The sequence below is a fragment of the Clostridium polynesiense genome (assembly GCF_000820705.1).
Lineage (GTDB): Bacteria > Bacillota > Clostridia > Clostridiales > Clostridiaceae > Clostridium_AA > Clostridium_AA polynesiense.
The window spans coordinates 1-47998 of the sequence record NZ_CCXI01000042.1; the positions used below are offsets into that span (position 1 = coordinate 1).

General features: G+C 33.2%; 41 protein-coding genes and 2 pseudogenes. 38 read left to right on the forward strand and 5 right to left on the reverse strand.

What is annotated here, in order from left to right:
* Positions 1 to 68: 68 nt before the first annotated feature.
* From TA89_RS04170 to TA89_RS04230, 14 genes are all read left to right on the forward strand, one after another.
* Positions 69 to 1136 carry an extracellular solute-binding protein gene (locus tag TA89_RS04170; RefSeq protein WP_040211117.1) on the forward strand — a complete coding sequence of 356 codons (1068 nt, stop codon included), beginning with the start codon at positions 69 to 71 and terminating at the stop codon, positions 1134 to 1136.
* 116 nt (positions 1137 to 1252) lie between these two features.
* On the forward strand, positions 1253 to 2362 hold the full coding sequence (locus TA89_RS04175) for an ABC transporter ATP-binding protein (protein ID WP_040211120.1): 1110 nt from the start codon (positions 1253 to 1255) through the stop codon (positions 2360 to 2362).
* A complete protein-coding gene (locus TA89_RS19340; protein ID WP_479723470.1) occupies positions 2352 to 2837 on the forward strand; it encodes an ABC transporter permease in 486 nt (161 codons plus the stop codon). The genes TA89_RS04175 and TA89_RS19340 overlap by 11 nt, the downstream gene beginning before the upstream one ends.
* A gap of 23 nt (positions 2838 to 2860) precedes the next feature.
* On the forward strand, positions 2861 to 4015 hold the full coding sequence (locus tag TA89_RS04180) for an ABC transporter permease (protein ID WP_479723471.1): 1155 nt from the start codon (positions 2861 to 2863) through the stop codon (positions 4013 to 4015).
* A gap of 64 nt (positions 4016 to 4079) precedes the next feature.
* Positions 4080 to 5786, forward strand: coding sequence for a sensor histidine kinase (locus TA89_RS04185; protein ID WP_040211122.1), 1707 nt, complete (start codon positions 4080 to 4082; stop codon positions 5784 to 5786).
* Entirely contained in the window at positions 5779 to 6570 is a 792-nt protein-coding gene (locus tag TA89_RS04190) for a response regulator transcription factor (protein ID WP_040211123.1), read from the forward strand. The genes TA89_RS04185 and TA89_RS04190 overlap by 8 nt, the downstream gene beginning before the upstream one ends.
* 87 nt (positions 6571 to 6657) lie before the next feature.
* The gene (locus TA89_RS04195) at positions 6658 to 7095 is read left to right on the forward strand and encodes a winged helix-turn-helix transcriptional regulator (RefSeq protein ID WP_242850073.1); all 438 of its coding nucleotides are present in this window, start codon (positions 6658 to 6660) and stop codon (positions 7093 to 7095) included.
* A 15-nt stretch (positions 7096 to 7110) separates the two neighbouring features.
* The gene (locus TA89_RS04200) at positions 7111 to 7677 is read left to right on the forward strand and encodes a class I SAM-dependent methyltransferase (RefSeq protein ID WP_040211126.1); all 567 of its coding nucleotides are present in this window, start codon (positions 7111 to 7113) and stop codon (positions 7675 to 7677) included.
* Positions 7678 to 7688: 11 nt separating this feature from the next.
* Positions 7689 to 7931, forward strand: a complete 243-nt coding sequence (locus tag TA89_RS04205) for a hypothetical protein (RefSeq protein ID WP_052447316.1) — start codon at positions 7689 to 7691, stop codon at positions 7929 to 7931.
* Between the two features lie 193 nt (positions 7932 to 8124).
* On the forward strand, positions 8125 to 8373 hold the full coding sequence (locus TA89_RS04210) for an HTH domain-containing protein (protein WP_040211127.1): 249 nt from the start codon (positions 8125 to 8127) through the stop codon (positions 8371 to 8373).
* Positions 8374 to 8399: 26 nt separating this feature from the next.
* Positions 8400 to 9065, forward strand: coding sequence for a PTS transporter subunit IIC (locus TA89_RS04215; protein ID WP_242850075.1), 666 nt, complete (start codon positions 8400 to 8402; stop codon positions 9063 to 9065).
* Positions 9066 to 9122: 57 nt separating this feature from the next.
* Positions 9123 to 9866: a sugar isomerase domain-containing protein gene (locus TA89_RS04220; protein WP_040211128.1), complete on the forward strand. Its 744-nt coding sequence runs from the start codon at positions 9123 to 9125 to the stop codon at positions 9864 to 9866.
* A 340-nt stretch (positions 9867 to 10206) separates the two neighbouring features.
* Entirely contained in the window at positions 10207 to 11013 is an 807-nt protein-coding gene (locus TA89_RS04225; RefSeq protein WP_040211130.1) for a cation diffusion facilitator family transporter, read from the forward strand.
* A gap of 106 nt (positions 11014 to 11119) precedes the next feature.
* Positions 11120 to 11662 (forward strand): flavodoxin domain-containing protein, encoded by a 543-nt coding sequence (locus TA89_RS04230; RefSeq protein ID WP_040211131.1) that lies wholly within the window; start codon positions 11120 to 11122, stop codon positions 11660 to 11662.
* Positions 11663 to 11718: 56 nt separating this feature from the next.
* Here the strand turns inward: TA89_RS04230 and TA89_RS04235 are convergent, their stop codons facing one another.
* Both TA89_RS04235 and TA89_RS04240 read right to left on the reverse strand, forming a co-directional pair.
* Positions 11719 to 12723, reverse strand: coding sequence for an anti-sigma factor domain-containing protein (locus TA89_RS04235; protein ID WP_040211132.1), 1005 nt, complete (start codon positions 12721 to 12723; stop codon positions 11719 to 11721).
* Positions 12724 to 12733: 10 nt separating this feature from the next.
* Complete coding sequence (locus TA89_RS04240; RefSeq protein WP_040211133.1) at positions 12734 to 13396, reverse strand: sigma factor; 663 nt, start codon at positions 13394 to 13396, stop codon at positions 12734 to 12736.
* A 471-nt stretch (positions 13397 to 13867) separates the two neighbouring features.
* Between TA89_RS04240 and TA89_RS17615 the strand changes: the two genes are divergently transcribed.
* From TA89_RS17615 to TA89_RS04260, 4 genes are all read left to right on the forward strand, one after another.
* Positions 13868 to 14605 (forward strand): CAP domain-containing protein, encoded by a 738-nt coding sequence (locus TA89_RS17615; protein ID WP_052447317.1) that lies wholly within the window; start codon positions 13868 to 13870, stop codon positions 14603 to 14605.
* Positions 14606 to 14716: 111 nt separating this feature from the next.
* Entirely contained in the window at positions 14717 to 15736 is a 1020-nt protein-coding gene (locus TA89_RS04250; RefSeq protein ID WP_040211134.1) for a 3'-5' exonuclease, read from the forward strand.
* A gap of 29 nt (positions 15737 to 15765) precedes the next feature.
* Positions 15766 to 17061 (forward strand): SPFH domain-containing protein, encoded by a 1296-nt coding sequence (locus TA89_RS04255; protein ID WP_040211135.1) that lies wholly within the window; start codon positions 15766 to 15768, stop codon positions 17059 to 17061.
* A 70-nt stretch (positions 17062 to 17131) separates the two neighbouring features.
* Positions 17132 to 17791, forward strand: coding sequence for a DUF2975 domain-containing protein (locus TA89_RS04260; protein ID WP_040211136.1), 660 nt, complete (start codon positions 17132 to 17134; stop codon positions 17789 to 17791).
* Positions 17792 to 17886: 95 nt separating this feature from the next.
* On the opposite strand, the gene TA89_RS04265 is transcribed toward TA89_RS04260, so the two are convergent.
* Complete coding sequence (locus TA89_RS04265) at positions 17887 to 19233, reverse strand: alanine/glycine:cation symporter family protein (protein WP_040211138.1); 1347 nt, start codon at positions 19231 to 19233, stop codon at positions 17887 to 17889.
* A gap of 234 nt (positions 19234 to 19467) precedes the next feature.
* Between TA89_RS04265 and TA89_RS04270 the strand changes: the two genes are divergently transcribed.
* Entirely contained in the window at positions 19468 to 21054 is a 1587-nt protein-coding gene (locus tag TA89_RS04270; RefSeq protein ID WP_242850074.1) for a multicopper oxidase family protein, read from the forward strand.
* A 175-nt stretch (positions 21055 to 21229) separates the two neighbouring features.
* Here the strand turns inward: TA89_RS04270 and TA89_RS04275 are convergent, their stop codons facing one another.
* The gene (locus TA89_RS04275; protein WP_040211139.1) at positions 21230 to 22522 is read right to left on the reverse strand and encodes an MFS transporter; all 1293 of its coding nucleotides are present in this window, start codon (positions 22520 to 22522) and stop codon (positions 21230 to 21232) included.
* Between the two features lie 156 nt (positions 22523 to 22678).
* On the opposite strand from TA89_RS04275, the gene TA89_RS04280 reads away from it, so the two are divergent.
* From TA89_RS04280 to recJ, 7 genes and pseudogenes are all read left to right on the forward strand, one after another.
* On the forward strand, positions 22679 to 23203 hold the full coding sequence (locus TA89_RS04280) for a 2'-5' RNA ligase family protein (protein WP_040211140.1): 525 nt from the start codon (positions 22679 to 22681) through the stop codon (positions 23201 to 23203).
* Between the two features lie 269 nt (positions 23204 to 23472).
* Complete coding sequence (gene mnmH / locus TA89_RS04285) at positions 23473 to 24513, forward strand: tRNA 2-selenouridine(34) synthase MnmH (protein WP_040211141.1); 1041 nt, start codon at positions 23473 to 23475, stop codon at positions 24511 to 24513.
* Positions 24514 to 24560: 47 nt separating this feature from the next.
* A complete protein-coding gene (locus tag TA89_RS04290; RefSeq protein WP_040211142.1) occupies positions 24561 to 26513 on the forward strand; it encodes a DNA gyrase/topoisomerase IV subunit B in 1953 nt (650 codons plus the stop codon).
* 15 nt (positions 26514 to 26528) lie between these two features.
* A pseudogene (locus tag TA89_RS04295) lies at positions 26529 to 29456 on the forward strand (DNA topoisomerase IV subunit A).
* A 25-nt stretch (positions 29457 to 29481) separates the two neighbouring features.
* Complete coding sequence (locus TA89_RS04300; protein WP_040211143.1) at positions 29482 to 30039, forward strand: DJ-1 family glyoxalase III; 558 nt, start codon at positions 29482 to 29484, stop codon at positions 30037 to 30039.
* Positions 30040 to 30128: 89 nt separating this feature from the next.
* Positions 30129 to 31421, forward strand: a complete 1293-nt coding sequence (locus tag TA89_RS04305) for a M16 family metallopeptidase (protein ID WP_052447318.1) — start codon at positions 30129 to 30131, stop codon at positions 31419 to 31421.
* A gap of 1 nt (position 31422) precedes the next feature.
* Positions 31423 to 33196: pseudogene (gene recJ, locus TA89_RS04310) on the forward strand (single-stranded-DNA-specific exonuclease RecJ).
* Between the two features lie 75 nt (positions 33197 to 33271).
* Here recJ and TA89_RS04315 read toward each other — a convergent pair.
* Complete coding sequence (locus TA89_RS04315) at positions 33272 to 33454, reverse strand: alpha/beta-type small acid-soluble spore protein (RefSeq protein WP_040211145.1); 183 nt, start codon at positions 33452 to 33454, stop codon at positions 33272 to 33274.
* A 181-nt stretch (positions 33455 to 33635) separates the two neighbouring features.
* On the opposite strand from TA89_RS04315, the gene TA89_RS04320 reads away from it, so the two are divergent.
* The 12 genes from TA89_RS04320 to TA89_RS04375 all read left to right on the forward strand — a co-directional run.
* Complete coding sequence (locus TA89_RS04320) at positions 33636 to 34712, forward strand: undecaprenyldiphospho-muramoylpentapeptide beta-N-acetylglucosaminyltransferase (RefSeq protein WP_040211146.1); 1077 nt, start codon at positions 33636 to 33638, stop codon at positions 34710 to 34712.
* A gap of 380 nt (positions 34713 to 35092) precedes the next feature.
* On the forward strand, positions 35093 to 35521 hold the full coding sequence (locus TA89_RS04325; RefSeq protein WP_040211147.1) for a flavodoxin: 429 nt from the start codon (positions 35093 to 35095) through the stop codon (positions 35519 to 35521).
* Positions 35522 to 35585: 64 nt separating this feature from the next.
* Positions 35586 to 39101, forward strand: a complete 3516-nt coding sequence (gene nifJ, locus TA89_RS04330; RefSeq protein ID WP_040211148.1) for a pyruvate:ferredoxin (flavodoxin) oxidoreductase — start codon at positions 35586 to 35588, stop codon at positions 39099 to 39101.
* Between the two features lie 216 nt (positions 39102 to 39317).
* Positions 39318 to 39671: a DUF1292 domain-containing protein gene (locus TA89_RS04335; protein ID WP_040211149.1), complete on the forward strand. Its 354-nt coding sequence runs from the start codon at positions 39318 to 39320 to the stop codon at positions 39669 to 39671.
* A 110-nt stretch (positions 39672 to 39781) separates the two neighbouring features.
* Positions 39782 to 40423, forward strand: a complete 642-nt coding sequence (locus tag TA89_RS04340) for an HAD-IB family hydrolase (protein ID WP_040211150.1) — start codon at positions 39782 to 39784, stop codon at positions 40421 to 40423.
* Between the two features lie 12 nt (positions 40424 to 40435).
* Positions 40436 to 41254, forward strand: coding sequence for an aminotransferase class IV (locus tag TA89_RS04345; RefSeq protein WP_040211151.1), 819 nt, complete (start codon positions 40436 to 40438; stop codon positions 41252 to 41254).
* A gap of 53 nt (positions 41255 to 41307) precedes the next feature.
* Positions 41308 to 43230, forward strand: a complete 1923-nt coding sequence (locus tag TA89_RS04350) for a flagellar assembly protein A (RefSeq protein ID WP_040211154.1) — start codon at positions 41308 to 41310, stop codon at positions 43228 to 43230.
* A 12-nt stretch (positions 43231 to 43242) separates the two neighbouring features.
* A complete protein-coding gene (locus TA89_RS04355) occupies positions 43243 to 43689 on the forward strand; it encodes a chemotaxis protein CheW (RefSeq protein WP_040211161.1) in 447 nt (148 codons plus the stop codon).
* A 16-nt stretch (positions 43690 to 43705) separates the two neighbouring features.
* Entirely contained in the window at positions 43706 to 44185 is a 480-nt protein-coding gene (locus TA89_RS04360) for a chemotaxis protein CheD (protein WP_040211164.1), read from the forward strand.
* A 13-nt stretch (positions 44186 to 44198) separates the two neighbouring features.
* A complete protein-coding gene (locus TA89_RS04365) occupies positions 44199 to 45239 on the forward strand; it encodes a protein-glutamate methylesterase/protein-glutamine glutaminase (protein WP_040211173.1) in 1041 nt (346 codons plus the stop codon).
* An 11-nt stretch (positions 45240 to 45250) separates the two neighbouring features.
* Positions 45251 to 46018 (forward strand): CheR family methyltransferase, encoded by a 768-nt coding sequence (locus tag TA89_RS04370; protein WP_040211166.1) that lies wholly within the window; start codon positions 45251 to 45253, stop codon positions 46016 to 46018.
* Positions 46019 to 46031: 13 nt separating this feature from the next.
* Positions 46032 to 47998, forward strand: a 1967-nt coding sequence (locus TA89_RS04375; protein ID WP_040211175.1) for a chemotaxis protein CheA, incomplete at its 3' end; no start/stop codon positions are given.

Here is a 47998-nt window from a genome sequence, read left to right on the forward strand (position 1 = left end):
TTTTATCGGATAGACAACAATATTATATGAAGTAAAATAAAATTAATATAAACTTTAGGAGGGAAATAATGATGACTTTAAAGAAAACGGCATTAAGCTTGGCGATTATCCTTGCGGCATCAACAGCTTTAACGGCATGTGGGACAAGCAATTCTGGAGAAAAGGAAAAGAAAGGCTCCGATGCTTCAAAGGAAAACGTTTTAGTAGTTTATACAGCTAGAAGCGAAAGCTTAATTAATTTGGTCATTCCTAACTTTGAAAAAGATACCGGAATTAAAGTGGAAACAGTGGTAGCAGGCACCGGAGAGCTTCAAAAAAGAGTAGAATCGGAAAAGAATAATCCTCTTGGAGATATTTTATGGGCAGGAGATGAAACCATGCTTTCTTCTTCAAAGCATTTATTTGAAAAGTATGTTTCTCCTGAGGATGTGAATATGCAGGATTCCTTTAAAAATAAATCAGGCTATTTTTCACCTTGCTTTGCAGATCCAACTGTATTTATAGTTAATAAGAATCTAAAGGGAGACATGAAAATTGAAGGCTTTGAAGATTTATTAAAGCCTGAATTAAAAGGAAAGATAATCTTTGGGGATCCAACAAGCTCCAGTTCAGCATTTCAATCATTGGTGGCAATGACCTATGCTATGGGTAAAAATGAAGATCCAATGTCAGAAGAAGCTTGGAATTACGTAGATAAGTTTCTAAAAAATCTAGATGGTAAAATGGCTAAGAGCTCAGGACAAGTGCATAAAAGTGTAGCTGATGGGGAATATGTAGTGGGATTAACTTGGGAGGATCCTGTAGCCAATTATGTTAAAAATGGTGCTCCAGTGGAGGTAGTGTTCCCAAAAGAAGGCGCAATTTTTCCTGGTGAATCCGTACAAATCATAAAAGGAGCCAAAAAATTGGAAAATGCTAAGAAATTCGTAGACTATCTTCTTTCAGAAAAGGTTCAGAATGACGTAGGAACACAATTAACCGTAAGACCTCTTAGAAAAAATGCTAAATTAGCCTCTTATATGATTCCCTTTGATAAGATAAAACTATTTGAAAAATATGATGAAGCATGGGTGGCTGAAAATAAAAATGCAATTACTGCTAAGTTTTCCAAGCATATTGAAAAATCACAAGATTAATTATCTATAATACTTTAATTAATAGGGGCTTTGACACTAAGCTGAAAGTTTAGGTGATAAAAGCTCCTTTATTATACTATTATCAAATTTTAAGTAGAAAGGTATAGGTAGCTGATATGAGTGTATCCATTAATATAAATGATGTAACTAAAAAGTATGGTAATGATATAGTGATTAACGGGTTATCCTTAAAGATACGTCCGGGAGAATTTTTTACTCTCCTTGGACCTTCAGGATGTGGAAAAACTACTCTTTTAAGGATGATTATAGGTTTCAACACTATTGAAGCAGGAACCATTGAGATAGATGACAAGGTAGTTAACGATATACCTACTAACAAAAGAAATATGGGGATGGTGTTTCAAAATTATGCTATATTTCCTCATATGTCTGTTAAAGATAATGTAGCATTTGGATTGAAAAACAGAAAAGTATCTAAAGCAGATATTGATAGACAAGTTGATGAGATACTAAAGATAGTGAAGATTGATCATTTAAAGGATAGAATGCCTGTAAAGCTTTCAGGAGGCCAGCAGCAGCGTGTAGCACTGGCAAGGGCATTAGTAATACATCCAGAGGTTTTGCTTATGGATGAACCTTTATCAAATCTAGATGCCAAATTAAGAGTGGAAATGCGCAATGTTATAAAAAAAATACACAATCAAATCGGTGTGACTACTGTGTATGTTACTCATGACCAGGAGGAAGCTCTAGCAATATCGGACAGGATAGCTATTATGAATAATGGGCATATACAGCAGATAGGAAATCCTAAAGATATTTATCAAAGACCTGCAAATATATTTGTATCAACTTTTATAGGAGTTTCAAATATACTAGAAGGTAAAATTCTTCTTGGAAACAATGGAGAAAAAAGAGTTCTTCTGGAGGACTCTTATTTTGAAGAAATGGATAACATTATAGGTACAGTGGAAGATGGACAAGAGGTTTTATTATCAGTGCGACCGGAAGAATTTATTATCAGTAATAACAAAGAAGGGCTAAAGGCAACTGTTAAAAGTAGTGTATTTTTGGGAGTAACAATTCATTATTTTGTCGAATTATCAAATGGGCAGGAAGCTGAGGTTATACAGATTTCAGAATTACAGGACATTATACCTGATAACAGCGAAATATATCTAAAAGCAGATAGAAGCAGGATTAATGTATATGATAAAGAGAGTAATAATTCACTTATAAAGGAGGTAGGCTTCCTTGGAGTATAGTGGAAAGAAGGAAATTAATATATGGAAGGTGTTCACCATCGCCATTTTAATAATATTTTCTTTATTTATAATATACCCTTTAATTTTAGTATTATATAAAAGTGTCGTGGAGCCGGAATCCGGACGACTAACCTTAGATTATTTCAAAAAATTCTTCATGAGAAAATACTATTGGAGCACCCTTGTAAACAGCTTCAAAGTGACTGTTGTAGCTACTTCCCTATCCGTAGCTATAGGCCTCCCTATGGCTTATATACTTAGAAGCGTTAAGATTAAAGGGAGTGGAATTTTAGATATACTTATAGTAATTTCATATTTATCACCACCCTTTATAGGAGCTTATGCGTGGATTCAGCTATTAGGGAGAAATGGTGTTATTACTAAAGTGATAAATTCCATATTTAATATTCACTTAAACGGAATATACGGCTTTGCCGGAATAGTTTTGGTATTTACCCTGCATCATTTCCTCTAGTATATATCTATATTTCCGGGGCATTGAAAAATTTGGATAATTCATTAAATGAAGCTGCTGAAAGCCTTGGATGCACAGGAATAAAAAGACTGGTTAAGATTATTATGCCACTGGTAATGCCTACGGTATTAGCAAGCTCCTTACTAGTTTTTATGAGGGTTTTAGCAGATTTTGGTACCCCTATGCTTATTGGAGAAGGCTATAGGACTATGCCTGTGCTTATATATGGACAGTTCATGGGAGAAGTTGGAGGAGATGATGGCTTTGCGGCTGCCTTGTGCATAATTATTATAATCGTTACTATAGCTTTATTTATAATACAAAGGATGCTGGCAAACTATAATTCATATTCCATGACCGCTTTGAAGCCTATGACCGCTGTAAAGGCTAAAGGCTTTAAAAATATAATAAGTCATTTATTTGTTTATAGTATTGTATTGCTTGCAATTCTTCCTCAGCTGGTGGTTATATATACCTCCTTCTTAAAGAGCAATGGTGGTCAGGTATTTACTGGAGGTTTTTCTCTTCAAAGCTACAACGCAACATTATTTTCCAAGGACAACTCAGCTATATGGAATACTTATAAATTTGGTATTGCCGCTATTGCAATAATTATTATTCTTGGAATTTTGATTTCATATTTAACTGTAAGAAAGAAAAATGTTCTAACCTTCATATTAGATATAATAGTTATGTTTCCATATATTGTACCAGGCTCTGTGCTAGGGATAGCTTTTTTATTTGCTTTTGGTGAGAAACCTCTGCTGTTAAGCGGAACGGTAATAATAATGGTAATCTCATATGCCATTAGAAGGCTGCCTTATACTGTTCGTTCAAGCACAGCGATTATAAGTCAGATAAGTCCAAGCATAGAAGAGGCTGCAATCAGTTTAGGTGCATCTGAGGTAAAATCCTTTGCCAAAATTACAGTGCCTATGATGATGCCTGGAGTTATAGCAGGAGCTATAATGAGCTGGGTGACAGTAATAAGCGAATTAAGCTCATCAATTATATTATATACAAATAAAACTCAAACCCTTACAGTAGCTATTTACACAGAAGTTATAAGGGGAAATTACGGAAATGCAGCAGCATATTCTACAATTTTAACCTTAACTTCAGTGATATCTTTACTTCTATTCTTCAAGCTTACTGGGAAAAGGGAAATAAGCATATAATGGTTTTTGCTTTCTGTAAACTTCCATTCATGTTATAATTATCTTGTGCTGGGTGGTGAAAAAATTGAGCAACGAAAAGAAGTTTAGAGATTTTTTGAAGAAATCCTTTATATGGTATGCAATAATTGTAATTTTTATAATAATATTATTATTTATAGGTTATATGATTCTAAATATAAAGATGTTTACAATAGACAAAAACAGAAATTATAACGCTGAGATTGAGAAAGCCGTTAACGAGGAGCTACATAGATATACTGATAGCATAGATGCATTAGCAGAGAACAGTATTGTAAAAGGAGTTCTAACAGAGGATTACGAAGCTACTGAGGTAAACAAGCTTTTGTATGGGTTCTGTAATAACCAGCAGATAAAATCCAACTTTATTCTTCTGGATAAAAGTAAAAATATAATTTCCACCAATTTATATAAAAATAATGAAGCGTTATTCCTTTTAAGCAATGACATGAAGGACATAATTTCTAAAACAGAAAATTCTTCTCAATATGCACACCGCTCAATAAGCAGCATAAATTATGATAATGGACAAAACTCAAACTATGTTTTCTCTAAGGCCATAAAAAATAATAATGAAATAATGGGATATATATTCCTGGATTGGAGAGAGGATAGCTTAAATTTACTTATTAATAATAATGATGTAGATATTACTGTAATATTAGATAAATTCGATAATGTAATATTTTCTACCCACAGAATGCTCATTGACTCTATCGGTAAGTTTAAGACAAATAATATCAGTGAAAACATAATTGAAGTAAACAATAAATTATATTATATTACTTCAAAAGATTTATATGATAAAGATATAAAGATAATGACCATGAGTTCTGTGATGTTTCAGAAACAGCTTTTTATATTTGGATGCTTATTTCTGTTCTTTATTAGCTTATTTATGATAATTTTGGTTTTGATACTGGCAGATAAAGTAACAACTAGAAACATGCGCTCAATGGATGAACTCTTAGGTGCTGTTAGCGAATTGAAGAGTGGAAACCTGGATTATAGAATTGAGTATCAGACTTTTCACGAATTTCAAACCTTATATAGTGAATTCAATGTAATGGTTTCCAAAGTCCAGGAGCTTGTTAAATATAACAACGAATTAGCTGATCGAAAGAGATTCATGGAGGTTAAACATCTGGAATCTCAGTTTAATCCTCATTTTTTGTATAATGTTATGGAAACTTTAAGATATGAAATAATACTAGATCCTCAGAGAGCGTCACAAATGGTGGTTGCCTTTGCCAATCTAATGAGATACAGGTTAAATTACGGAAGTACTCAGGTAGCTCTGAAAACAGATATAGAATATATGAAGGATTATTTAATGATACAAAAAATGAGATTCAGCAATAGGTTTGAATATTATTTACATATTGATGAAGAGATTCTTCAGAGCAAAGTTCCAAAGCTTCTCATACAGCCAATCATAGAGAACAGTATAATTCATGGAATGGAGGATACTGAATTCTTAACTCTAGTTATTACAGGTAGAGCTTTAAAAGATAATATTGAGATTATTATTGAAGACGATGGAAAAGGAATTAAAGATGATGAGCTAAACATTCTTAAAAATATCATAGAAGAAGAAAATCAATCCTCCAGTCATATAGGATTATACAATGTACATAGAACTATTAAATTAATTTATGGAAATAATTATGGATTAGATATTCAGAGTACTTATTTAAAAGGGACAAAAATAACCATTAAAATTCCATTAATAGAAGGTGAAGCAGTTGTATAAAGTAATTATTGTTGAAGATGAAGAGATCCTCCGAAAGGGTTTGCTTTTCATGGTGGATTGGACCAAGGTTAATTGTATAGTGGCCGGTGAAGCCAGCAATGGTATTGAAGGGCTAGAACTAATAAAAGAGGTTAAACCTGACATAGTTATAACAGATGTTAAGATGCCTTTTAAGGATGGATTGAGGATGCTGGAGGAAAGTATGGAGGAATTCTGCTACGAAACTATAGTTTTATCAGGTTACGGAGAATTTGAATATGCCAAAAAGGCTATAACCTTAAATGTAACAGAATATCTTTTAAAGCCAATAAATTTTGATCTTCTCTATAATGCCATTGTAAAGATTGAAGATAAGATAGATAAGAAACAGAGAATTCAGGGATATGTCCAGCTCTTAAATGATAACCTTTTGTACAATAAGTTACTTGATATGAGCTACTATAAAACTGAAAATATAAAAAATAAGTATGTTTCTAAAATGATAAATTATATAAAAGAAAACTACAGTAATAAAATTTCTCTTACAGATCTAAGTTTAGAATATAATTTATCCTATGTTTATCTAAACACAAAATTTAAAGAAGGAACAGGATACACTTTTAATGATTTTTTAAATAGGTATAGAATATTGCAATCTATTAGGCTGCTCAAAGAAAATAATATGAGAGTTTATGAAATTGCTGAAGTTGTAGGTTTTCAGGATTATAAGTATTTTATTCAGGTGTTTAAGAAATATATAGGGTGTTCCCCTATAAAATTTATGAATTCACATGTTTCTAATTAATTGAATTGACTTAATAGTATAATAACTTTATAATAAGTAGTAACTTTAAAAAGTAAAGTTACTACTTTTTATTTTTTAAATTTGTGTATGAGTGCGGGAGATGATATCTTGAAATCCTCTTATGATTTCCAATGTAATTTAGCTCAGACCCTAAATATTATAGGAGATAAATGGACATTATTAGTGCTTCATAGGATATATAACAATAAAAGTACATTTAAAGAGCTGCAGCAGGACCTTAAGCCTATTCCCACTAATATTTTATCCGACAGAATAAAGGCTTTAGAAAAGCATGAACTAATAATTTCTGTTCTTTATAATGAGCATCCTCCAAGATACAAATATAGAGTTACAGAAAAGGGCAGGGATTTCAGGCATGTTTTTAATGCTATGATTTTATGGGCAAATAAGTATTTAGATATGTGTAGTAAAACTGTAAGACATCATCAATGTGAAGGTGAGGTTGACATAAGATATTACTGTGCCGATTGTGATGAATATGTTGAAGATTTAATAGTAAAATGATGAGGAGGTAAGCAATTGCATAAATTTCATATAAAAAATTTAAAAAAATTAGACAATCCAGAGAGAAGAAAATCAATGCCGCCGGAAGAAATATTAAATAGATTTAATATTGGAGACAAAGGTACCTTTCTTGATGTAGGCTGTGGAATCGGATATTTTACATTACCTGCAGCAAAAATTTTAAAAAAAGGTTTGGCTATAGGTATAGATATAAGTGACGATATGCTTAAAGTTGCTAAAGAAAGAAATGAGTCTTTAGATAATTTAATATTCAAATTAAGTGGAGAAAACTTTTTTCCTGTGGAGGATAAATCAATAGATTATGTTTTTATATCCAATGTTTTTCACGAGGTTGAGGACAGGGCTGCTTTCATTAATGAGATAAAAAGAGTAGTAAAAACCCATGGAAAAGTACTTATAATAGACTGGGAGAAAAGAGATATGGAAATGGGGCCTCCAGCTAAAATAAGAATCAGCTTAGAAGAAATGAAAAAAATCTTTGAAGAAAGTGACTTTAAGTTTGTAGAAGAAATCCCAATTAACAATGAACACTATGGTCTGAAATTTCGGGAACAGCATTAATGGAGGTATATATGAAAAACTACTTTGATAAAATAAGTAATTATTTACTATATATAGGGATGCTTATAGGAGCATATGGTTTTTATGTAATATATATAAGCAGAGCAGGACTCCCGGAGGGAGCATGCCCCATTGAAGACAACCGCCCTATAATGTTTGTTTCCATTGGATTTCTTATAGCGTCTTTAATATTTTCCTTTGCCTCTGATTATTATAAGAAAAAATATGGTAACACAAATAAATCGAAAGAATAACACTTAAAAGCTTTAGCATGCAAGCGTAAAAAGATTATCTGTAAATAGCTTAACTATTTTAGATAGTCTTTTTTACTTTTTCTTAATTATTAAATTGCCACATTTATTGAAAGCTTTTTGGATTTTTTAACCTTTACCCTTTATATATAATGAGGTTAAAGATCTCCAAGAAGTTTAGAAAAGAGGGATGCATATGATTACATTGACAAAAAGACAAAAAAATATAATCAGATACCTTCTTGAATTGGAGGATTTTATAAGAATTAAAAATATAGCATTGACTTTCGATGTTAGCGAAAGGACTTTAAGATATGACCTAGATATCATAGAAGCCTATCTAAAGGAAATAAAAGGTGTATTAATTAGAAAACCAAGGATGGGCATCATGATTGAAGACAGAGATGAGTTGAAAAATAAATTAAAGATGATTCATTTACTTTAGGTCATCCCACAGTAGGATTATCCTTAATTGCTGGATATGTAGGCAAGTTCTTTGGAAATAAGAATAAATCCACGGAAGATATAAAATTTCCAAAGCAGCTTGAATTTTTAAAAGAAATAACCATAACCTCATCCTTGGTAATGTTTCTCGTGTATGTTGTTGTAGGATTTATATTAGGCGGAGAGCAGGCTTCAAAGGTTTTCAGTGCAGATAAGAATCTGATTATATTTTCCTTAATGCAGGGAGTATTATTCGGAGCAGGATTAACCATATTATTAACTGGTGTGAGAATGATGCTTGCGGAAATTATTCCAGCCTTTAAAGGAATTTCTTATAAAGTGATACCTAATGCTGTTCCTGCATTAGATGCCCCAATTATTTTTCCCTATGCACCTAATGCAGTGATAATTGGTTTCCTTGTGTCTATGGTTACTTCCATAATAACTTTAGTGATTCTTGGTAATACCGGGATATTTCAATATGCTGTTCTTTCACTTACTATAACTTGTTTCTTCGAAATAGGCACAGCTGCGGTAATAGGTAATGGAACCGGGGGATTGAGAGGAGCTGTCTTAGGATCAGCAGTAACTGGTGTTGTTATGATTCTTTTAGTTGGTTTTTCAGTACCTCTTCTTAAAAATACCATCTCCGATTGGATATTAATATTTGGAGGAAATGACTTTTCTTTATAGACAATAATAGTTAGAGCTTTTGGAAAGCTATTTGGCATGTAGAATAGGAGGAATATTATGAGTAAGTATGTAGAAGGGTATTTTAATCACGTAAAAGAAATAACGGATAAAGTGTATAAAAGTCAAAAAGAAAATATAGATAAGGCTGCTGAACTCTTTGCTGAGACCATTGAAGGAGGAGGAACAATTTATGCCTTCGGAGCCTCACATGCAGGTATCTTAACAGAAGAGCTATTTTATAGAACAGGTGGACTAGCTTTAATTAATCCAATATTTAATCCTACCCTGATGTTAAATACGAGACCTGTCACACTTACATCACAAATGGAGCGTTTAGAAGGTTTCGGCACAGAAATATTAAAGTCCACCAATATAAAAAAGGGTGATGTACTTCTTATACACTCTGTGTCCGGAAGAAATCCGGTCTCTATTGACATGGCTTTAGAGGCGAAAAAGTTAGGTGCAAAAGTCATAGTTATATCAAATATCGATTACTCAAAAAAGGTCACTTCAAGACATTCATCAAAGAAGCTTTTATACGAAACAGAAGATTTAGTAATAGATAACTGCGGAGACTTTGAAGACTCCAGTACTCTGATTGAAGGTATGGAGCAAAAGGTGGGTCCAACCTCCACAGCTGTTGGGGCGGTTATTGTAAATTCGATAGTTATAAGTGTTGTAGAAAAACTTCTTGAGAAGGGGATAACTCCACCGGTATTTCATAGTGCAAATGTAGATGGAGGAGACGAATTTAACACAAAGCTATTTGAAGAGTATAGGAGTGGAATATTCTATCAATAAACAGCTTCTTTTATATAAAGTGATATAAAATGTAAATTAAAAGCATAATAAGTACTTATATAATATATATATAAGTATTTTTATGCTTTTAATTTTTTATTCTTCTACAGATAGTCAGCCTTAAGGTTAATATTATTAGATATTTTGATGAGTCTTATAATATGCATAATTCCCTTATAATATAATTATGTAAATTTTAAGGAATAAATAATATTATTACATTTGAAAGAATGGAGAGGTATATATGTATAAAGAAAAAAAATTACTGAAATTATCTACTTTTGCGGCGTTATTATTCGCCTTTTTAGGAATTACCTGGGGATGAACAATACAGTCCGAAATGATACTTTTTGACGGGCTTTATTCAGGAATAAGCGTTATGCTTTCAGCATTATCACTGTATGCAAGCAAATTTATAAGCAAGAGTGATTATAATAGGTTTCCCTTTGGCAAAGTCATGATTGAGCCTTTAGTTATACTAGTAAAATCCTTAGCGTTATTTATACTTTGTGTATATGCATTATTAGGATCCGTAATGGAGCTGCTTTCAGGAGGAAATTCCGTTAATTATAATTCTGCATTAATATATGCTTTCATATCTACTATAGGCTGTACAGTAGTGTATCTATATATCAGTGTTAAAGGAAAAAAGATTTCCTCTGACATTATAAAGCTGGAAGGATCACAGTGGCTAATGGACGCGCTTCTTAGTGCGGCTGTATTAGTAGGGTTCCTGCTGGTTTTTATAATTGAAAAAACCTCCTTTAGCTATATCAATAAATATATAGATCCTCTAATGGTTTTGATGGCTTCAGGTATATTTTTAACTCAGCCTTTAAAAACCATAATAAGCAGCTTTAAAGAGGTATTAAATGTTAAAGCAGATAATGAAATCAGTGAGGAACTAAATAAGGTAGTTAAGAAAATTGAAGATGAATATAATTTTGAAAATTCCATAGCTAGAGTGGTTAAGATAGGGAGATCCTTAAGAGTAGAGGTGGATTTCATTTTAAATTCACGTTCAAAACTGAAAAGCTTTGAAGAAATAGATATTTTGAGAGAAGAAATCAATAATGCTGTGAAGAGCAGTGAATATGAAGTATGGCTCAATGTATCTATTACAGGAGATGAAAAATGGGCTGTATAAATTAAACTTTAAATTGATATGAATCAAAGTAAATATGCTATAATAAAAGTAGAAAATATGAGAGCAGAAGATTTATAATGGTAGAAATTAATGGTAGGGGGAAGCTATGAGTAATATAGCGGTAGTTTATAAATCCAGGTACGGAAGCACTGAGACTTATGCCAGATGGATAGCAGAGGAGACCCAGGGAGATTTACTCACTTATGATGAAGCATCCTTAGATAAACTTTTGGAATATGACATTATTATCTACGGAGGAGGACTTTATGCAGGAGGAATGCTCGGATTTAAAAGAATTAAAAGGCACTATAATCAATTGAAAAGTAAAAAAATAGTGGTTTTCTCTGTAGGAGCATCCCGAAGTACAAAAGAGGTAGTGGAAGATGTGAAAAATCACAACTTTACAGAAGAAATGAAATCTAATATAGAATTGTTTCATTTAAGGGGAGCTTTGAATTACCAAAAAATGAATTTCTTTGATAGATTTCTTATGTTTATGCTGAAAAAATCTATTGAAAGAAAGACAGTGGAAGATAGAGATGAAGATGCTAAAGCATTGCTGGCTACTTATGGAAAGTCAGTGGATTTTAAGAACTCCAAAAATATACACCCTATAACAGAATTTATAAAAAGATTATCTATAAGTTAGGAAATAAAAAGCAGAGATATATGTTTCTCTGCTTTTTTATTTCTAGGTTATCAGTTTCAGTTTTCATCCTCAGTATCGCTATTTAAATCAGATTCTGAATCATCGGTCTCAGAGTCCTGTGTTTCAGAAGATGCATCATCATCCTGTTCTGAGGAGTTATCATCTTCCACTGAAGAATCCTCCTCATGTGCTGAAGAACCCTCATCATCATCTTCTTCTATCTTATTTGAGACTTCCTTTTCGTCATCTTCAATATCCTGATTTTCCTCCTCTTTATCTTCTATTTTGTCATTTAGCTCATCCATAATTTCATCTACCATTTCAGAATTCCAATAGGTGACGGAGCTGTATTTCTTAAGCATCATAATAAGCTCATCTATATCTTTGTTTTCTATTTCATCCTCAAGATCATCTTTAGACAATGTTTTTTCAGCCTGATATAAACCTAGGCTTAGACCTTTGAGTTCAGATTCGGATATATCCTTATCGTTTCCTTTTATATAAACAATTTCTGAATCTTTAAAATTATTTACGAGGATTTTTTTGATATATTTTTCATATTCAGTATCATTAACGTCATTATGAAATGCAAATCCGATTATCATAGACTTATTACCTTGTGACTTTAAAAGGTTTTTTAGGACTTCAGAAGCCTCATCAAAATTCTTGCCCTTTAGCTGGTTTAGTTCTATAATTTCTCCTTGAGGATTTTTACCATTGATGCTTATAATTTTTTTCTCCCTATCCAGATTCATTTTTACTGAGGAATTATTATCTAAGGATAAAGTAGCATAAGCCTGTGCAGCTATCCTACTTGGAAGTATAGGTATTATAAATACTATTAACAGTAGTGCTGCTATTGCTGTATTTTTCAAAAGCTTTCTGTAATTAAACAATGAAACTGTTTTTTTGTATTCTTTATATATATCCTCCTCTAAAAAAAGTATTGTTTCTCCTATTTTAAGACCCTCTTTGTATTTAATTCTAATAATAGAGCCGTCGTTCTTCATTACTAAAGCATAAGGTTTTCTTATCTCCATGACAATTGCTTTATAATACATTCTATCACCTCTAATTTTTTATCCACAGGATAAGGTTTCTATATTTCCTGAAGAAAATTATAATAACGGATAGTATGAAGAATTTGCTTCTTTTAAGTATTTTTTCTGTAACTAAATATTTAAGAGATATTTTTTTTATAGGAAGACGTTTTTTTTCGAAAATAAAAGAAGTTAGATCTGCATCCTCGCTCACTTTTTCGGATACTTCTACTGCTCTTTTTCTTGTATCTTTATGCTTAGGAGCGGAATCTACCAACAATTCCATAGTGATTCCAAAATCTTTTAAATCCTCCTTGAACCTATAGATTTCTGTTCTTAATATACTTTTATCTTCTATTGGATTCTCTATAATATCTGGTACATCAAAACCCTGTTCAACTAATTTATCTAAGGAAATGGTATCCTGATACTTGTTTTCTTTTGCTAAGTAATTTTTTATTCTGCTTTCAATAACAAGTTTTGCGAAAGATAAAAAGCTGCCTCGCTCCTCATCATACTTATCCATAGCTTCTGCAAAGGCCATAAGCCCTATGCTTAGTTCTTCATCATTTTCTAAGGATATATATCTTCCGGTTACAGAGCTTATAGTAGAAATGATAAAAGGCAGATGCTCTTTAATCATATTATCCATATTCTTGTTATCAACTTTGCTTTTATCTAAGGATGATACCATAGTAACCTCTACCTTCTTTTTTCATTGACATTATTATGTATATATTATCTCTGAAGAATCTGTATGGATTCTTATCCCGGTTATTCTCTATCTTTTCATTATAAAATACCAAGTATATATTTTTTTTCGGTACTTTTTATATAAAATTAACAATAATTTTTTTCATTGAATTCCCTAAAACATTACGTTAATTTTAACCTCTGATATGTTTACTAATAAAAATGAATGTCGTACATATATTTTATAGAGAAAAAATAATAAAATTAAAGATGAATTTAAATTTATTATACTAAAACCTGAAAATTATGTCGACCTTGGTTGATTTAGATTAATATTGAAATGGTAACTTTGCAGTGCTATTATAAAAACGATATATATAAATTTACTGATTAATTAAATAATATAAAATATGGTTAAAAATAGTCATTAATTTATTCATATACTCTATAGGTTGTTATAAGGAGAATAATGATGGGCCCAAAAAAGATTTTTGTTATGTTAGCTTCTATAGTTTTATTTTTTACAGTAGTGATTATTACTTTCACAGCTGGCAGTATTAAAGAAACTGAAGGTACCACAGATAAAATGGAAGATAAAGAAGCTAACTATAAGAACTATAAAGACGAGGGATATGTTAACATAAATAATATTTCTCATGAAGAAGAGAATGAAAATACTTGTAAGGAAATTAAAAAAATTGAACTAAAAAAAACACGAAATGCTGAAAAGTCTAACAAAGGAACAACAGAAATAAAACCCTTACCTGAAAATTTAAATGTGGTTTATGATTCTGAAGTGGAAAATGAAATAATAAGACTTGTTAATTATCTCAGGAAGGAAAATGGATTATCTATTCTTAAATATGATAGTTTATTGCAAAAATCAGCAAGATATAAATCTAATTCTATGATACAGCTTCGATATTTTGGACATCCTAATCCAAATTATGATAATAAAGGGGCTGCGCATCTTTTATTTCATATATTTAAATTGGATGCTGCATTTGCAGGAGAGAATATCGCTATGAAATCTGATTTTCACCCAGAAGACCTCACTGCTGAAGTAATGTTTAACCTTTGGATGAACTCCCCTCCGCATAAGACAGCTATGCTTAATCCAAAATATAGTAGGATCGGGGTTGGAGTTGCTGTAACCAACACATCAAATGGCCTTACTAAAATGTATGGTACACAGCACTTTGCAAATTAATAATTGCTTTGTGTTTTTTGCCAGGTGCCTGGCACCTGACAAAAATATAATAGATGAAATTATAAAAGTTTGGTATACTCACTTTAGTACAATTGATTAAAGGTGAAATCGATGAAGATTAATAAGGATATTGAATGCAAAGCAGCAGCATATATAAATATTACAAAGCAGAAGGGTAATCATCTGGGTGAGCTTCTTATAATAAGCAATATCACAAAAGAACCACTATTTTATAAAGGTTTAACCATGAAGAATAAGAGTTTTATTGAAGCATTCTCAGCAGTATATTATAAACTATTAAAAAAGATTAAAAACCTTAAGGAGTCTGGAATTATAAAACCAAATGAGTTTATAACTATTTCAGTACAAAATAAAAGCATCATAAAGGAAGTTGATAATTTTATAAAGGAAGAAGGAGCTTTTTTATATGATGATATAATATCATTTCAAAGGGATATTGAAGGTATATCTCTGGTGTATAATCCTAAAATAAAAACATTGATAAATAAGTTTAAAAAAGTTAAAGATAACTCTTTTAAATATCATTATAGCAATAAAAATATTCAGGAAAATTACCGCGGATTAATATTTTTGGATTTAGAAATAAACTATTCTAAAAAATCACCTAACGGTGAAGTGGTGAGTATTGGAGCTATTAAAACAGATAAAAACTATGAGATCATAGATTCTTTTTATAGACTTATTAAACCTAGAATAGATAGCACTCTTAGTGAAAGGTGCAGAGAGATAACAAAGCTTAAACAGAAGGACATTGACAGTTCCAAAAGTTTTGAAGAAGTGTTTACAGAGTTTCATAAATTTTGCGGTAAAGGTAAATATCTATTTGTAGCCTGGAGTACTGCTGACGTCAGAGTTATCAAGTCTAATAATAAGCTTGGAGGCTTCAGACTTGAAATTGTAAACCAAATAAGAAAAAACTACTGGGATTTTCAGCAAACTTTTTCTTATGAGTATATTAAAAAGAAGAATGTAATATCATTAGATAAGGCACTAAAAATATTTAATATAGAATTTAATGGTATAAGGCATAATGCTTTGGATGACACATTAAATTTGTACAGAGTATTTAAAGCGTGGGAATCCAGTGGTAAAAAATCAAAAGTTATATAATTAAGTTATTTTAAAGGCAGGTGCTTAATATGGCGATAGTAGAGGTTGCTGAGTACAACGGTACTCCTGAGGTTTTTGCTTGGAAATTTCCCAGCGAAGAATTGGGTACATGGACCCAGCTTGTTGTAAATGAGTCCCAGGAAGCAATTTTATTTAAGGGGGGGCAGGCTTTAGATGTATTTTCTGCAGGCAGACATACCTTAGAAACAGCAAATATACCATTTTTGAATAAAATTATCAATCTTCCTTTTGGAGGGAGATCTCCTTTTACTGCAGAAGTTTGGTATGTAAATAAAGTGTTTTCTCTGGATGTAAAATGGGGAACCCCAACGCCTATTCAAATACAGGACCCAAAGTATAAAGTGCTCATACCAATACGTTCTTTTGGTCAGTTTGGAATACAAATAGAAGATTCCAGGAAATTTCTTGTAAAGTTAGTAGGAACTTTAGAAGTATTCGAGAAAAATAATATTGTAAAATATTTCAGAGGACTGTATCTTACAAAAGTAAAGGATTCTATATCCAGTTATCTTGTGCATAATAGGGTAAGTGTATTGGAAATTAACGCATACTTAGATAAGTTATCTGAGCATTTAAAAGAGAAAATGACACCTGTAATGGAGGAATATGGAATAAAGCTAGTTAATTTTTATATTAATGATATAAATATACCGGAAACTGATTCTGCTGTTATTAAGCTAAAAGAAGCACTGTCAAAGAGAGCGGAAATGGATATAGTGGGATATAATTACATTCAACAGCGTTCTTTTGATACCTTGGAAGGAGCTGTTACCAATGAAAGTACAGGACAAGCTGGATTTATGGGAGCAGGGTTAGGATTAGGAATGGGCTTAGGGATGGGAAATGCTATAGGCCCTAAATTTGGAGGTTTAGCTGAAGGTATAACTGTCAAAGGTGAAATGAAAAACTGTCCTAGGTGCAGCAGCCTCATAGAAAAATCAAAACGCTTTTGCAGCGAATGTGGTTATGATACTGAGGATAAATTTAAGGAAAATAAAATAGAAATAATCTGCAGCAGCTGCGGTACAAAATACAACAACAATTCTAAGTTCTGTCCTGAATGCGGCGATTCCTATAATCCATGTCCTTACTGTAAGTCGGATTTAAAAGTTAACGAAATTATATGTCCTGAATGCGGAAGACCCCTTCCTAAATCCTGCTCCGGATGCGGTGCTTTATTATATGAGAATTTTAAATATTGTCCTGAGTGTGGTATGCCTCTCATTAAAAAGTGTTCTAATTGCAGCTCAGAAATAAAGGGATTTTCAAAATTCTGCCCTGAATGTGGAAATAAAGTGGAATAATCAAAGCTGATATTCTTTTTAACTTAAGAAAGAAATAACTTTGTAAAGAAGCAAAAAAGGTGGAGGGTGGATGAATTTGAATATGAAGGATAATGGCAGGATAAAATGGTGGTTAACCTGGCCGGTACTAATTTTTTCTACCATATTATTTTGGCCTGTAGGGATTTATTTGATATGGAAGAGAATAGACAGTGATAAATCGTCTGCATTTAAGGTTAGCAAACTGTTAGAAATCATAGGATGGTTTTTAGCGGTTATGGGAATATTGTTTGTTATAGGAGTAATTTCAGATCCTGAAATACCGGTAGGAGATATATCTTTTGGCATTGTATTATTTGTTGGTGGAGGAATTGCGCTTATACTCTTAGGAAAGTCAATTAAGAAAAAGGCGCAAAGATATAAAGAATATATAGCCATGATAGTAAATCAGAGAATTACTTCTATTGATGAAATAGCATCAGCCATTCCAACCTCTTATGATATGGCAAAAAGGGATATTCAAGATATGATAGACAAGAACTTTTTCACAAATGCTTATATAAATGATAATACAAGAAAATTAGTTTTACCTAAAATAGTGGATTATAAAATTAATAGTGGGATAAATGCAAATAGCGATAATGATGAAAATATAAATGTAACCTGCAGTGGTTGTGGAGCTGTAAATAGTTTAAATAAAGGAAAATCAGAGGAATGTGAATTTTGCGGTTCTCCCTTGATCTCAAGGTAAAGACAGAAATGCAATACTTAAGGGATAATTGCAAAATAAATTGGTGGTTTATTTTAAAAAGAAGAGCACTTTTTATATAAAAAGTGCCCTTCTTTTTACTTTTTGTTTTCATAATCCTCTAATAAGGATGCCGCGACACCACTTAAAGCTAATAAGGCAAGTAGGTTTGGTATAACCATTAATCCGTTAAATAAATCAGCTAATTCCCAAACTATTTCCACTTTAAGAGTTGAACCGAGAACGATGAAAAACAATACTAATATGGCGTATATTTTAGTAGCCTTCTTACCAAAGAGAAATTTTATATTAAGTTCACCGAAGAAATACCAGCCTATTATAGTTGAAAAGGCAAAGAAGAAAAGGCAGAGGGGAATGAAAAATTTTCCTAAGTCACCAAGACCGGCAGTAAATGCATTTTGAGTAAGGACTATACCGGTGGCTTTACCGTCTAAGGCACCAGTAGTCAGTATAACGAATGCGGTTAGATTAAGTATTACAAAGGTATCGATAAATACGCTGATTATTGCTACCACACCTTGATCACAGGGATGGTTTACTTTTGCCACTGCATGGGCATGGGGAGTTGAACCCATTCCTGCTTCATTAGAGAAAAGGCCTCTAGCTACACCGTATCTCACTGCTTCTTTTATAGTTACCCCTACTACTCCTCCTGCAACAGCTTTTGGAGAAAAAGCACCTAACACTATATCTTTAATAGCTCCTCCCAGAGAACCTATATTTGCAAAGATTATTATAAGACTTCCTATTATATAGAGTAAAGCCATTATAGGAACGAGCTTTTCAGTAACTGAAGCGATTTTTGCTATTCCGCCGAAGAAAACAAAAGCGGATAGCACCGCTATAATTATCCCGATAATTAGGGGATTTATATTGAAGGAATTCATAAATGCTTGTCCGATAGGATTTGCTTGTACCATGTTTCCCATAAATCCTAGAGCAAGTATTATAAATACGGAAAAAAGGACAGATAATATCTTTCCGAAATTTCCTTTGAAAGCAGCTCTTATATAATAGGCAGGGCCTCCTGTAACCTCGCCATCAATGGTAGTTTTATATTTTTGTGCAAGAGAAGCTTCTACAAAAATAGTAGCCATACCAAAAAAAGCGCTGACCCACATCCAAAAAATTGCACCTGGGCCTCCTGAAGCTATAGCGGTAGCAGCCCCTGCTAAATTACCTGTGCCCACCTGTGCAGCTATTGCTGTAGTTAAAGCCTGGAAAGAAGACATACCTTCCTTTCCTGCTTTGGCACCTCTAAGAGTTATTCCTCCAAAGGTTTTTTTAAAGCTTTCTTTAAATTTTCTTACCTGGACAAATCTCAATTTAAAAGTAAAGAAAATACCTGTACCGCATAAGAGAATTAATAGTAAAGATCCCCAAAACAACGAATTGATTTCTTTTACTAAATCTAACAAACTCATAAAAAGCTCCTTTACAAATTATTTTACTATATTATACCAAAATACCAATTATATTACAATTTAGCAATGTGAAGCTGTGAAACAATAACTTAAGTATAATTTATCAGAAAATAATGTCATAGTTTGTCTTAAAAGAATATTATATATAGAACCCTGTAAACAATTATATGATTTTATTCATTAAAGTGGGTTTTGTAATTTATAGGAGACTATTATGAACAGGAAGTGATAATATTGAGATTTTCAAAGGATGAAGTTAAAGAAGTTGAAAATATGGAGTTATATAATCATGATATTGACAAAGTAGATCCTTCCAAGCCTGACAGTATACCAAAATTTGTGGATGAGCTTTTAATACCTTCGAAGGCGGTACCGGTAGGAAGATATAATGGAAATCTATACTACGAAATATATATGAAAAGAAGCAGGCATTACTTTCACAGATTTTTCCCTTCCACTATGATTTGGGGATATAATGGAACCTATCCAGGGCCTACTTTTGAAGTTCTAAGGGATCAAACTATATGGGTTAAATGGATAAATAATCTTCCTATGGAGCATTTTTTGCCTGTAGATCGAACTGTACATGGAGCAATAGACACACCTGAAGCCAGGACTGTAGTTCATCTCCATGGTGCAAATGTTGATCCTGACAGTGATGGTGGACCAGACTCCTGGTACACCAGCAATTATGTTCTAACAGGTAAAAAGTTCTCTAATAAGGTGTATAAATACACAAATAATCAGCAAGCAACTACTCTTTGGTATCACGATCACAGTCTCGGCAGCACCAGGCTGAATGTTTATGCAGGACTTGCGGGTTTTTATTTTATAAGAGATTTCCTTGAGGAGAAACTTAATCTTCCAAAGGGAGAATATGAAATACCTCTTATGATTCAAGACAAATCCTTTAATGAAGATGGTTCGCTGTTTTACCCTGACTCACCTCCTTTTCCGGTGCCGGTTAAGCCATCCATAGTTCCTGCTTTTATTGGAAATACAATAGTAGTAAACGGTAAGATATGGCCCTATTTAAAAGTAGAACCAAGAAAATATCGTTTTAGGATACTAAATGCTTCAAATACTAGAGCATACACTATTTCACTATCTAACGGAAACAGCTTTATTCAAATTGGTACTGATGGCGGGCTTTTAAGTGAGCCGGTGGAAATAAGATCTGCCACTTTGGAACCTGCTGAAAGAATAGATGTAGTAATTGACTTTTCAAAAAATAAAGGCGAGAAAATACAGTTAATGAATGTAGATAATAATCCTAATACAAGATTTATTATGGAATTTAAAGTTACACTTCCTCTTAAATCGAAAGATACCAGTGAGGTTTCGGAAATGCTGTATCCAATGAGCCATATAGATGAAAGTTTGGTTTCTACTGTTAGAAATCTTACGCTAAGTGCATCGATTGACCATTACGGACGACCAATGCTCTTGTTAAACAATAGAATGTGGGATGATCCTCCAACTGAAACTCCAAAAAAGGATAGTATCGAGATATGGAATTTAATTAACCTTACTGCATTTCCACATCCTATTCACGTTCATCTTGTGCAGTTTAAAATTATGCATAGAAGACCTTTTAATGTGGAAAAATATTTACAAGAAGGTATAATAGAGTACACCGGGGAGGCGAAAGAGCCTGAGAAATATGAAAGAGGATGGAAAGATACCGTTAAAGCTGATCCGGGAATGGTAACCTCTATAATAATGCAGTTTAAAGATCATTCTGGAGATTTTGTATGGCATTGCCATATATTGGAGCATGAAGATCATGATATGATGAGACCTTTAAAGGTTCTTGAATAAAATAATAATAAAAATTTTTACAAGATTAGTGATAAGTAGAAAATGGGAAAAAGAAAAACCTAGGAGTAAAAAAAATCAGGCATGATATACAATATCATGCCTGTTTTTTTTGAAATCATCACATAAAAGTAAATGCGTTTTATTAGTAATAAAGAAAACTATTTATAAATTAATTTTACGGTTTTACTTGTTCAATACCTTCGTTTAAAGATACAGGTTTGTCATTTTTAGGTTCAGGAACTAAGGTTAAGATTATTCCTCCTATAATAAACAGTACTATAATACTGAATACTCCATAATTTGATTTTCCTGTTTTCATTGTAACTATACCTACTAAGAATGGACCCATAATAGCAGCAAATTTACCAAATATATTATAGAATCCGAAGAATTCATTAGAGTTTTCCTTTGGAACCAATTTACCAAAGTAGGAGCGGCTCAATGCTTGTATACCGCCCTGGGAAGTACCTACTAACATAGCTAAAATCCAAAAGTCCAAAGTAGTTTTCATAAAGAAAGCATAAATACATATAAAAGTATAGATAATAATTCCTACATACAGCATTTTTTTAGCTCCAACCTTTTCCGCAAGTTTTCCGTAAAGGAGAGCAAAGGGAAATGCTACAAATTGAGTTACTAATAAAATAATAAGTAAGCTATTGCTTGAGATTCCAAGATCGGAACCGTAGGAGGTTGCCATCTTAATAATTGTATCCACACCATCTATATAGAAAAAGTAAGCTAAAAGAAATAGGAATAAAGCTTTGTGGTGTTTTATATTTTGAAAGGTTTTTCCCAAGCGCTTAAAGCTCTTAGATATGGGATTTGCCTCAACAGGTATTCCATAGTTCTGAGTAACATTTTTTAGCAGAGGAATAGTGAAAACACCCCACCAGATAGCTGTAAGTATAAATGATACTTTGCTGGCGGAAGGGACTGAAAGGGGTATCATTTTCTGCTGAGATAATATAACTATAATCATACATATGATAAATGGGATTGTGCTTCCAATATATCCCCAGGCAAAGCCTGCAGTAGAAACCTTGTCCATTCTCTCTTCTGTAGTGACATCAATTAAGAAGGAGTCGTAAAAGATATTAGCTCCTGAAAAACCTACTGCTGTTAACACATAGAATGCTAAAAGCAGAACCCATGCATAGGGAGGAATTACCGAAAGAAGCATAGTAAAGACTACTCCGATTACAAAAAATAATGTAAAGAATTTCTTTTTAAAACCTTTATAATCAGCTATGGTTCCTAAAATAGGAGCTAATACAGCTAATATAAGAGTGGCAATTGAGTTAGCATAACCCCAATAAGCAGTGGAGTTCGCTGCTGACACACCTGCCTCTCCTGCTAAAGATTTAAAGTATAGAGGAAGAATTGTTGACGTAAGGGTAAGGGTATAGGCTGAATTAGCCCAATCATAGAGCACCCAGCTTTTTTCCGATTTGCTAAATTTACTCATAATATATCCTCCCATTTATGTTTATGATAAATTATTTATTATTTTATTATTAATTATAGCATTTTTACAATAATAATACATTAATATAAAATATTAATATAATAAAAGGAAGAGTAATGAGAATAATACACTTTATAATTGTAAAGGAGAATTTAAATGAGATATGTTATAGTTTCAAAGGTTAAGGGAGCAGCTGGAAGTTTTAACGAAAAAATCAAAAGAGAAGTGCTTAATAAGTTTAATGCTAAATCTTCAAAGCTTCCTGCACATTTTACCATCAAGGCTCCCTTTGAAAGTGAAGATATATCTAGAATAGAGCATGCTATAGAGGAATTCTGTAAAACTCATAAAAAAACACCCTATATAATTAAAAACTATGATCACTTTGAGGATAGAGTTATATACATGAAGGTTATATTGCCTAAGAAAGGTAGACAGACACATGATGATTTAATTGAATCCTTATCATCTGTGTCAATGCTGACTTTTAAAGAAAATGAAGGGAAGGATAAAATATTTCACGTAACCATAGCCTCCAAGAAAATAAGGGATAAGTTTAAGGAAATCTGGGATTATGTTAATAATTTCCCATGTGAATATGAATGTGATTTTGATAATATATCCATTTATAGATGGGTGGACAATACATGGAAGCTTTATAGAGAGTTTGAGCTAGAATAGATAATTTCCAAGCTCTTTGGTGAATTTCATAAAGTATATAGTAAAATATATGAAAACCGTGATTTTTAGAGGTTTATTTATTTTTAATATAATTTATGTTATAATTTTAAAGTGTAGCAGAAATAAGAACACATGTTTGACAATGTGAATGTGAAGGATTATACTAATTGTTAGAAAGCTGCCGTTAGAAAAGTATACTTATTTTCTAGCGGATTTTTTAAGTTAACTATGATAAAACTGCTTAACAGGCAAAAAATCTTGGAGGACTAATGTACAAAACAGTAGAGTATCACGATGTGTTAAATTACACAGATTACATTTTAATAGATGTCAGGAGTCCGAAGGAATATTCAGAAGCTACCATTCCCGGTGCCGTAAATATTCCTCTCTTTCTCGATGAGGAAAGAGAAGTAGTAGGAACGGTTTATATGCAGGAAAGTACAGAAAAAGCCAGAAGACTTGGAGTGGAATTCGTATCTAAAAGGCTTCCTGAAATCTATGATTCTATAATTAAATACAGCAAAGAATATGATAAGATTATATTTTTCTGCGCCAGAGGCGGAATGAGAAGTGGAAGCATTTATTCCCTTACCAGTTCACTTGGAGTTAACAGTTACAGGCTTAAAGGTGGTTATAAGGGATACAGAGATTTTATAAACAAAGAGCTGCCTAAAATTAATGAAGAAATAAAGTATATCGTTCTTCATGGAAAAACAGGAACAGGAAAAACTAAACTTCTTTATAAGCTTAAGGATATAGGTTTTGACATTTTAGATTTAGAAAAGAATGCTAATCATAGGGGCTCTTTATTAGGCAGTGTAGGATTAGGATGCTGTAACAGTCAAAAGCAGTTTGAATCCCTTATCTATGAAGAACTGAGAAATAGAAAAAGCAATTGGATTTTCGTTGAAGGTGAAAGCAAAAGGATTGGAAGGACAATTATACCTGAATATATATGGAATTCAATGGGTGAAGGGTATCATCTTTTACTGGATACTTCAATGGAAAACAGGGTTAAAATTATATTAGAAGATTATACCAAGCATGATAGCTCGGAGGAAGATATCATTGAAGCTTTAAATGTCATGAGAAAGCATATAAGTTCAAATAATATCGATTTATATACAGAAATGGTAAGAAACAAACGATATGAAGAAGTAGCTGAATCACTTATGTTAAAGTATTATGACCCAATGTATATGAATTCAATGAAAAAACATATATTTCAGGGAAGCTTTTATTATGATAATTTAGATGAAGGTGTGGAGAAAATTAGTAGGTGGTATAAGGATAATATACTGAACAACTAAAGACGAATTTAGTTATGATTTTCCATACTAGAATTGGGGAGGTAATCATGGAAAACAAAGAAATTACCCAAAGATATGATGTGAATAGCTTAACATCTCTTGAAAAGCTGGAGCCGGTTAGAATCAGACCGGGAATGTATATAGGCTCAACAGGGAGCAAGGGTCTTCACCACTGTATTTGGGAAGTGCTTGATAATGCTATCGATGAAATAACAAATGGATATGGTAATAAAGCAACTGTTATTTTAAATAATGATAAAAGCGTAACGGTAATGGATAATGGAAGGGGAATACCTACAGGTATACATCCTATAAAAAAGAAGTCCGGTGTAGAGATGGTATATGCAGAGCTTCATACCGGAGGAAAATTTAACAATAAAAACTATAAAACCTCAGGAGGTCTCCATGGAGTTGGAGCAGCAGTAGTTAACGCATTATCCCAATGGCTTGAAGTGGAGGTTTATCAAAATGGAAAGGTATACAGGCAGAGATTTGAATATGCTTATGATAAATCCTTAAAAAAGCTTATGCCGGGAACTGCGGTAACGGCTCTTGAAGTTGTAGGAACCACGGATAAAACCGGAACCAAAGTTACATTTCTGCCTGATAAACAGGTGTTTACTTCTATAGAGTTTAAATATGAAGTCATAGATGAAAGACTGAAGGTACTTGCCTTTCAAAATAAAGGAATAACCTTGGAGCTTATAGATAACAGAAAAGAAGAACCTGTGTATAAAGAATATTATTCTGAAAATGGACTTTTAGATTTTATAAATTATCTAAATGAATCTAAGACTTCCATCCACGAGACCCCTATACTTTTTGAAGGTGAAAAGAGTATAGGCGGAATTGATATGTATGGAGAGGTGTGTATTCAGTTTACAGATTCAACCACAGACTACATAGCAAGTTTTGTAAATAATATACCTACTACAGAATCGGGAACTCATGAAACGGGCTTTAAAACAGGAATGACAAGAGCTTTTAAGGAATGGGCAAAAAAGCTGAATTTAATTAAAGAAAAGGATAAAGAGTTTGAAGGAGATGACCTGAGAGAAGGAATGACTGCCATTGTTAGGGTTAAGGTTTCCAATCCGGTTTTTGAAGGTCAGACTAAAACAAAACTAGGTAACAATGAAGCTTATACCATGATGAATGAGCTTTCCTATACCAAGCTCTGTGAATGGATAGAGGATAACAAGGAATTAGCTTCTTCTATCATAAATAATGCACTGGATGCTGCTTCAAGAAGAGAGAAGATTAAAAAGATAAATGAAGCCGAAAAAAAGAAGATAGGGAAAGGTGCTGCGCCTTTAGCTGGAAAGATCGCTGTATGTACTTTAAAGGAACCTGAATATAATGAATTTATAGTGGTTGAGGGAGATTCTGCAGGAGGAAGCGCTAAGCAGGCCAGAGACAGACGATTTCAAACTATAATGCCCTCAAAGGGTAAAATAATGAATACAGAAAAGCAGAAGCTAGAAAATGTACTTGCCAGTGAAGAGCTTAAGATATTTAACACCGCTATAGGTACAGGTACCTTAGACAATTATAAGGAAGCAGATCTTAAATACAGTAAAATTATTATTATGAGCGATGCTGATGTAGATGGCTATCATATCAGGACCTTATGGATGACATATATCTATAGATATATGAGACCGTTAATAGCTAATGGACATCTGTATCTTGCTCAGCCGCCCCTTTATAAGGTTTATAAGAATACTAAAAAGGGTGAAATATCAAAATATGCCTACAGCGATGAAGAGTTGGATGCGGTTAAAAAGGAAATTGGAAAAGGAGCCCTCATACAAAGATATAAAGGACTTGGAGAAATGAACCCTGAACAGCTGTGGGAAACAACTTTAAATCCTGAAAGCCGTACCCTTTATCAGGTAACTATTGAAGATGCTTCAAAAGCAGAAAAAATGGTTTCACTACTGATGGGGGATATTGTAGAACCAAGAAAAAATTATATGTATAAATATGCTGAATTTTAAGGAGGAGTAGAATACATGGCAAAGAAGATTCAAATACCTAAAGATAATAATATAATACCTATTCCCCTTGAAGAGGCGATGCCGGATAATTATCTGCCTTATGCAGTAGAGGTAGCCAGGGACAGAGCTCTGCCAGATGTAAGGGATGGTCTGAAACCTGTTCATAGAAGGATACTTTATGGTTCATATCTTCTTAAGGCATTTCCAGATAAGCCCTATTTTAAGTCAGCAAGAATAGTAGGAGATATACTTGGTAAATTCCATCCTCATGGAGACACCTCAGTATATGATTCTATGGTTATACTGGCCCAGAATTTTACTACAAGATATCCTCTTATAGATGGACATGGTAACTGGGGTTCTATAGATGGGGATGGAGCTGCTGCTATGCGTTATACAGAAGCAAGACTTGCACCAATAGCTATGGAAATGATAAGGGATATAGACAAGAATGTTGTAGAAATGGTACCTAATTATTCTGATACTGAAGAGGAGCCTAAAGTACTTCCTGCAAGATACCCAAACCTACTGGTGAATGGAGTTTTTGGAATTGCAGTAGGACTTGCTACAAACATTCCGCCTCATAACCTTGAAGAGGTTGCAAATGGGGTTATTGCATATATGGAAAACAATGATATAACTACTAAAGAGCTTATGAAGCATATAAAGGGCCCGGATCTTCCCACAGGGGGTATAATTATAGGTAAAAATTCTATGCTTTCTGCTTATGAAACCGGAGAAGGAAAGGTTACCCTAAGAGCTAAATCCACCATTGAAAAGCTGGAAAACGGAAGGCTTGGAATTGTAATAACAGAATTCCCTTACAGGAGAAATAAGGCAAAACTATTACAGACAATATCAGATATGACAGGGGATAAAAGGCATTCAAAGGCACTGGAATCCATAGTGGACATAAGAGACGAATCTGACAGGACGGGGATTAGAGCTGTAATTGAATTTAGAAAATCTACTGATATGGATACTGCTGAAAAGGTGCTTAAATATCTTTACAAAAGAACTGACCTTCAGTGCAATTTAAGCTTCAATATGGTTGCTTTGGCTGATGGGAAGCCACAGACCCTTGGACTTAAGGATATTATTATTCACTATGTAAGACATCAAAAGGATGTAATAACCAGGAGAACTAAAAAAGAGCTTCAGGATGCTGAAAAGAGATTCCATATAGTTGAAGGATTTATAAAAGCTATAAATATTATGGATGATGTAATAGCAGTTATCAGGGCGTCAAAATCTAAAAAGGATGCTTCAGACAACCTTATTGATAAGTTTGGGTTTACTGAAGTTCAGGCTACAGCTATACTGGAGCTTATGCTTTATAGGCTTACTGGCCTAGAAATCAAGGTTTTTGAAAAGGAATATAGAGAGCTTGAAAGACTCATTAAAAGACTTCAAAAAATATTAAAAGACGAAAATGAACTTATTAAAGTAATCAAAACAGAGCTTTTAGAGATAACGGATAGATATAAAGACAGTAGGAGAACCGAAATTATTGAAGATGAAAATGAAGCTAAGATAGATATAGAAGAGTTGGTGGTAGTAGAAGATATAGTTGTAACCCTTTCAAATGAAGGTTTCATTAAAAGAGTACCTTTAAAAAGCTATAACAGATCTAACGCAGAACCTGATAGCATTGAATATAGAGAGGGGGATTTTGCAAAATACATTTTCAATTCTAATACAAGAGATTCTATAATGCTTTTTACCAGCAAAGGAAACATGTATCAAATAAAAGGTAATACGGTGCCTGAAAGCAGGTGGAAGGACAAAGGGGAAAAAGTAGATTCCCTTATAAGAGGTATCGATTTAGATAGTGAAAGTATAGTAGCTGCCTACTCTATAAATAATATACATTCCCCAGAGAATTATATCTTTATAACCAGTAGGGGAAACATTAAAAAAACTCCTTTAGAAAAGTTTGAAACCAATTATACAAAGCTTTCTGCATTAAAATTAGAAGATGGAGAAGAGCTTGTAAAAGTTCAGCTGGTTGAAGGTGAATGAGAAGAAGGATTTCTTTCTCTTAATACAAAAAATGGTCTCAGCTTTACTCTGGAGGAGCCGGTATTGGATGCCGCTGACAGGAACATCGTTTCTTCAAACTTAGTAATGCTGCCTGATAAAGATGAGGTAATCAGTGCAGAGTTTACTAAGGAGTATGAATTTGCTTCCTTTACCTTAGGGATTAATAAAAGGGGAAACATTAAAATATACAATAAAAACAGAAAAGACGATTATATGAAAACTGCTGTAAATTCTAAAAGCAGTGTTTTAGTCTTTACAGATAAAGGAGCAGTTTATAATATACCAATGGTGATTCTACAGAATCTAAAAGATAAAGAAATATCCTTAGAGGACATAACAGATGGTTTCGACGGTGCTAAGGAAAAGGTATTAAATATAGTCTCTTCTAAGAACTTAACTGAAAGTGCCAGCGTTTATTTCTTTAGTAAGTCTGGACTGGTGAAAAAGACAAATCTAAAAGAATTTATAGGAGACTACACAGAGATTCAAAGCTATAAATTTAAGAATGAAGATGATAAATTAGTATCTATAGAGTTCGGACCTTCTGAGGATTCCCTGCTTATTATGATCACTTCAAAAGGTATGGCTATTAAGTTTGATTCAGGAAATGTAAATCCAATGGGAAGAGTAGCTTCCGGTGTGATGGGAATAAGCTTAAAGGATGAAGATTCAGTTGTTTTCGGTAAAGTTATAACTAAAAATAAAAATATTAAGGATAGTAAAGTCGGTGAACTTGCTTTAACCTGCGATGATTTTAATGAAATAACCTTAGTAACAAGTAAAAAAGAAACTAAAACAATAAAGGTTGAAGACATAAAAATTCAAAACAGAGCTGGCAGAGGAAATAATATTTTCCTTGTAGTGATGAATGATTACGTAAAAAGTGTTAAAATCAAATAAATGAATTTACTAAGGAGGGGGTCTTTTGAAAAGTATTATAGTTATGCTGGCAGAAGGCTTTGAAGAAATAGAAGCTCTTACTGTAGTGGATGTCATGAGAAGAGCAGGAGTTAAATGTAATATGTGCTCACTTAAGGGTAAGCAGGTTACAGGATCCCATGGCATCAAGGTAGAAGCAGACACTGATTTAAATTCTTCGGAACTAGTAAGCTATGATGGTATTGTACTTCCTGGAGGAATGCCGGGAGCAGAGAATTTAAAAAATAATCTTCAGGTGGTAGAACTAGTTAAAGAATATTACAGCAACGGTAAGATTGTAGCAGCAATATGTGCTGCACCTATAGTTCTGGAAAAGGCGGGAATCATAAGAGGAAAGAAGATAACTTCCTTCCCTGATTTTAAAGAAAAATTAGATAACTCAATATATAATGAGGATATGGTGGTAGAGGATGAAAATATCATAACCAGTAGAGGACCGGCTACTGCACTTCCTTTTTCATACGCTATCCTAAAAAAACTGGGGTTAAATGAAGAAGCTGAAAATTTATATAATTCCATGCTTTTTAATATAGTTACAGAATAAATTAATCTCTCAGCACATAAAAAAGTTCTTTAAACTTGTGCTGAGAGTTTTTTTATTTTAGAATTTATTTAGAGATTAGGGGTGAAATAATGGAAACAGCTACATTAAATAACGGACTAAAGATATTATATGAAAAAAGAAGCGGAAGCCTAACCTCCTTCTGCATAGGTTTCCAAGCAGGAGCAGAGGCAGAAATGGGCTTTAATTTGGGAACAGCCCACGCTTTAGAGCATATGCTTTTTAAAGGAACAAAATCTAGAAAAGAAAATGAAATAAATAATGAAATAGATAGTATTTTTGGGTTCAGTAATGCTATGACAAACTATCCTTATACAATATATTACGGGACCTGCAGGAGTACTGATTTTCCTTCTGCAGCAGAACTATACAGCGACATAATAATGAATCCTCTTTTGAAAGATTCTGATTTTCAGGAAGAAAGAAAGGTTATACTTCAGGAATTAAAGGACTGGAGAGAGGATGTGGATCAGCAATGTGAGGATGTTCTTTTTTACAATGCTTTTAATAATAAAAGAATAAAAGAGCTAATAATAGGAACCGAAGACAGTATAGGGAGAATAACTGTTGAAGAGCTTATTAAATTTTATAACAGATTTTATAATCCTGATAATTGTGTTATAAGTATAGTATCTTCTTTACCTTTTACAGATGCGGCATCTATAATTAAAAATCTTTTTGAACCATGGGAAAAAAGATATGAGTGCAGTGAAAATGGAAGTATCAAAGATTCAGAGGACAGTGATATTATTAAATCCGGAACATATATAAAAGAGGAAAATGGTCTTCAGGGTTCAAGGATAAAATATATATTCGATATATCTATGTTAAATGAGGAAGAGGTATATGCATTAAATATTTTTAATGAATATTTTGGAAATGGAGTCAGCAGTTTATTATATGATGAAGTCAGAACTAAAGGATCTATGGCATATGAAGTCTTCAGCAGCGTAAAAGCAGAAAAAGGAATCGAGTTATTCTGTATTTCATTAAATACTTCTATTGAGAATTGTAAAAGAGCAATAGAAACTGTAGACAGCTTAATAAAGAATATTGCAGAATCCAAGGAGTTAAACATAACAATAGAAAAGTACAAAGGCAGATATTCGCTAAAAAAAGCTCTGGAAATAGAAAGAACCATAGTTCTGGCTAACAGATTAGTTACCTATGAAATAATGTACGGAGATTCTGAAAGGCTATATAAAGAAATAAACGGAAGCTATAATACGGACAAAGATATGGTTAGCAAAACCGTTAAAAGAATTCTAAAAAGTCCGGCAATACAAATTTTAATGTCAGGAATGTCAGGTGCCAGGCACCTGACAAGTGACAAAATAATAGTAGAATGCGAGGAAGATGCTTAAGATGAAAGAGATTTGGATGCTTAAAAACCCAGGGCTTAATGTCAGAGAGCTAAGCAGCCAATGCGGTATAAGCAAGTTGACAGCTTTAATGTGTGCAAATAGAGGGCTTAAGGATGAAGTTTCTATAAATAAATTTTTAGAACCGGATTTGAAAGATTTAAATAGCGGGTTTTTAATGAAGGATAGTTCTAAAGGGGTTAATATAATTAAAGATGCGATTCTTTCAGGAAAGAAGATTGTGATTTATGGAGATTATGACTGCGACGGTGTTATAAGCACCTTTATTTTATATAAAGCTCTAAAAAAATGCGGGGCAGAAGTTAAATATTACATCCCAGATAGAGAAGAAGAAGGCTATGGAATGAACAGCGGAAGAATAATGAAGCTTAGGGAGGAAGGACAGGAGGTTATATTAACCTGTGACAACGGAATTTCTGCCTTTGAACAGGTGGATCTAGCTGTAAAATTAGGGTTTCAGGTGGTGATAACTGATCATCATGATATACCTTATATAGAAGAAGAGGGAGTAAAGAGTTATAGTGTACCGAATGCACATGCAGTGATTAATCCAAAACAGCAGGAGTGCCTATATCCCTTTAAAAGCTTATGTGGTGCCGGTGTAGCCTTTAAGTTTGCCTGCTGCCTTTATGAAAGTATGGGGATAGACAGTGTGGAAGCTTATGAATTCATTGAATATGCAGCTATTGCTACTGTGTGTGATGTGGTGGATCTTTTAGATGAAAATAGGATTATAGTAAAAAATGGACTTAAAATGCTTAATAAAACTCAAAATATCGGACTTAAAGCATTAATTAAAGAAACGGGTATAGCGGATAAAAAAATTACTTCATATCATCTTGGATTTATTATAGGGCCTGAAATAAATGCTACAGGAAGACTTGAAACTGCAGACTTGGCATTAGAACTTCTCTTAGAAGAAGATAAAAACAATGCGGAAGTCCTTGCCTCCAGACTACATGCTCTTAACATTCAGCGTCAGCAACTCACTGCTGAAAGCGTTGAGGAGATTGAGGAGCAGATTGTTCATGGAAACATGCTTAAGAATAAAGTGCTTTTAATATATAATCCCAATATTCATGAAAGTATTGCAGGTATTGCAGCGGGAAGAATAAAAGAAAAATATAATCTTCCAACGATAGTTCTAACTAAAGGAAAAGAAATGCCTAAGGGTTCAGGAAGATCTATTGATGGATATAACATGTTTGAGGAACTTTCAAAAGGTAAGCATCTTATGGAAAAGTTCGGAGGTCATCCTATGGCGGCAGGATTATCTTTAAAAGAAGAGAATATTGATAAATTAAGAGATTTTCTGATTAACAGCTGTACTCTTACTGAAGAGGATATAACTCCTAAGATAAGAGCGGATGCTTCCGTCACCCTTAAACATATAAGCTATGAATTCATTAAGGAGATTGAGAGGTTCGAACCTTTTGGCAAAGGAAACAACTCTCCTTTATTTGCAATAAAAAATATAAATGCAGTTCGTATCTGGATGATGGGGAAGGAAAAAATATATTGAAGCTTAGATGTAAAGTGCCTAGTACTAGCATGTTTATAGATGGAATATCCTTTAATAAAGGAGAAGAGTTTAAGAAAATATTGATAAATGAATATGGAGAAGCTGATGCTAATAGTATAATAGACAGCTCTTTCTGCAATATTAATTTAGATTTATTTTTTATCCATCTATAAATGAATATAATGGAGTTAAAAGTATACAATTAATCATAAAGAATATAAGATTATCGAATTAGCTGTTTATAATAAATATTATTAAATTACGGTTAAAAGAAAAAGTATGGGATTATTCATCCCATACCTGTTACTGCTTATAAAGTTCTTTCATATTGTTCTACCATTCTTTTAACCATTTCTCCACCAACGCTGCCGTTTTGTTTTGAAGTTAAGTCTCCATTATAGTCGCTTAGTGGAACTCCTAATTCGTTAGCAACTTCTTTTTTGAATTTTGCTAAACCGTTTTTAGCTTCAGGTATTAATGATTTATTTGACATTATGTTTCACCTCCTTTTTATCTTTGTGTTATTATGTTGTCCTTAAAAAGGGAATATATATTATAAAATTAAAGGCATAATAGGAATAATATTCATTGAGAAAATATTTTTGTTATTATAAATTTTAAAAAAACGATTGCCTGAACAGCAATTAACTATACATCATATAGGAGATGGTTTTTTGAGTAAATATAAGATTATTATGACAGGTGGAGGGTCTGCAGGCCATGTAACTCCTAATCTGGCATTAATACCCAAGCTTAAGGATATGGACTTTGAAGTAAAGTACATTGGAGGAAAGGATGGAATTGAGAAAGATATCATATCAAAGGAAGGAATTCCTTTTTATGAAATATCTACAGGGAAATTAAGGAGATACTTTGATGTAAAAAACTTTTCTGATCCATTTAAAGTGTTAAAAGGTGTGTTTCAGAGTATAAGTATAATGCGTAAGGAAAAACCTGACATAGTTTTTTCAAAAGGAGGCTTTGTATCAGTACCTGTAGTTTTAGGAGCTTATTTTAATAAAATTCCTGTAATATCTCATGAATCTGATATTACTCCCGGACTGGCAAATAAGCTTATAACACCTTACTGTACTAAGCTGTGTGTTACATTTCCTGAATCGCTGAAATACATAAAGAGTGATAAAGGAGTAGTTACAGGTACACCTATCAGAAAAGAACTGTTTACCGGAAGCAGGGAAGCATGTCTTAAGATAACAGGATTTAACGGAAGAAGACCAATACTGCTTATAATCGGAGGTAGTTTAGGTTCTCAGGCTATAAATGGAATTATAAGAAGAAATATAGATTTGCTTTTAAAGGAGTACGATATTATTCACCTATGTGGAAAAGGCAATATAGACAGCAGCATGAACAATAAATCTGGATACAGGCAAATGGAGTATGCAAACGAAGAAATGAAGCATTTTATTGCAGGAAGTGACTTAATCGTATCCAGAGCAGGAGCAAACTCCATTTTTGAGATTCTAGCTTTAAAAAAGCCAAATCTTTTAATCCCACTGTCAAAGAAAGCAAGCAGAGGGGATCAGGTATTAAATGCCCATTCCTTTAAAAACAGCGGATACAGCATGGTTGTAGAGGAAGAGAATTTAACTGATTATACCTTTATTGAAGCTGTTAAAAGTCTTTATAATAATAAAAACACATATATAAAAGCTATGGAAAAAAGCAAAGCAAAAAATGGAACAGATAATATTATTAAAATCATAGTAGAGAATTTAAAAGAAAGATAATGGTTATTAATTGATTATCGTTATTAATAAAACAGGATAATATATTTATATCCTGTTTTTACTCTAAATAATCAAAAAATAAGCGCTTAGTTTATATAAAAAAGATTAAAAGGGAAAATTTATATAATTTTTTATAAAAATTTCTATAAGTATAATTTAATAAAAATAGACAAATAATGAATAATTATTAATATAAATTCATAATGTAAACCTTTAGTTAACGGTGGATTAACAAACAAGGCGCTTCTAATTATAAAATAAACACACAATATGTACCTTGCAAAAAAAATTCCTTAGTATATAATAATAATGTAGTTGAAAAATGCTATTTTTTATCAAGTAATCTTTTGTTACAATTTTAACGTGTAAGGAGGTTATTTATGAAAAAAATAACTATGATTTATTGGAGCAGTGGAGGAAATGTTGAGGTTCTTGCCAATGCTATCGCTGAAGGTATAAAAGAAACCGGAGCTGAGCTTACTATAAAACATGTAAGTGAAGCTATGGTTGAGGATATAACCTCAGCTGATGCAGTAGCTTTTGGCAGTCCGTCTATGGATAACAACAGAATTGAACAGCACCAGATGGAACCTTTTATTAATCAATTTGAACTTCTTCCAAACAATAATAAAGAAACCCTTCTTTTCGGTTCTTACGGATGGGATGAAGGAAGCTTTATGAAAGATTGGGAGGACAAAATGAAGGGTTACGGTTTCAATGTTATATCTACGTTTGCAGTAAATGAATCACCCTCATCAAAGGAATTGTCTCAAGCAAAGGAACTGGGTAAAGAATTAGCAATGTTTTAGTTAATAATATATTTACTTGAAATATATTCAATAAATTTTCATGTAAGGAAAGTGAGGTCACACTATGAGAAAAATGAAAACCATGGATGGAAATACAGCTGCTGCTCATATTTCTTATGCATTTACTGAAGTTGCTGCTATCTATCCTATTACACCATCTTCACCAATGGCAGAACACGTTGATGTGTGGGTTGCTCAGGGAAGAAAAAATATATTTGGACAACCTGTTAAAGTTATGGAAATGCAGTCAGAAGCAGGAGCAGCAGGAGCTGTACACGGTTCACTGCAGGCAGGTGCTTTAACAACAACTTATACTGCTTCACAGGGACTTTTATTAATGCTTCCAAATATGTATAAGATAGCTGGTGAATTACTGCCAGGAGTATTTCATGTTAGTGCAAGAGCACTTGCAGCAAACTCATTAAATATATTTGGAGACCATCAGGACGTAATGGCTGCAAGACAAACAGGATTTGCTTTACTTGCAGAAGGCAGCGTTCAGGAAGTTATGGACCTTTCTGCTGTTGCTCACTTAGCTGCAATAAAATCAAGAGTTCCATTTGTTAGCTTCTTTGACGGTTTCAGAACCTCACACGAAATTCAAAAGATAGAAGTTTTAGAATATGATGAATTAAAAGGCTTAGTTGATATGGATGAAGTTGAAAGATTCAGAAGAAGAGCTTTAAATCCAGATCATCCTGTAACAAGAGGTACAGCTCAAAATCCTGATATTTACTTCCAGGAAAGAGAAGTATCAAATAAATTCTATGAAGCAGTTCCTGAAATTGTACAAGGATACATGAATGAGATAACTAAGCTTACAGGAAGAACCTATAATTTATTTGATTACTATGGAGATCCTCAGGCAGAAAGAATAATCGTTGCTATGGGTTCTGTAACAGACCTTGTTGAAGAAGTTATCGATTATTTAATGAGCAAGGGAGAAAAGGTTGGTCTTGTTAAAGTAAGATTATACAGACCTTTCTGCGTAGAAAGTCTTGTAAAAGCTATACCAGAAACTGTTAAGAGCATTGCTGTTCTTGATAGAACAAAAGAGCCAGGCTCAGCTGGAGAACCTCTATACTTAGATGTTAAAAATGCATTCTATGGAAGAGAGCATCAGCCTGTAATAGTTGGCGGAAGATATGGATTAGGTTCTAAAGACACAGTTCCATCTCACATTATCGGAGTTTTTGATAACCTTAAGAAGGAAGCTCCAAAGAATGGCTTTACTATTAGCATAGTTGATGATGTAAGCAATACTTCCCTTGAAAACGGAGAAGATGTAGACACTACTCCAGAAGGAACTAAAGCATGTAAGTTCTGGGGACTTGGTTCAGACGGTACAGTTGGAGCTAACAAGAGTGCTATAAAGATCATAGGTGACCACACTGATATGTATGCACAGGGATACTTTGCATATGATTCAAAGAAATCCGGAGGTATAACAGTATCTCACTTAAGATTTGGTAAGAAGCCAATTAAATCTCCATATTTAATAAATAAGGCTGATTTTGTTGCATGCCACAACCAATCTTATGTATATAAATATAATGTATTAGACGGATTAAAGAAAAACGGTATATTCCTTCTTAACACTATCTGGACACCAGAAGAGTTAAATGAAAAATTACCAGCTGAAATGAAGAGATTCATAGCTAATAATGGAATTAAATTCTACACAGTTAATGCTGTTGGTATAGCTCAAGAGATAGGTCTTGGCGGAAGAATTAACATGATAATGCAGTCTGCATTCTTCAAGCTTGCTCACATAATTCCAATTGAAGATGCGGTTAAATACTTAAAGAACGCAGTAGTTACTTCCTATGGAAGAAAAGGTCAAAAGATAGTTGACATGAACAACGCTGCTATAGATAGAGGAATAGAAGCACTAGTTTCCATAGATGTTCCAGAAGATTGGAAGAACGCTGTGGATGATAAAAATCAAGCTAAAGCAGTTCCTTCCTTCATAAAGAATATAGTTGAACCTATGAACAGAAATGAAGGAGACAAGCTACCAGTAAGTGCTTTTGTAGGTATGGAAGATGGTACCTTCGAAAATGGTACAGCTGCCTTTGAAAAGAGAGGTATTGCAATTAATGTACCTGAATGGCAGATGGATAAATGTATACAGTGTAATCAATGTTCCTATGTTTGTCCTCACGCTGTAATAAGACCATTCCTTCTTAATGAAGAAGAGAAGACAAATGCTCCAGAAAACTTCAAGCTTGTTGATGCTAGAGCTCTTAAGACTCCAGAAAAGATGTACTTTACTATGGGAATAAGCGTTCTTGACTGTACTGGATGCGGTAACTGTGCACAAGTTTGTCCAGCACCACAAAAGGCACTTATCATGAAACCACAAGAAACTCAGCATGTTGAAATACCAAATTGGGAATATGCAACTGAAAAGGTAGCTCCTAGAGCTAACCCAATGAATAAATTAACTTTAAAAGGAAGCCAATTTGAACAGCCACTTCTTGAGTTCTCAGGTGCTTGTGCAGGCTGTGGAGAAACTCCATATGCTAAGCTTGTAACTCAATTATTTGGTGATAGAATGATGGTAGCTAATGCTACAGGATGTTCTTCAATATGGGGAGGAAGTGCTCCTTCAACTCCATACACTAAAAATTCTGAAGGTCGTGGACCAGCATGGGCTAACTCCTTATTCGAGGATAATGCTGAATATGGATTAGGTATGTTCTTAGGTGTTAAGGCCACAAGAGAAAGATTAGCAGAGCATGCTAAGGCTGCAATTGAAAGCGGAGTAAGCGAAGAATTAAAAGCTTCACTTCAAGATTGGATAGATAATATAAACAATGGAGAAGGTACAAGAGACAGAGCAGAGAAACTCGTTGCTTTACTTGAAAAAGAAGCAAACAATGAGCATGTTGCTGCAATGTTAAAAGATAAAGACTTCTTTGTTAAGAGATCACACTGGATATTTGGTGGAGACGGTTGGGCTTACGATATCGGTTACGGCGGATTAGACCACGTTCTTGCTTCCGGAGAAGACGTAAATGTTCTAGTATTTGATACAGAAGTTTACTCAAATACTGGTGGACAGTCTTCAAAAGCAACTCCTACCTCAGCTATTGCAAAATTTGCTGCCAGCGGTAAGAGAACTAAGAAGAAAGACCTTGGAATGATGGCAATGACCTATGGTTATGTATATGTAGCTCAAATTTCCATGGGAGCTGACAAGAACCAGACATTAAAAGCTATAGCTGAAGCTGAAGCTTATCCAGGACCATCTTTAATCATAGCTTATGCTCCATGTATAAACCATGGATTAAAAGCTGGAATGGGATGCAGCCAGTTAGAAGCTAAAAAGGCTGTTGAGTGCGGATATTGGGGAATGTACAGATACAATCCTCAGCTTAAAGAACAAGGAAAGAATCCATTCAGCCTTGACTCAAAGGAACCAACTGCTGATTTCAAAGAGTTCTTAATGGGTGAAGTAAGATATGCATCCTTAGCTAAAGCATATCCAGAAACTGCTGAAGCATTATTTGCTAAGACAGAACAGGATGCTATGGAAAGACTTGAAAACTACAAGAGACTAGCTAAAATGGAGTAATTCATAGCTGAATAATATGTTGAAATTAAAAAGGAATCCCATTGGAGGATTCCTTTTTAATATATGTATTTTACAATTCTCAGATGACGCATTAAATTCAACTATTAATTTAATTTTAAAAATTTCTCTTTTATATTTTGTAAATAAAGGGTAGAATTAATACATAGACTTTAAGGAGGTGAAAATCTGCACGTTTACTTAAGTGTGGAGAATATTATGAATGATAACGAATTAAATAAGTGCGGCTGCGGAAATAACGAGCATAGCTGTGACTGTGGCCATGAACATCACCACGAACATCATCATAACTGTGATTGCGGTCATGACCATGAGCACGAGGAAAGCTTCATAGTTGAATTAGAAGACGAAAATGGAGAAATAATATCCTGTGAAGTAGTGGATGCTTTTGAATATAACAATCAAGAATATGTTTTAGTTCAAAATCCAAATGATGGTTCAGTATATCTATTCAAATCTGTGGGAGAAGATGGAGAGCTAGTAGTGCCTGAAGATGCAGAATTCGACGAAGTAACAGCTTACTACGAAAATGAATTAAACAATGAAGAATAGCTACCAAAGCAGTGCTAAGGCACTGCTTTTCTTTTTAAAGGTTATAGTATAATTAGAGTATATAAAATAAGAAAAATTTGATATACTAATTTACAAAAGGAGGGAACAAGGTGCAAAAGCTGGCAATCTTCGATGTAGATTACACATTAACAAAAAAAGAAACATTAATGGAGCTGTTTAAGTTCCTTTTAAAAAAGGATCCTTCTAAATTTATATATTTACCCAGAGCTATCTTTTCAGGACTTATGTACGTGATAGGAGTTTATGATGAAAAAAAGGTGAAGGAAACCTTCTTAAAATTTATAGATGGCATTCATGAAAGAGACATGGAGATGTTAGTAAAGGAGTTTTATGAAAAAAGGTTAAGTAAAATTCTTTATAATGATGCTATTGAAATGATGAAAAATTTAAAAAATCAAGGATATAAAATATATTTGATTTCAGCAAGTCCTGAGTTTTATCTCAAAGAGCTTTATAATTTGAAAATAGTAGATAAAATAATAGGAACGAGATTCTTATGCGAAAACGGTTATCATTCCAGAAGGATGGAAGGAGAAAACTGTAAAGGTGAAGAAAAAGTAAAAAGGCTTAAGGAGGAGCTGAGAAAAGAAAATATAGAGGTTGATTATAAAAACTCCTATATGTTTTCCGATTCTTTATCAGATAAACCTCTAATGGATATAGTTGGTAACGCTTATCTTATCAATTATAAAAAGAAGCATGATACTATACAAATATTAAAATGGAAATAAGGAGTGTTCAACATGGAAGCATATTTGCAGAAATATTTTATATATAACGGTGAGTTAAAGTCCACGGAGGATTTTAATCTTAAGGGTGTAGGTACAAAAATATATGAGGTTATAAGGATAATAGATAAAATTCCTCTATTTCTTGAAGAACATATAGAACGACTTGAAAAATCTCTGGATATAGTTAATCTAAAAAGCCGATATGATGTTGAAGCTATCAATAAATATATAAAAAAACTGATAGAAGCAAACCAAGGTGCAGAAGGCAATATAAAGCTTATTATGAATTTCAATGAAAACAGAGAGGATATATATTTATTTTATATACCTCACAGCTATCCCAAATCTGAACTATATGAAGAAGGGGTGGCAACCATTCTTTATCACGGGGAAAGAGAAAATCCCAATGCTAAAATAATAAATTCATCCTTAAGAGATAGCGTAAATCATGAGCTTAAAAAAGCAGAAGCTTATGAGGCTATTTTAATAGATAATCAGGGAAGAGTTACTGAAGGAAGCCGTTCAAATATATTTTTTGTAAAAGATGAGAAGTTAATTACTTCACCTATAGAAGCGGTACTTCCCGGTATTACAAGGCAGCAGATAATTAAGCTCTGCACAGCTAATGATATTAAAGTAGAAGAAAAGTATATTAATGAGCAGGAAATTAAGGAATGCGATGCTTTATTTATATCTGGTACTTCTCCAGAGGTTTTACCCATAAAAAGTGTAAATTTAATAAAATTTGCTTCAAGTTGTAATTCAGTAGTAAAAAAAGTCATGACACTTTACGATAATAGTATAGAAGAATATATTTCAAAGGGTAAATAGTTCATTTACCCTTTGAATTATGATTTTTAATTTATTATGTGTGGTGAAATGTAATGAAAAAATATTCTGGTACGACATTAGATAAATGTTTAAAACAAGCCTCAGAAGAATTGAAAAAGCCTATGGAGTCATTAAAGTATGAAATCATCGAGGAAACTAAAGGTTTTTTCAAAAAGACTTTCACTATAATGATAAAAGATGATATAAAAGAAACTAAAGATGAAGCTAATAATAATGGCTTCATAGAAGTCATTAATGAAAAATTAGTGGTTACAGACCCTGTAAAAGACGGTAAACCCGCCAAGATGCTTCCTAGAGACAATATGATTATAAAAATTAACGGTGAAGAATTATTGGAGCCTGGCGAAGTTTATTCCAATTCAGAGGTGGAAATAAGCTTAATAGAACAGCAAGCCAAACGATATATAAATGTGGATGTTTCAAAGGATCAGATAGAAGCTTATGTAACCATTAAATACATGCCCCATATTATATATTCATTAGAAGATATGGAGGCTGCAAATAAAAGCAGGCTAAGTACTAAAATAATCAAAGAAGAATTTCCATCCAAATTTACCCTTCAGGAGGTTTCAGATTATTTAAAGCAATCAGGTATAACTACAGGGATAATAAGGGGAAATGTGGAAAAACTCTTAAATGATGGAGAGTGCTCCTCTTTACTTATTGCTAAAGGCGAGGCTGCTGTAGACGATATTCCTGATACAATAGATATTAAATTTAAATCATCAGTTCATTTAAATTATCAGGATAATTCTTTAGATAGAGTTAACTACAAGGATATGTGTGCGGTGGAATCAGTTAAAAAAGGAGATATCCTGGCGATTTTAAATAAGGGTGTTAAAGGTAAAAATGGGATAACTGTACAGGGTAAAGTTATTAATAAAAAGGAAGCTAAGCAGGTCTTATTTAAAGCAGGTAAAGGAACTGAGTTAGTAGATGACATAACTATAGCAGCTTCTATACCGGGAAAACCTTCCTTTAAAAATGGATTTTTTGAAGTAAATGAAGTTTACGAGCTGAAGTCAGATGTAAATGTAAATACCGGCAGCGTGAAATTTAATGGCGCTGTAAAGGTGTTTGGAGCTGTAAATGAAGGAATGAAAGTGGAGGCCACAGGGGATATAGAGATTTTAGGAGGTATTGATTCGGCACATATCTACTCTTCTCAAGGTAATATATCTATTATGGGAAATATACTAAGATCTAAAATCACCGCAGGAGGTACTGATACAGAAAAAATAAACACTATAAATCTTTATAAGGAACTTGCCTCTAATATGAATGATTTAATCTCTGCGGTGGAAGAGATTAAGAAGTTTAATCTCCTTGGTAAAAATATTTCTGATGGACAAGTTATAAAAATTCTCTTGGAAAATAAATTTAAAGGAATTTTAAGAACCTCTGAAGCAATAATTGCTTTATATAAACAGACTGGAAATTCAGAGGAAGCCATCGAAAAATATATACGATTTAAGATAATGGGATTAACCCCTCTTACTATAAAGCATTATGGAGAATTAACTAAGTTTATTGATATTTTAAACTACAAAATTAATGAGCTGAAGGTTAATATCTCTATACCTGTAAATACAACTCTGAATTATTGTCAGGATAGCGAGATTAACTGTTCAGGAGATATCGTGTTTTTAGGAAAGGGAGAATATCAGTCTTATTTAAAGGCAGGAGGAAGTATTTACTTTCAGCCAGGATCCGTGGTTAGAGGAGGAACCCTTTCAGCTGAAAGGGAAATACGATGTAATACCGTTGGAAGTCCAGGGGGAGTTGCAACAAAGCTTCATGTGTCAAAAGGGGGACACATTTATGCTGAGACTGCTTACCAGAATACCTATTTTAGCATAGGGGAGAAAGAAACTATATTGGATATCCCCTCTAAAAAGGTGCATGTATTTATTGATGATGCGGGATTGATTGTAATTGATAGGTTTAATATATAAGGGAGGACAAACATGAACAGCAGTGAAATAAAAGTGTTGATATTTACATTAAATGATGAGTTCTATGCTACAGACATAATGGATATAGAAAGAATTCTTGGTTATGAGGAACCAACCACACTACCGGAAGCTCCTGAATTTATAGAAGGTGTCATCAATTATGAAGGGATGATACTTCCTGTAGTTAGCCTTGCAAAAAAATTTAACATGAAAAATACTAAAAAAGAAGACTCAAAGGTTATAGTTGTTAAACAGAAAAATGACAGGATTGGAATTGTGGTAGATCAGGTTACAGAGGTAGGAGACATAAAGTTAGACGAAATAGAAAATCCTCCTCATATTTCCACAGATATATCCAGAAGATACATAAAAGGACTTATAAAAGTAAAAGAAAAAATTGTTATATTTTTAAATTTGGCAGAGATTCTTTCGCATGATGAGAAACAGCTATTAAAGTAGGGAGTAAGGATAATTTATGGAAGTTAGAGTAGGAATTGCAGATTTAAACACGGTATTTACTCCCGGTAAAATAATAACCATCGGTTTAGGTTCCTGTATAGGGATAGCTGTGTATGATAAAAAAATATCTTTAGCAGGTTTAGCACATATAATGCTTCCTGACAGTTCACAGTTTTCAAATATAAATAATCCACTTAAATTTGCTGACTTAGCTGTTCCTATGTTGATAGATAAGATGCTTAAGCAGGGAGCTGATAAAAGATATATTACCGCCAAAATTGCCGGAGGAGCCTCGATGTTTAATTTCAGCGATAAAAGCATGAATATGGACATAGGGGAAAGAAATGGACAGGCAGTAGTAAATACATTGGGAAAGCTTCAAATACCTATTATTTCTAGTGATATAGGGGGAAATAAAGGCAGGACAATGATAGTAGATGCCTCTAATGGAGTTGTTCAGATAAGAACAATTGGACTTGGAACAAAAGATATATAGAGAGGTTGATAATTTGAATAATATAAAAGTATTAGTTGTAGATGATTCAGTGTTAATGAGAAGAATAATATCAGACATGATTAACGAAACTCAGGGAATGGAAGTAATTGATACTGCTAAAAATGGTGAAGAACTTATTGCTAAATTGAATAATATTACACCGGATGTTATTACATTAGATGTGGAAATGCCTAAGATGGACGGAATTGAAGTGCTAAAAAAGCTTAGAGAAAAAGATTTAAATACTACTGTTTTAATGCTAAGCAGCCTTTCAAAAAAAGGCGCAGAAATAACTATGAATTGTCTGGAACTGGGCGCTTTTGATTTTATTTCAAAACCATCAGGACATATTTCTTTAGATATCACAACTTTAAAGGATGAATTAATTGAGAAAATAAGAACTGCAGGAGAAAAAAATAAAAACTTAAACCTAGGAGAGACCGGAAGTGTAAGAAGGAAAGGAATAATAAGAAACCGCCGCATCTCAAATGATTATGGAGCGGTAGTTATAGGTGCTTCTACAGGTGGACCAAAAGCTATACATTCTATAATAACAGCTCTTCCTGGTGATATTGGAGCCCCTGTATTCGTAGTCCAGCATATGCCGGAGGGGTTTACAAAGGCTTTTGCCGAGAGACTTAACAGTAATAGTAAATTACAGGTAGTGGAAGCTTCGCACAATGAAGAAATTGAAAAAAACAAAGTTTACGTAGCTCCAGGGGGGTATCACATGGAGGTAGATGAGAATAATAGGATCATCTTAAATAGAAACCCTACAATATGGGGAGTGAGACCTGCAGTAGATAAGCTGTTTATATCAGCATCTAAAATCTACAACAAAAAGCTTATAAGTATAGTACTTACCGGAATGGGTAAAGATGGAGCACAAGGAACAGAAGCCGTTAAAGCAGAAGGCGGTTATACTATATCAGAAGACAAGTCTACCTGCACTATATATGGAATGCCTAAGGCCGCTTACGAAACCGGAAGTGTAGATGAGGTCTTACCTCTTCACTATATACCGGATAGATTATTAGCATTATTACAAAAATAGAGGACAAAAAGATGGATATATTTGATTTTGAAAAATGGATTTTTAATAATTTTAATATTGATTTATCTGCTTATAAATCCAATCAGCTCCACAGGAGAATAAATAGTTTAATGAGCAGGGTTGGAGCTAAAAATCTTCAGGAATACACCTATATGCTTGCAGAAGATAAAGAGCAGAAACAAAAGTTTTTAGATTTCATTACTATAAATGTAACTGAGTTTTTCAGAAATCCTGAGCTCTTTGATGAATTAAGAAAAAAAATCAAGGAAGAACTTCTGGTTAAAAATAACTCTTTAAAAGTGTGGAGCGCTGCATGTTCTACCGGTGCAGAACCGTATTCTCTGGCGATGATTCTGGATGAACTAGCCCCTTTAGGAAGGCATAAAATAATAGCTACAGACATTGACAGCACAATTTTAAGCAGAGCAAAACTAGGAGAATATCAGGAATCTGAGGTTAAAAACATAAAGGATGAATATCTTAATAAATACTTTAAAAAACAAAATAACAATTATATCGTAGATTACAAATTAAAATCTATGATTAATTTTATAAAGCATGATCTTATACTTGATGATTATAATAAAGGATTAGATCTCATTGTATGTAGAAATGTAGTTATATACTTTAATACAGATGTGAAAAATAAGATATACAAAAGGTTTTATGACTCTTTAAAGCCAGGAGGCTTACTTTTTGTGGGAGCTACTGAAAGCATCTATAATTATAAGGAATTTGGATTTGAAAAATCATCTACATTTATCTACAGAAAAGCATAAGGGGGTTAATACTATGGATGTATCACAATACATGTCTATGTTTCTTGAAGAGTCTTTAGATAACTTACAAAATCTTAATGAGTCTCTTTTGCAGCTTGAACAGAACCCTGAAGATATAGTTAAGCTGAATGAAATTTTCAGAGCTGCCCATACTTTAAAAGGTATGGCTGCAACTATGGGGTATTCCAGTATGGCAGAACTTACTCATAAGATGGAGGATGTTTTATCAAGCTTTAGAGAAGGGGAACTGAAAGTAACTCAGGAGGTAGTAACGGTATTATTCGACTGCTTGGACACACTTGAAAGGATATTAAGGAGTATAGAAGAAGATAATTCTGAAAGCGTAGATATTCAAGAAATAATGAGTTCCCTAGAGAACATAACCTCTAAGGATATTAATGCAAAAGAAGATGAAGGCTGTTTAAATAATGAAGAAGAAAGTTCATATAACAAGGTTTATATGAATGAGTATGATTTAAATATAATAAAACAGGCAAAAGATAAAGGGTATAATACATATGAAATTAACATTGTACTCAGCGAAAATACATTGTTAAAATCGGCCAGAGCTTTTTTGGTGTTTAAATCTCTTGAAGAACAAGGAGAAATAATAAAATCACTGCCTGGTGCAGAAGACATAGAAAATGAAAATTTTGAGTTTGATTTTACATTAGTTTATATAACTAACTCTTCTGAGAAAGAACTTATTAATATGCTTACTAATATTTCTGAGGTGGATAAAGTTTCAATAATATCTATCGAATTAAATAATGTCAAGCAAAACAAAAAAAGTATTACAGAGCAGTTTGAATGTGAAGCTTCCAGTCCTATAGAAAGGATGGAAAGCAAAGATATTGATATTAAGGGTGAAGCAGCTAAAAAGCATGTGTCAGCTAGAGAAGGGAAAAAGGTACATCAGTCTGTAAGAGTTGATCTGGAAAGACTGGACATGCTGATGAATATGGTTTCAGAACTGGTAATACATAGAACCAGGATGGAGCAGCTAGGTTTAACTTATAAATCTCCGGAAATGAATGAAACCCTAGAGCAAGTAGCAAGGACTACTTCAGATCTTCAGGATCTTGTTATGAAGATTAGGATGCTTCCTTTAGAAGTTGTTTTTAACAGATTTCCAAGGATGATTAGAGATCTTTCCGTTGAATTGAATAAGGAAATGGATTTTATAATTGAAGGACAGGATACAGAACTGGATAGGACGGTAATCGATGAAATAGGAGAGCCCCTTATACATCTATTAAGGAATGCTGCAGACCATGGTATTGAAAGCAGAGAAGCAAGAATAGCAGCAGGAAAAAATCCTGTGGGGAAAATAAAGCTCGTATCTTATCAGGAAGGCACAAAGGCGGTAATAAGGGTAGAAGATGATGGAGCAGGAATCGATGTGGAGAAGGTAAGACAAAAAGCTGAAAGAATTGGTATCAGTACTGATGGAATGTCTCCTTCTGATATAAGAAATCTCATATTTATGGAGGGCTTTAGTACTAATGAGAAAGTAACTGACGTATCAGGAAGAGGCGTTGGAATGGATGTTGTAAAGACAAAGATTTCTTCTTTAGGCGGGACTGTAGATGTTATAAGTGATATGGGCAAAGGCTCGGCATTTATAATTAAGCTTCCTCTTACTCTTCAGATAATACAGGCTCTTCTAGTGAAAGTTCATACTGAAACCTTTGCTATCTCTTTAGGCTATATTGATAGAGTTATTGACTATAAGAAGGAAAATGTCAAAAAGTCCAATGGAAAAGAAGTGTTATTATATCGAGACACTGTAATACCTCTTGTCAGAGTGAATGAAAGACTGGGATTAGAGGGAAAAACTGAAGGTAAGCAATTTGTTATAATAGTAAATGTAGGTGAAAAAACTGTAGGAGTATTGGTTGATTCACTTCAGGGACAGCAGGAAATAGTAATTAAGCCTCTTGGAAAAACTCTTCAATCAGTAAAAGAATATATCGGAGC

Coding starts and splice junctions, on each gene's coding strand:
- TA89_RS04170 (WP_040211117.1), top strand. CDS start 69: ATGATGACTTTAAAGAAAACGGCATTAAGCTTGGCGATTATCCTTGCG.
- TA89_RS04175 (WP_040211120.1), top strand. CDS start 1,253: ATGAGTGTATCCATTAATATAAATGATGTAACTAAAAAGTATGGTAAT.
- TA89_RS04195 (WP_242850073.1), top strand. CDS start 6,658: ATGAGTGCGGGAGATGATATCTTGAAATCCTCTTATGATTTCCAATGT.
- TA89_RS04205 (WP_052447316.1), top strand. CDS start 7,689: ATGAAAAACTACTTTGATAAAATAAGTAATTATTTACTATATATAGGG.
- TA89_RS04210 (WP_040211127.1), top strand. CDS start 8,125: ATGATTACATTGACAAAAAGACAAAAAAATATAATCAGATACCTTCTT.
- TA89_RS04220 (WP_040211128.1), top strand. CDS start 9,123: ATGAGTAAGTATGTAGAAGGGTATTTTAATCACGTAAAAGAAATAACG.
- TA89_RS04225 (WP_040211130.1), top strand. CDS start 10,207: ATGATACTTTTTGACGGGCTTTATTCAGGAATAAGCGTTATGCTTTCA.
- TA89_RS04230 (WP_040211131.1), top strand. CDS start 11,120: ATGAGTAATATAGCGGTAGTTTATAAATCCAGGTACGGAAGCACTGAG.
- TA89_RS04235 (WP_040211132.1), bottom strand. CDS start 12,723: ATGTATTATAAAGCAATTGTCATGGAGATAAGAAAACCTTATGCTTTA.
- TA89_RS04240 (WP_040211133.1), bottom strand. CDS start 13,396: ATGGTATCATCCTTAGATAAAAGCAAAGTTGATAACAAGAATATGGAT.
- TA89_RS17615 (WP_052447317.1), top strand. CDS start 13,868: ATGGGCCCAAAAAAGATTTTTGTTATGTTAGCTTCTATAGTTTTATTT.
- TA89_RS04250 (WP_040211134.1), top strand. CDS start 14,717: ATGAAGATTAATAAGGATATTGAATGCAAAGCAGCAGCATATATAAAT.
- TA89_RS04255 (WP_040211135.1), top strand. CDS start 15,766: ATGGCGATAGTAGAGGTTGCTGAGTACAACGGTACTCCTGAGGTTTTT.
- TA89_RS04260 (WP_040211136.1), top strand. CDS start 17,132: ATGAATTTGAATATGAAGGATAATGGCAGGATAAAATGGTGGTTAACC.
- TA89_RS04265 (WP_040211138.1), bottom strand. CDS start 19,233: ATGAGTTTGTTAGATTTAGTAAAAGAAATCAATTCGTTGTTTTGGGGA.
- TA89_RS04275 (WP_040211139.1), bottom strand. CDS start 22,522: ATGAGTAAATTTAGCAAATCGGAAAAAAGCTGGGTGCTCTATGATTGG.
- TA89_RS04280 (WP_040211140.1), top strand. CDS start 22,679: ATGAGATATGTTATAGTTTCAAAGGTTAAGGGAGCAGCTGGAAGTTTT.
- mnmH (WP_040211141.1), top strand. CDS start 23,473: ATGTACAAAACAGTAGAGTATCACGATGTGTTAAATTACACAGATTAC.
- TA89_RS04290 (WP_040211142.1), top strand. CDS start 24,561: ATGGAAAACAAAGAAATTACCCAAAGATATGATGTGAATAGCTTAACA.
- TA89_RS04305 (WP_052447318.1), top strand. CDS start 30,129: ATGGAAACAGCTACATTAAATAACGGACTAAAGATATTATATGAAAAA.
- TA89_RS04315 (WP_040211145.1), bottom strand. CDS start 33,454: ATGTCAAATAAATCATTAATACCTGAAGCTAAAAACGGTTTAGCAAAA.
- TA89_RS04325 (WP_040211147.1), top strand. CDS start 35,093: ATGAAAAAAATAACTATGATTTATTGGAGCAGTGGAGGAAATGTTGAG.
- nifJ (WP_040211148.1), top strand. CDS start 35,586: ATGAGAAAAATGAAAACCATGGATGGAAATACAGCTGCTGCTCATATT.
- TA89_RS04335 (WP_040211149.1), top strand. CDS start 39,318: ATGAATGATAACGAATTAAATAAGTGCGGCTGCGGAAATAACGAGCAT.
- TA89_RS04345 (WP_040211151.1), top strand. CDS start 40,436: ATGGAAGCATATTTGCAGAAATATTTTATATATAACGGTGAGTTAAAG.
- TA89_RS04350 (WP_040211154.1), top strand. CDS start 41,308: ATGAAAAAATATTCTGGTACGACATTAGATAAATGTTTAAAACAAGCC.
- TA89_RS04355 (WP_040211161.1), top strand. CDS start 43,243: ATGAACAGCAGTGAAATAAAAGTGTTGATATTTACATTAAATGATGAG.
- TA89_RS04360 (WP_040211164.1), top strand. CDS start 43,706: ATGGAAGTTAGAGTAGGAATTGCAGATTTAAACACGGTATTTACTCCC.
- TA89_RS04370 (WP_040211166.1), top strand. CDS start 45,251: ATGGATATATTTGATTTTGAAAAATGGATTTTTAATAATTTTAATATT.